The following is a 53,314-nucleotide window of genomic DNA, read 5'->3' as shown; positions in this document are numbered from 1 at the left end:
CTCTTCGCGATCCTGTTCATGGCCGTGGGCATCGTGGTGGCCGGCTACGCCGCCGACCGCCGCAGCTCGCGCTCCGTACTGATGTTCGGCTGCTTCTGCTCCATCGCGATCGGGGTGGTCATGGGGCTGATGTTCGCCGCGGGTTCACTGCTGATGATCGGGGTGTTCCTGTGCGCGGCGCTGTTCACCATGGGCCTGGTCTACGGCCCGATCGCCGAACTGCTGCCCAGGCTGTTCCCGGCACGGGTGCGCTATACCGGCGCGTCGATCGCCTTCAACGTGGGCGGCATCGTCGGCGGCGGCTTCGCGCCCGCCATCGCGCAAGCCCTGGCCGACGGCGGCGGCGTGCTGTTCGTGGGGCTCTACATCTCGGGCGCGGCGCTGCTCAGCCTGTTCGGACTGATGGCGGTGCAGGCGAAACATTGAACGGGGCTGGCCGGCTCCCTCGCCGGGGCCCACCACGAGCTATCGCCTCAAGAGTTCCCCGCGGTCCCGGATCAGCTCCGGGACGACGAGCCGGCTACAACCGGGCGAGCATCTGCAGCGAGGCGGAGAAGTAGTCGGTGTCCAGCACCGCCGGCGGCGTGGTGCCGATCAGCCGGCCGGCAATGGCGGTGCCGCCGCTCGAGAGCGCATAGTTGGCCTCCTCGCCGGTCACCACATCGACGAACGCCGGGATCGGGCGATGCTGCGCGAGGCACGAACGCCACCAGTCCGCCACCGGCTGGACCAGCGCGGTCCGCCCGCCGACCACCGCGTAGAGCGGGATGCGGATCGCGTCGTAGCCGAAGCGCGGCGGCTTGTCGGGCGCGGGCGCGACCTCGTTCTTGCCGGTGACCGCGACCCAGTCTGACGGCAGGCGATGTGGGCCGAACCGCGCCAGCCGGGTGATCGCCTCGCAATCCCGGATCAAGCCACCCCAGGTCGAGGCGCCGTCCAGCTTGGCGAAATGATCGAGCGCGGGCCACACGAAGTACGACGGGTTGACCAGCACCTGCCCCGGATTGTCGAAGCCGACGACCCCCGGCAGCAAGAGCTTGCGCTCGAAGCGCGAGACGACGCAATGGGTGTGTATCGCCGCGCGGATCTGCGCGGCGCGCTCCAGCCAGGCCGGCTGAGACCAGCGCTGACCGGCGAGCGCCAGGGCCCAGGCGATCACGAGGTCGCCATCGGTGGCATTGTTGGGATCGGAGACGGGGATCTCCTGGCGCGCGTCGTAGCGCCAGGAATGGAGCGCCATGTCCTCGCGGCCCAGGGTGTCCTGCGTCCACTTGGCGATACGTTCGAAGGCATCGCGGTCGCCCGCGCGCAGGGCCAGGATCAGGCCATAGCTCTGGCCTTCGGAATGGCTGATGCCGCCGTTGCCGGTGTCCACCACCCTGCCTTCGGGCGCAACGAAGCGGTCGCGCCAGGCGGTCCAGAAGCTGTCGGTCACCTGCTGCGCGCGCCCTTGGTTCCCGCCCGTGTTGCAGGCGGCGGTGAAGGCCATCAGCATTCCCAGCGAAAAGGTACGACGGTCTACGATCGGAAAAAGCACCTTGTTCTCAACGGCCATGACGAAGCTCGAGCGTGTCCCCCTTCCACTCCGCGGTGGTACGCAGTGCCGGTCCGCTGCCGAGTACGCGGAACCAGCTATCGTAGGCGCCTTCCAGCACGCCGAGCAGCATCGCCGCCCAGTTTCCCTGGTGGTCGGGCACGATCTTGTTGGGCAGGTCGCGGTGGCGCACGATGATCGCCTCCTTGCCGACCGCCAGTTCGATCTCGCCCCAGTCGAGCGCCAGCCAGAAGGCATTGATGCGCGCGCAGAGCACCGAAGCGTCGTTGACGCCCTCGAGCGGCTCGAGGTCGGCCATCCGCCGCCCGATCGCGACGAAGAAGCCGTGCGCCTGCTCGGCCGGGACGCCTTCGCTCACTTCGGCGGCCACCGAGATGGCCATCAACGCGAGACCGCCGACGCCGACTTCGCCAGGATTCTGGCGGGGTTGGGGAAAGGCTTGCATCTTCATTTACTTGTTGCTCCCGAAGCTCTGGCGCACGCCGAGCATGCTGCGGAATTCATCGTAGCTGCCGAAGGTATTATAGCTAAGATCGCCACCGATGCGGGTGTTCGGATTGATCTTGTAGTAGAGCGAGCCCTGTGCCGAGAGCGCGAAGCCGGTCTTGCTCAGGCTGTCGTACTCCGAGCGGACATCGTCGTTGAGAGCCTTGAGGTTGTCCAGCTCGGCCTGGGCGACGAGGTCGGTGGGGTAGAGCGGGCTGGCGTCTTCCTTGTAGCTCTGGAAGCCCGGCGTGAACGACGCCTTCGCATCCCAGCGCTCGTCCTCCATGGTGTAGTTCACCGGGAAGCCGACCGAGATGAAGCTCTGCGGGCTGAAGTAGCCGCCGTTGCCGAACGTGAAGTAGTTCTGGCTCTTGTCGTAGCCCTGGTAGTTCACGTTGAGGCCCAGGGTCACGCTGGAATGCGCGCCGCGCCAGGCCCGCAGGTAGCCGCCGACATTGGCCTCGTAGCCGCTGTTCCTCGCGACGTTGGTGCCGCGGAAACGATAATAGCGGCCCTCGCCGTAGACGCCCGAGCCGTCCTGGTCATAGGACATGCCCGCACCGGCACCGTCGCGCATGACCTGGCCCCAACGCTCGCCGGTGACGGGATCGCGAGTGCCGGCATAGGAAACCACCGAATCGGTGACCGGCTTGCGCTCGGCGAAGGCCGTGGCGCGCAGGCCCGGGCTGAGTTCGGGGCTGACCGCGGCGCGGCCGGCGAACTTGGTCTTGCCCATGCCGACCGGGGTGGTGCCGGCCTCCAACTGGATCGCATCGCTTTCGTAGCCAGCCGAGAAGGCAACGCCCGAGGCCTGCTGGCTGTCGGCGTTGACCAGCGCGGAGGGTTCCTCGGCGACGATTCCCTGCGCTTCCGGCGTGCCGTTGCGGCCGAAGCGCGCAAGGCCCGAGCCGGTCGGCCGGCCGGCGTCGATCACCGAAGCCTCGGCCTTGGCGAAGACGCGGCCACGCAAGGCGCCGGCGGAGATCTTGGCCGAGCCCTTGATCTCGTCCATCTGCGACAGGCCGACCTCGCCCGAACGTGCACGGTAGGCCGTCTGCACCTCGACGCGCGGACCCGAATCCTGCGCGAGGCCGTCGATCTCGGACTGGATCTGCATCATCACGGGGTCGCCGGCATAGGCGACCGGGACTTGCGGCGAGCCGTAGCTGCCCGAGCCCGGCAGCGCGGCAGGCGCCGCGGCGGCCCAGGCGGATTGCGGGGCGGTGGAACTGGTCGGCGAGGAATAGCGGTCCGCCGCCGCGAACGAGCTTTGCCCTGCCGCATAACCGCCGAAGCCGCTCTGGCCGCCTGCCACAGGTGCGGGGGCGTAGCCGCCCTGCTGAGGCGCTGCGTAGCCCTGGGCCGGGGACATGGCGTAGCCCTGGCCCATGGGGGGGGCATAGGCTTGCTGTGGATAGGCGGTTGGCAGGCGGGTACCGCTGCCGAGCGCGAAGGGGTTGACCTGCGGCGCTACGGCCTGGGGCTGGTTGCGGAACGGGTTCGCCCCCCCCTGGACACCGGCGTTCGCGAAAGGATTGCCACCCATCGCCATGCCGGCGCCGCTCTGGCGGGCGTAGAGTTCGCGTGCGTCCTTGAGCAGGCTCACCGCGGCGCGCTCGTTGCCGCGTGCGCGTTCGACATTGGCGAGCGCCATGCGCACGCGATAGTCCTGCCCGTAGGCCTGGAGCACCTGGCGCTGCGCCTGCTTCGAAAGGTCGCCGTCGCCCGCGGCCTGCGCCGTGTCGGCGAGGCCGAGCAGTGCGTCCTTGTCGTTCGGCTTGCGCGCGAGGACCAGCTGGTAGCTCTGCGCTGCCTTCGCGGGCATGCCGCCGGTCTGGTAGAGTCGCGCGAGCCCGGAGAGGATCTCGGGATTGTCCGGCGCGGCGGCGTAGGCCTGCTGGAGGATGTCGAAGCCTTCGGCGTAGCGGCCACCGAGGCGCGCGGCATCGGCCTGGCTGACCATCATGCCGGCACTGATGCGCGCATAGACACGCTGGCCGTCCGCTGAACTGCCCGCCAACTGGCCCGCCCGCTGGAGAGCGAGCTGGGCGAGGTCGTCGCGGCCGGAACGGGCCAGCACGCCGACCAGGCCTTCGTAGTCCTCGATGTTGTCGATCCGGCCGTTCATTGCGCTTTCCGCGACTTGCGCGGCGCCCTGGGTGTCGCCCATGTCGAACAGGGCATTGGCGACGGCGGCCTGTTTGCCCGCCGGCACCGAGGCCATCGCGCCGAGCTGGCGCAGGGCGTTGACCGCCTGCCCCTGCTGGCCGGTGGCGGCGAGGCCCTTGGCACGGGCGATCGCGGAGTCGGTCTTCACGCTAATCGCGAGGTTCCGCATCGGCGCAGTGCGCTGCGCCTCCGGGATCATCGAGATCAGGCGGTCCGCCTCACCCGCCCGGCCCAGGTCGTTGTTGAGCAGGGCTGCGGCGTAAATCGAATCGGCCTGGCTGCTGGTGGACAGCGAGCGGATCAGCGATTCCGCCTCGGGCACCCGGCCGCGCTTGATCTGGAACTGCGCGAACTCGTAGCGAATCCACGGGTCGCTGGGATCGAGCACGAGGCCGTTCTGGAACTCGCGGGTGGCGCCAAGGTCGTCGCCTGCTTCGGCGGCGGCAAGCGCCCGGCCGCGCGCGGCGCGCAGTTGCAGGCGCTTGTCGTCCGCGGCGCTGCCACCCTGGCTCGCCTGGCGGTAGAGGTCCGCGGCATCGGCGTAGCGGCCCTGCCGTTCGTAGATGTCGGCAAGCAGTTCGAGCGCCGGGCCGGTCTCCTTGTAGCCCGAGCGCACGAGGCCTTCTGCTCTGGCCTGTGCATCGGTAAGACGGTTCTGGCCGACCAGCGTACGGGTCTCCTCGACGCCTGCGAAGAAGCGCGCGGAGGCGAGGCCTTCGGCCCACTGGCTGGCCTTGCCGGCTTGCGACGCCTGTTGCAGCAGGCTCGTGGCTTCGGCGAAATTGCCTTCGCGCAGGCGCACGAGGCCGAGGCCACCGAGCGCGTCGGCGTCGCGGCGGTTGACCGCAAGGGCGCGCTGGAACTGCGATGCGGCCGAGCCGAGGTTGCCGTCCTCGAGCGCGTCGAAACCGGAGACACGGGCGCGGCCGGCGCGGTCGGCAGAGGATACCGGCGCGGCTGCGGCAGGCTTGGGCGCAGCGGGGCGCGGCGTCGCGGCAGCCACTTTCGGCGTCGCCCGGGCCGGTGCGGCAGGAGCAGGGGCGGGCCTGGCGGCCACCGGCTTGGCGGCGGGCTTGGGCGCCGGCCTGGCGGCCGGGGCCGCAGACGCCCCCTTGAGCGCGGGGTTGTTCGGATCGAGCGCGCGAGCCCGGCGCAGCGCCTGCTGCGCAAGGTCCTCGCGGCCCTTGGAGCGCCAGTACTGGGCCTGCTTGACCAGCGCCTCGACGCCGGCGCTCTGCGCTTGGGCGACGGCCGGCAGTGCCACCGGCGCGAAGACGGTGGTGGCGCTCGACAGCAGCAGGGTCAGGCCCAGCCTGCCGCTGCGACCGGCAGGGCGGTTCGCGGGGCGCTTCATGGTCGTCGGACTGGTCATGCGTGGTCGTCCCGGCGGCCGAGGCGGCGTTGTGCCTGTCGGCGGAAGTAGAAGTAGGCGGGGCCGGCGAGGATCGCCGCCAGCGCGAGCGTGAACAGGCCAAGCATCATCGGGCGCTGGCTGGTCCAGTAGGCGACCTTCATCCAGATCGGCAGCGAGCCGACCCAGTAGCGTTCGGTGATCGCGAAGCTGGTCATGCCGTCGCCGCGGGTGACCGCGAGGTCGCCCTGGATCGCAGCGTTGATCTTGGCATCGGACAGGCCGTCGACAAGCGCGGGCAACGCCCCGCCGTCGTCCGCGAGCAGCGCGACAACGGTGCGGTCCGAGGCATAGGGCGAGCGGAAGCTGACGATGCCGGAGAAGCCGCGCGCGTCGTAGACGAGCGGTGCGGCGGCCATCGGGTCGTTCTGCTGCGTGCCGCCGAACAGCGAGGTCACGTATTGCAGCGGCGAGCGTTCCGCTACGCGCAGGCGGCCGTTCTCCCAGCGCACCGGCGCATCGGCGAACATGTCCGCGCCCGCCAGGCCGGTGCCGCCGACGACGAGGACGTCCTGCGTCGAAAGCTGGTCCGGATCGATGGTCGACGTGACGGTCACGGCCGTGGCCGGCACCCCGGTGGAGTCACCGAAGCGGCCCATCAGCGTCAGGAACGCCTCGACCGAAGCCATCGACGGGTTCTCGGCGACGACCACGGTGGTCTGCGCGAGATCGGGGCTGGCGGTGAAGGGGAAGCCGGCGCCGGCGAACGTCGCAAGGTCCGGCATCATGATCGCGTGGTAGGCGCTGGTGAGGTCGATGGTGCTGGTCGGGTCGATCGAGACGCGCACGTTCTCGGGCAACGTGCCGGTGCACTTCTTCTTGTCGGCGATGATGAGGTTGTAGTCCATCGACAACTCGTTCTGGCCGAACAGGTTGTAGCGAGGGAGGATCACCGAGGCGTCGGAATCGTAGCTCTTGGCACCCGAGGCACTGAACAGGCCGCTCCACCACTTGGCGCCCAGCGGCAGGGTCTTGAGGTACTGGCCGTTGATCGAGACGTCGAGGCGCGAGGCGCGGCGGTCCATCCACTGGGCGATGGGGTAGCGGTAGGTCAGGTTCAGCTTGCCGCCTTCGCGGGGCCAGAAGAACAAGTCGGGCGAGACGCGGAAGCGCGCGGTCAGCGGGCCGGGCGGAAGGCCCATGCCCTGCAGCGCATAGCCTTCCATGATCGAGCCGAGCTGGACCGGCTTGTCGGTCGAAAGCCAGCGCAGCGCGCCGTAGCGCGGCCAGGCGGGGATGCGCACGCCGTCGAAGGCCATGCGCTGGCCGCCGAAGACGCCGCGTCCGAGCGCGATGGCGGCGGCGGCGGTGCGCAGTTCGTCGTCGTTGCGGCCCATGATGACCAGCAGCGTGCCGGTCGGGTCGACGGGGTTGCGCACGGCGGCGGCCGACGGCCCGGAGGGGCCGGGAATGTCGAGGCCCGGGATGGACTGGCCACCCTTGAGGAAGACGATCGCATTGCCGCGCGGGATCGAGCCGACCACCGGCTTGAAAGCGAACCCGCGATAGCTGGCGAGCGAGCCGAGCCAGCCGGCAGTGGCAGCGGCGGCCTGAAGCTCACCCGCACGGGGCTGGCCGGCGAAGACGAAGGGCATGCGCAGCGGCACGTTCTGGCCCTTGTCGAAGAAGGGCAACGGCAGGCGCGACAGGTCCGGGCCGTAGGGCAGCGGCTGGTAGTTGAAGTCGAACCAGGAGCGCACGTTGCTGACGTTGGCCCACAGCGAGGAGTGGAACGGGTCCTCGCAGTCGCGGGCATAGTGGCCGATCAGGCGCAAGTTGAGCTGGTTGTCGCCGGGCAGGAAGAGCGCCGGATTGACCGGCACTTCGAGCACCTGGCCGGCGGAGTTCGCACGGGTCAGCGGGATCGTCTGGACGACCTCGCCGTTGACGATCACCACCATCTGGCTGAGGTCGTCGAGCATCGAGGGCGACCAGGCGACCTGCAAACGCAGCACCGCGCCGGTGACCACGCGGTCCTGACGCATGCCGAAGGGGATGCCGATCTCGCCGCGCGTACCTGCCAGGCGGATCGGACGGGTGATGCGCAGATCCTTGAGCGTCAGCCGCTCGGCGACGCCGCCGGAGGGCGCGGCGGTTGCGGCCTGCGTGGCGGCGGCGGGTGCCGCGGCACGCGCCGGCTGGGCATGGACTTCGGTCGTGCTGAACAGGATGCCGGCAGCGCCCAGCATCACGGCACCGGCGAGCGCGGCGGCCTTGGCAAAGGGCACCCAGGACTTGCCGCCGGCCTTCTCGGCCTTTTCCGCTTCCTTGGCGGCGGCTTCCGCCGCGGCCTTCCTGGCGGTGTCGAAGCGTCGCTGGGCACGGCGTTCGGCGAAGTTCAGTCCGAGCATGCGCTTCAAAGTGACCATGTCCACCCGAATGATATCCGCAAGCGAGCGCAGGCCGGAGATCGACTTGCGGCTGCCTGCCGGCTGCCACGCATCGGCGCGGCCCATGACGGCGCGCACCAGGTGGCGGCCGGCGAGAATGTCGAGCTTTTCGAAGCGCACGTAGGCGTTTTCCGCCGTGATGCGCATCGTCTCCACCGGGATCGACAGGACCTCGTCACCCATTGCGAGGGTGATGTGGCGCACCGTGCGGTCCTTGGTCGGAAGCTCTGCGGGCAATGCCAGCGCCGCACCGCCCATCGAGATGTCGATGGTGCGGGCAGGCACGACATGGCCCGAATTGAGGTAGGCGCTGACCGGCAGGTCGACCGGGATGCGGATGTCCACGCGGGCCTGGCGCGTCTCGCGGGCGACCGAGACGGCGGCCAGCAGGATGATGAGGCTGAAGGTGGCCCAAGCGACGTTCAGCACCAGCGTATCGGTCTGGATATTGAACATGTAGGGGAAGAAGGCCCATTTCACGACCGCCATGGCGATCCCGAAGACGACCAGCGCGATGCAGAACAGGTGCGGCTTGACGACGTCCCAGTCGAAGTAGGTCTTGTCGAGCAGCGAGCCCTTGTCAGTCACGTTGAACTTGCCCTTGCGCGGCTGGAACCAGGTCATGACCGTGGGCTTGACGAGGTGGAAGCACAGGATCGTCTCGTAGACCTCGCCCCAGAACGGCGGGCGGTCGGAGCCTTGGGTGCGCTCGTTCGCCACCGCCGAGCAGTAGAGGTGCGGCATCGCGTAGGCGAAGATCAGCGAGGCCGAAGCCTGGATGATGTTCTGGCCGAAGATCAGGTACGCCAGCGGGCTGGTCAGGAACACGATGCGCGGCAGCGGATACTGGAAATGCAGCATCGCGTTGAGGTAGCAGAGGCGCTGCTGCCAGGTGAGGCCCTTGCCGAACAGCGGGTTGTCGATGCGCATGATCTGCGTCATGCCGCGCGCCCAGCGGATACGCTGGCCGACGTGCAGGACGAGGCGCTCGGTGGCCAGGCCTGCCGAAAGGCGTGCGCTGATGTAGGCGGTGTTCCAGCCGGTGCGCTGCAGCTTGAGCGCGGTGTGGGCGTCCTCGGTCACGGTCTCGCCCGCGAAGCCGTTGGTCTCCTGCAGCGCCTCGCGGCGGATGATCGCGCACGAACCGCAGAAGAAGGTGGCGTTCCACAAGTCGTTGCCGCCCTGGACGGCGCCGTAGAACAAGTCGCCCTCGCCCGCCATGTCGCCCATCGTCGAGGCCAGGTTGCGCTGGACCGGATCGGGCGAATACATGTGGTGCGGGGTCTGGATCAGCGCCAGGCGCTTGTCCTGCTGGAACCAGCCGACGCTCAACTGGAGGAAGGCGCGGGTCGGCACGTGGTCGCAGTCGAAGATCGCGATCAGCTCGCCGTCGGTCTTCTTCATCGCCGCGTTGAGGTTGCCCGCCTTGGCGTGCAGGTTGTTGTCGCGGGTGATGTAGCCGCAGCCGGCTTCCTTGGCGAAGGCGCGGAATTCCGGGCGCTTGCCGTCGTCGAGGATGAACACGCGGTAGCGGTCGACCGGATAGTCGAGATCCTGTGCCGCGAACACCGTGTTGCGCACGATCTCGAGGCTCTCGTTGTAGGTCGGAATATAGATGTCGACGGTAGGCCAGGTCTCGGGCTCGCCCTCGATCTCGATGACCGGGCGTTCGAGCGGCCAGCTCGTCTGCAGGAAGCCCAGCATGAGGATGGCCCAGGCGTAAAGCTCGGCCAGGTACAACCCGCCGCCGAAGAACCACTCGGGCAGGGTGCCGAACGAGAGCGTCTGGGTGGTCCGCCAGAAGATGTAGCGCGTCGACACCAGGATCGCGAGGACGCCGAGCGCGAGCGCGCCCTTGCGGCCTTTCCAGCGCCTGAGCGCCAGCGCGCCGACGATGGTGACACCGGCGCAGACCCACTGCGCGGTGCCGTCGAGCGGCACCCCGATCACCAGCACGGCGATCAGCACGATCGGCACGACCGCAAGGTAGCGCACCGCCCGGTTCGAAGTGAGACTTGCGATCATGCGGCGCGGCTCGGCGATGCGGCTTGCGAACTGCGCGGAACCCAGGGGCGGCCCGGCGTGTCGAGCGCGGGAACCATGGCGGCCCCGATCGCGCGGACGTCGCTCAGCGCGGCGCTGGAGGGCGCGTAGCGCGCGAGCGGCTGGAGCATGGCGATCGCCTCCGGCACCGATTCGTCGAGGCGGATGCGGCCCACCAGGCGCGGACCGACCAGTTCGCGGATGAATGCGGAACTGTGGCGGGAAAGGCGGCGGGTCTCGTCTAGCGCATTGATCGCAAAAGTGGTGCGCGCGATGGACTCCGCACTGGCCTCGCCCAGCACCTGAGGCAGAAGCGCGAGGGTGTCCGGCGCGGCGTTGAGCACGCACAGATTGGCGCTGGCGTGAGGGATGATGCGGCGGGCGAAGGCGAATTCGCTGGCCGGCACGTCGATCACCATGGCTCGGTCTAGGCCGGTCTCGAGATAGCCCAGATCGAGCAGCGTCGGCACGAAATCGAGATCGTCAACCGCCTTGTGGTAGCTGCGCAGGTTGATGCCGCTGGCCAGCACCGCATCTTCCGCCGGAGCGAAAAGCGAGGGCAGCGTCAGCGCCGGCTGCAGGCCGAAATGGAGCGGCAAGGTATCGCGCTGGGCAACGCTCAGGACGGTAACCTCGGCGCCGGCCTCCGACAGGCTCATCGCCAGGTGTGCGGCGACGAACGTGGTTCCGGCTCCACCCTTGAGCCCGTGGCAGACGATGACGGCCATCAGATTTCTCCTCGCGAGCCGAGGTCGGACAAGTGACGCAGCATGGCGCGAACGTCCTGCGCCTGCGTCCCGCGGCGATCGCCGGCCGGATCGGTGGCGACGGCCGGTCCGCGACCGTAGCGGCTGAACAGCCCGCTCAGCGGCTCTGCGGGGAAAGCCTGTGGGGCCTCGACGGCCTCGCTGGCGACGACGGGCTCGGGAACTGCGTTTTCCGCCTGGTCAATGGCCTGCAGGCGCGGGTCGCGCAGCAGGGCCTCGAGGATCGGCCACAGCTCGAGCTCGGTAAAGCGATCCTCGAATTCCTTGTAGGCAAAGTCGTTCTTGCCCAGGCGGTCGAGAAGATTTCTGGCATCGATGCGCATACTAACCCCCGTATCAACACGTATTTTCTGCGCTATGAATGGTTAAGAAAGGGTTGTCGGAAGGAACGGCTCGTCGATTCAGGGGGCATGCATCTAGCGGATTTCCGCCATTTTCGAGGGGAATGGCCGGCCGCGTCACCCCCTCGCGACGGTTGATTCTGCAATCCTTTGCATATTTACCTTGTTCTGTAACCGCAAAAACTACGGGTGCAGGCCGCGAATCAGGTGAACTACGCAGCGGCTTTGGGAGAGGACCGGCAAGGATTTGCCGGGTATGAAGCGTGCTCAACGAAACAGGTTAATTCGCGTCGAAGGATTCGTGGCATGATAGAGCCTTCGCACCCCCGGCCCCCGGGCTCGCCATCGGCCGAACGCGTCCATCCGCGCGAACAGGTCGAGATGATGGCCCGCTTCCGCCGCGGTATCGCCAGCAGCATGGTGCTGCTCAAGGACCTCACCCCCTGGGGGGCAAGGGTCGAGGGCGTGGGGGCGCTCGAGCCCGACGAGGTCATCGCGCTGTCGCTGCCGGGATGCCGTCCCTCTCTCGCCTTCGTCGCCTGGGCGAACGCCCATTGCGCCGGCCTCGAATTCATCGAGCCGCTGGATGACGATCTCTTCGTCGACCTGGTCGCGCGCTATGGCCTCAGCGGCGGCAAGCTGGCCTCGGCCGCCGCCTGATTCACGTCACCGCCGGTTCGAGCAGCCGGATCGTCCCGGCATCCGCGTCGATCTCGGCCAGCGCGCCCACCGGCAGGCTGACCTGGCCCGCGACGTGCCCGATCATCGCCCCCTGGAACGCCGGCACGCCAAGCGCGGCCAGCCGCTGGTCGAGCACTTCGTAGACGGTGAAGTTGGCGTAGCCGCCGTCCGGATTCTCGCAATGCGTGCACTGCCCGAAGACCACGCCCGCCACCCTGCCGAGGACCCCCGCCAGCGCGAGCTGGGTCAGCATCCGGTCGATCCGGTATTCGGACTCGTTGGTTTCCTCCAGGAACAGGATCGCGCCCGCGAAGTCCGGCAGCCAGGGGGTTCCCACCAGTGCCGTGAGCACCGCGAGGTTGCCGCCCAGCAGTCGCCCGCGCGCCTTGCCGCCATGGAAAGTCTTCACCGGCGAAACTCGTCCGCCCAGGTTCGGACCGGCATAGGCGGCGACCGAGTACGTCGGCATCGCTCCTTCGAACGCCACCTGCCGGAACGAGTCCCACGCCGCCGGTGGCCACGAGGCGGCGGCGTTCGGCCCGTGGATCGAAACCACCCCCGCGCGCGCCAGCGCCAGGCAAAGCGCCGTGTTGTCGCTAAATCCGGCGAAGAGCTTGGGCTTGCGCGCGATCGTCGCGAAGTCGAGGTAGGGCAGCAGCCGCGCCGAGCCCCAGCCGCCGCGCACCGCCATCAGGCCGCGCACGCCGTCGTCGGCGAACATCGCCATGAGGTCTTTCGCGCGCACTTCGTCGGAGCCGGCAAGATAGCCCTCGCGCGTCGTGAGATGGGGCGCGAAGCGCGGCTCCAGGCCCATCGCACGCACCGTCGCGGCGATCTCGTCGAGGCCGAAACGGTCGGCGATGAAGCCCGCCGGCGCCACCAGCCCGAGCACATCGCCGTTGCGCAGGCGCCCAGGCCGCACCATATTCGCGGGAACCGGCGCCGGCGCCGCGCGAGCGAGAGCCGCCAGGCTCGACACCGCGCAGAGCCCGCCGCCCATCTGCAACAGCGCGCTCCTGCGCGTCAGGGCCGCGGTCGTGAGTTTCCCGATCATCATCGCCGTGAGCCTATAGCCTGTTCGCATCCGTGCAACCGGATGCGCGTTTATCTCTGCTCGACGCCGCAAGCGCGCCGGGCCATGGAGTTCCAATGACCGAAGAAGAAGACAAAGATCTCACCCAGCGCCGTTTCTACAAGGCCGAACAGGAGGCGGGTTTCGCCGAACAGCAGGCCGACACGATCCAGACCGGGCACCCCGCATACCAGCTCGCCTTCCGCGACACCGACTTCCTCCTGCGGGACGAACTGCGCCCGGTGCGCTTCCAGCTCGAGCTGCTCAAGCCGGAGATGCTGCTGGAGGAAGCCAACATCGGCTCCACTCTGGTCATGTACGGCTCCGCGCGCATCCCCTCGCCAGACAAGGCGGACGCGCTGATCCAGGCCGCCGCCACCGACTACCAGAAGAAAGTCGCCGGCCGCCTTGCCGACAAGGCCAAGTACTACGACGAGGCCCGCAAGCTCGCCCGCCTCGCCAGCCAGGCCGCGGTCGTCGAGAAGGGCATGCGCCAGTTCGTGGTGTGCTCGGGCGGCGGTCCCTCGATCATGGAAGCGGCCAATCGCGGCGCGGCCGAAGTGGGCGCGGAATCGCTGGGACTCAACATCGTCCTGCCGCACGAACAGGCCCCCAACCGCTACGTCACGCCGCGCCTCTCGTTCCAGTTCCACTACTTCGCGTTGCGCAAGATGCACTTCCTGCTGCGCGCCCGCGCGGTGGCGGTGTTCCCCGGCGGCTTCGGCACGTTCGACGAGTTCTTCGAACTGCTGACGCTGATCCAGACCGGCAAGATGAAGCCGATCCCCATCCTGCTCTACGGCCGCGAGTTCTGGGAACGCGTGATCGACTTCGAGGCGCTGGCCGAGGAAGGCACCATCAACCCGGCCGATCTCGACCTGTTCCGCTGGTGCGAGACGGCCGAAGAAGGCTGGGAGCACGTCAGCCGGTCTACGACCTGGACGTGAGCTGAGGTAGCCCACCGGCAGCCCTTCGGGCTGCCACCTTGCCATTACTTCGCTACCGTGAGGAACGGGCGGCAGATTCCAACAATCTGGCGCAAGCGACCGCATGACGCCCGATCGCTCTATGATAGGAGCAATGGCCGTTCCTGCGATGCCCTCCCTGGCGAAGACGCCCGTGCCCGCGGGCGAGGCCGCATCGCCGCGTCCTCGCGCCGCCACCCGTGGCGAAGGCTCCTTCTCCGCCGCGCTCGGCAGGGTCGAGGCGGATGCCTCGCCCGCCCCCAAGTCCGATAGTGTGCCCGACGTGAAGGATGCGACCGTTGCGGACCCGGGCGCGTCCGAAGCGCCGGCGCCGAGCCCAGCCGCCCCGGCAACCGACGCCGCCCAGCCCGACGACGCCGTCCCCCTGCCCCCGTTGGCGCAAGTCCCTTCGCAAGTCCCCCTGCCGCAAGGGAACGCCCCGACCGCGCCCGTGTCCAAGGACGCCGTTTCCGCCGAGGAAAGCGGCAGGCCCGCGCCTGCGAAGCGCAAGGCCGCCTCCGCCGCCCCACCACCGGCACTGCAGACCGCAACCACACCGCCGCCGCCCGCCTCGCCCATCGTGCAGCCGCCCCCCGCCGGCGCCTCGCCCGAAAACCCCGCCCAAGCCGCGAGCGAGCCGGCGACCCACGGGCGCCCCCTTGCGGCAGCGCCTGCGGACTTCGCCGCCGGCAGCGATGCCGCACCGGCGCAATCCGTCCCCGAAGCGCGCCTCTCCGCCCCGCTGTTCACCCAGACCCTGGAGGCGGCGACGAGCCGCCCGGTCGCCACGGGCGCGGCATCGCCCTATGCCGCGCAAGCCGGGGACAACACCGTATCGGTGCGCGAGGGCCGCTTCGGTGCCGACATCGGCGTCACCATCGCCCGCGCCCTCGACAATGGCGCAGACGGCGCGAAAGGCGACCTGCTGATCCGCCTCGACCCGCGCCACATGGGCCGGGTCGACGTGCGCCTGTCGTTCGAGCACGACGGCATGCTGCGCGCGGTTGTCTCCGCCGACAGCCCCGCCGCGCTCGACCTGCTGCGCCGCGAAAGCGCCGATCTCGGCCGCGCGCTCACTGACGCGGGCGTGCGGGCGGACGCGCAGTCCCTCCGCTTCGACGGCGGCGGCAGCGGCGGCGCAGGGAGCCAGGCACGGCAGGGTCAGCGCGGGCAGGCGCCCGGTACGAACCTCGATTTCGCCGGCAACGGCAGCGACGATCCCATCCACAGGCCGCTCAGGAGCAGCGGCCATGTCGACCTCATGGCATAAGGCAGCGCGAACATGACGACGGTTACCGACACCGCCTCGACCAGGAGCACCACGACCACCACCGGCACCGCGGCAGCCTCCACTTCCGGGCTGCTGACGGACTACAACCTGTTCCTCAAGCTGCTGACCACGCAGATGACGAACCAGGACCCGCTCGATCCGATGGACACCTCGGAATATACCGCGCAGCTCGTGCAGTATTCGCAGGTGGAGCAGTCGATCCAGCAGACCGGCGCGCTCGGGGATATTCTCAGCCAGATGCTGTCGCAGCAGATGGCGCAAGCATCGAGCTACATCGGCCGCGAGGCCCGCTTCGATTCGCCCGTGGCGGGCCTCGCCGTCGACACCCCCGCACGCTGGACCTACTATGTCGACGGTACGCCCGGGACCATCACCGCCACCGTCAAGGACGCGCTGGGCGGCACCGTCGCGACCGTCGATCTCGAGCCCGATGCGCAGGGGTCCTACCAGTGGGACGGCACCCAGTCGGACGGGACCAAGGCCCCGGCGGGCGCCTATACCCTCTCGATCGTGGCGAAGGATGCGACCGGGGCGAGCCTGGACACCACCATCAACTCGATCGGGGTGGTGGACGACGTCGTGACCGACGGCAGCAGCATCCTGCTGGGCGTGAACGGCATCCGCCTGTCGGCTTCCGGCCTCGTCGCGCTCGCGGCTCCGGAAGACTGACGAAGCTTGCCGGCATCGCGGGCCCGACTTGCGATGCCGACGGGCCGAGCGAACCGGAAGACCGCTTGCGGACTATCCGAGATCGATCATGTCGCTGGGTTCGCGCGCCGCGCGCGCGGCGGGCGCCCGGGTATCGACCGGATGCAGCGCGGTATCCAGCCTGCTGCAGCCAGGCAGCCGCTCGGGCAAGGCCAGCACCATCAGGCAATCGGCGATCGAAGGATCTTCGAGCGGGCCGATGAGGTCTTCGACCTCGTCCTGGCTCAGCTCCGCCTGGCTGAGGCAGCGCAATGCCGCCGCCTGCCAGAGCTGGGCTGCGGAATCGACCCGCAGCTTGAGCGAAAACCAGTATTCCTGCTGCACCCCCGAAGGCCGGACATTGCCGCTGTCCAGACCCCAACGTGAATCTTTCGCCATCGTGCTCTCAAAGTACTTCAGACCGCATCGTACAGTCCATGCCCCCGGACCCGAGAGGTGATCGCCCCCGTATCGCCTATGGTGAACTGCCCATTCATCAATCGGACGACACTCTTTTCTCTATACGAGGCCTGCGCTTAGAAAAGACGAGGCGCTAAACAATGCGTTGATAACAACCGCACCCGTCGCATCCGCCGCGTCCGGCGACTGGCGAAAAAAAGAAAGGCCGGGACGACGGATCGTCCCGGCCTTTCCGAAATTCCCGTCCGGCAAGCCGGAAGGGCCTCTCGATCTTTCCGCTTACTGGAAGAGCGAGAGAAGCGTCTGCGGTGCCTGGTTGGCGATCGACAGGGCCTGCACGCCCAGCTGCTGCTGGACCTGGAGGGCCTGAAGGTTCGCGGACTCCTTGGCGAGGTCGGCGTCGACGAGATTGCCGATGCCGCTCGTCACCACGTCGGTCAGGTTGCTGTTGAAGGTCAGCTGCCCTTCGATCTGGCGCGAACCCGCGCCAAGATCGCTGAGGCTGGTCTTCACCGCGTCGAAGAACGTGTCGAGGTCGTCGGAAAGGTCCGAAGCGGCCGTCGCGGCAGTCGCGGAATCGGTTCCCGCGAGCGCTTCGATAGCCGTGTCGGTTCCCGAAGCCCCGAACGCCGTGGTCGCCAGCGAGGTAAAGCCCTGGTTGGCGATCGTGAGCGTGTCATCGCCCGAGATCGACTGCAGGGCGCTCACTTCGCCGTCGGTGGTCCCGCCATCCTTCAACAGGTTGGTGCCGTTGAAATCCGAACCATCGATGATCGTGTTGATCTGCTTCTTGAGCGAGACCAGATCCTTCGAGATTGCGGTGCGGCTTTCGACGTCCAGACCGGCGTCCGATGCCTCGAGGGTCTTCGACTTCATCTGGTTGACGAGGTCGGAGATCTGTTCGGCACCGGCAACGGCGACGTCCGTGACGCTCTTGGCGTTGTTGAGCGAGCTGGTGACAGCGTTCAACTTGCCGAGGTCGCCGCGAAGCGTCTGGGCCGAGGTGTACTTCGCCGAGTCGTCCTTCGTGGACGCCACGTTCAGACCCGTGGTGATACGGCTCTGGGTGGTTTCCATCGAACGGTTGGTGGCATTGAGGCTCTGGAGAGCGGCCATGGCACCAGCATTGGTGTTTACCGAAAACGCCATTTCAAGTTTCCCTTCTAGGTCACAGGCCGATTCTGCGGCCTGACGGCAGGAAACGCTGCCGTCCGTGCAGTCCCGAAATAGACGGGTGCAGGATTATTCTAGGAGGGCTTAGGGCGCGGCGGTCGGTTCCCATAAAATTTGCCTTGGAGAAGCGAGTATTCACCCACGTCGCCTTGCCGTCGTCCTCGTTCAGAACGGGAACAGCGCGTCGTAGATCTGCTGGCCCCAGCGCGCCTGCTGGGCGTCGGTGAGCTGACCGCGACCGCCGTAGCTGATGCGCGCTTCGGCAATCTGGCTGTGGCGGATCGAGTTGTCGCGGGCGATGTCTTCGGGGCGGATCACGCCCGAGACTACCAGTTCGCGCAGCTCGAAGTTGACGCGCACTTCCTGCTTGCCGCGGATCGCCAGGTTGCCGTTGGGCAGCACGCCCGTCACCGTGGCGGCGACGGTCATGTTGATCTGTTCCGACCGCGAGGTGTTGCCCGCGCCCACCGCGCTCGATTTGGAACTGGTGCTGGCGAGGTTGGCGGGATCGGGGTTGCCCGGGAGGACCTTGGCGATCTGGCTCTCCAGCCCGAGCAGCGCCGCGATGCCGCCCGCCTCGCTGCCGTTGCGGGTGCGGGTAGTGGTATTGTCGACCCGCGCGTTGTCGGCGATGTTGATGCGGATGGTGACGATGTCGCCCACCCGCGAGGCGCGCTGGTCTCGGAAGAAGGCACCGCCGCCGGTACGGAACAGCGAGGCCCCGCGCGCCGCGTCCTCGGTCTTGGGATCGCCGCCGTCGGGCGCGCGGCCGGCAACGGAATGGTTGCCGAGCGAGGGTTCCAGGCGCGGCGCCACCGGCTCGCCCGCCTCGGACAGCTTCGGCGCCTTGCCCACGTTCTTGAGACGGCCGACCGAGCCGCAGCCCGCCAGCAGCGAGGCCGAGGCAAGGAGGCACAGGAGGGAGGCGGAACGAAGCTTCATGGCGCGGGGGAGTCCTTCACTGCGCTGCGAGGCGCACTTCGCCGGGGGCCGTGGCGACCCCTTCGAGCGTGCGATTGGTGGCAAGGGCGAGCACGCGGACCGGCTCTCCCTTGCCGGCATCGGCGAGCGCACGGCCCGCCGAGGTAATCTTCAGCGCGCCCGAGACGAGCGAGATCGTGACCGTCTCCCCCCGCCGCACGACGCGCGCCGCCGCCAGGTCCCCGGCGCGCACCGGAGCGCCTGCGTTGAGCCGGCGGGTGGCCTCGCGCCCCGCCGCCTCGGCCGGGCTGAGCGCGTTGCGGGCGATGGCGGGCAGGATGCGCGCGGTCTCGAAATCGGCCTTCGAGAGCACCTCGCCCCGCTCCACCGTGCGGGTAAGCACGGGCGCGGCCTCGGTGGCGGGCCCGGTTGCCGGTGCCGCCGCGGGTGCGGCCGCGAGCAGCAGGGGGGCGAGGAAGGCGATCATCGCGTTCAGACGGTCTGGGTCGAGGTCTGGAGCATCTCGTCGGCGGTCTTGAGCACGCGGCTGTTCATCTCGTAGGCGCGCTGTGCGGTTATCAGCGAGGTGATCTCGGATACCGGGTTCACGTTCGAAGCCTCGATGAAGCCCTGGCTCAGGGTGCCGAACGCGGGCTCGCCGGGGGTCGAGACGCTGGGCTGCCCCGAAGCGCCGGTCTCGATGAACAGGCTGGAGCCGATCGCCTCCAGCCCCGCCTCGTTGATGAAGGTCGCGAGTTCGAGCTGGCCGACGGTCTGCATTTCCGCCTGGCCCGCCAGCTTCACCTGCACTTCACCGGTCTTCGACACGGTGACGCTGAGCGCGCCCTGCGGGATCGTGATGTCGGGCTGCACACGGTAGCCGTCGGTCGTCACCAGTTCCCCCTGGTCGGAAAGCTGGAACGAGCCGGCGCGGGTATAGGCGATGTCGCCGGTGGGCAGCGCGACCTGGAAGTAGCCGGGGCCGTCGATGGCCAGGTCGTAGGCATTGCCGGTGCTGGTCAGCGCGCCCTGCTCGGTGATGCGATAGACGCCACCGGTCTTCACGCCCGCGCCGATCTGGATGCCCGAGGGCACCTTGGTGCCGTCCGCGCTGGTCGCCGCGCCGGGGCGCGAGACCTGCTGGTAGAGGAGGTCCTGGAACTCCGCGCGCTGGCGCTTGAAGCCGGTGGTGTTCATGTTGGCGATGTTGTTCGAGATGACGTCGACGTTGGTCTGCTGAGCAAGCATCCCGGTCGAGGCGATGGAGAGCGAACGCATGATGGCTCCTTCATGAAAGTGGGCGTGCTGGCGCGGAGGGGTTTAGAGGGGCAGGCAACCACCAAGTGGCGGCATCGTGCTCATCCCAGCTTGCTCAGGCGGTCGATGGCGCGGCGGCGCATGTCGGCAAGGTCGGACGAAAGGCGCTGGCTGGTCTGGTAGGAGCGCAGGATCTCGACCATGTGGGTGGTCTCGGAGATCGGCTCGACGTTCGACGCCTCGACGCCGCCGCTCCGTAGCCTGGTCTGCGCCGCCGTCATGAGCTGGCCGCCGGTGCCCGTCAGCATGCCATCGCCCCGCGCCTCCAGCATGTTCTCGTCGGCGAAGCTGGTGACGGCAAGACGGCCCACCGTCTCCTCGCCCGCCATGACCGAGCCGTCGGGGGTGATCGTCACGCTCGCCAGCGGGTCGGTGGGGACGGTGATCGGCCGGCCGTTCTCGTCGAGCAGGGGCTGGCCGCCCGAAGTCGCCAGTTCCCCGCTCTCCAGCACCTTGACGAAGCCGGCGCGGGTATAGCCGACCGAGCCGTCTGCCATCTGCACGTTGAGGTAGCCCGGTCCTTCGATCATCACGTCGAGCGGGTTGCCGGTGGCCTGGAAGGCGCCTTGCGCGATGTCGTGCACGGCGCCGTAGTCGAGCACGAAGGAGGTCTTGCGCGCGTCCTGAACCGGGGCGTCCTGTGCGTTCTCGACATATTCGTGGAACAGCGCCTGCTCGCGCTTGTAGCCGGTGGTGGAGACGTTCGCCATGTTGTTCGCCGCTACGTCGAGCTGGCGGCGCAGGGCCTGCTCGTGGCTCAGCAGCACGAAGGAGGAGACGTCCATGGCGGCACCTTCACGAAAAAGTTCGGTATAATCCGGCGCGAAGGGGCTCGGGCCGGATAACAATCCTATATATAGGAATGAAATCGCACGCGCGGATGCACGGGTGCATTTTAAGGGGGGTCCTTGCGTGTCCAGCGACGAAGTGAGCGATGGCGTGCCGGTCGATGAGGCCGGTGCGCAGAAAACGGGCGGGAAAGGCCGCCTGATCGCGATCGCCGTCGTTGTGGTCGGGATGCTCGCGGGCGCCGGCGGGGTGTACTGGTACACGCAGTCCGGGAAACCCGACCACGCCGAGGAGAAGCGGGCCGAGGCGGAAGATCCGGCCGCCGAAGGCGGCGCCGAGGGCGAAGCCGCCGACCCGTCCGCCTCCTATATCGAAGTTCCGCCGATGATGGTGAACTTGCGCGGCGGCGGCGCCCAGGCGAAGTTCGTCAAGCTGCGCTTCGTCATCGTCGCGGCCGACGGCAAGGTCGACGCGGTCAAGGCACGCCTGCCGGTGGTCCTCGACGCGCTGCAGCCTTTCGTGCGCGAACTGCGGCCCGACGATCTCGATGGCGCGGCCGCCGTCTTCCGCATCAAGGAGGAGATGATGCGCCGCTCCACCGAGGCGCTGGGCAAGGGCATGGTGCGCGACGTGCTGATCCAGGACCTGATCCAGCAATGAGCGGTGAGCGCGACGATCCCCTGAATCCGGAGCCCCTGAATCCGGAGCCTCTCAGGCCCGAGACCATCCGCCTCGCCGCGGTGGACGGCGAGCCGGTGCCGCGCCGGGGACTCAAGGCCGTGCTCGAATCCAACGTCATCAACCACGAGCGGCTGCCGATGCTCGAGGTGGTGTGCGAGCGCATGGTGCGCACGTTCGCCACCTCGATGCGCAATCTGACGTCGGACGCGATCGACGTGAACCTCGACGCGATCACCTCGGTGCGTTTCGGCGATTTCATGGACAACATGCCACTGCCCGCGCTTTTCGGCGTGTTCCAGGTCAAGCCCTGGGAGAGCTACGGCGTGGTCTCGGTCGACGCCGGGCTGATCTACGCCACCGTCGATGCGCTGCTCGGCGGGCGCGGCGGCGCGCGCACGCTGCCGCCCGAGGGCCGCACGTTCACCACCATCGAGATGAACCTGGTCAGCCGCGTGGTGCAGATGGCGCTCGACGACCTGGCCATCGCCTTCGAGGAAATCGCCGCCATCACGATGGGGCTCGAGCGCATGGAAACGAGCCCGCGCTTCGCCGCCATCGCCGAGCCGAGCAATGCCGCCGCCGTCGCCACCTACCACGTCAACATGGAAGGGCGCGGCGGGGCTTTCTCGATCCTGCTGCCCTATGCCACGATCGAGCCGGTGCGCGACAAGCTGCTGCAGCGCTTCATGGGTGAGAAGCTGGGCCGCGACCACATTTGGGCCGCGCACATGGCCAGCGAACTCTACAATACCGAAGTGACGGTGGACGTCGTGCTGGGCGAGAAGATGATGTCCCTGCGCGACGTACGCGACCTCAAGGTCGGGCAGACCATCGCGCTCAGCCACACTCCGGAAGACGCGCTGCAGATTCAGTGTGGCGGCGTGCCGCTCGGTCGCGCGCACATCGGCCAGCGCTCCAGCAACATCGCCATCCGCATGGCTACCGACATGTCCAAGGGATATCCGAAATGAACATTGGGTTTTCTGTGGCCTCCGCGATCAACCTCGCCCTCGTGGTGCTGTGCCTGGGCGTGCTGGTGCAGAGCGTGCGACTGGACCGGCGCATCCGGGCCCTTCGCGACAACAACCTGGGCGAGGCGGTGTTCAGGCTCGACCGCGCGACCCAGCAGGCCCGCCTCGTGCTGGACGACCTGCGGTTCGTCCTGGCCAACGACGTGACGGCGCGGTCGGAAGGGGCCGCCGCGGCCGAAGCGATGCGCGACGAGCTGGCGATGATGGTCGATATCGGCAATTCGGTAGCCGAGCGCATCTCCGAAGCGGCGAGCCAGGCACAAGCCGCGGAAGTGGCGGCCAGAACGCGCGCGACAAGGGCCGGGCTCGAAGCCCAGGCGGAGCGGGCAGGCGAGGATCTCGCGCCTGCCCCAGCCCCTACCCTCGCCCCTGCCCCTGCCCTCGCGTCCGCCCGGACGACGGAACTGAGCAGCCGGGTGTTCGATATCCTGTCGGCCCATGTGCCCCGCGATACCTCGCGTGGCAGTGCGGTGGCGTGAGCGTCCCGGCATGAGCGTTCTCAAGGCCCTGACGCGCCCGACGCGGCTGCTGCTGGGCGTGGCGGCGACGGCGGCCATCGCCAACGCCATCGCCCTGGCGGCCGCGCCCCAGATCGCCGGAACCGGAACTGGCGAGACGAGCCGCCTCGGCGCCTCGCTCCAGGATGCGACCGCCCGGCGCGACCGCACTGCCGCCGCCGATCGCCGCAAGCTGGAGATGCGCGAACAGGCCGTACGCGCGGGCGAGGCGCGTCTGGCGGGCCAGATGAAGCAACAGCAGGCCGATGCCGCCGCCACGCCCTCCGGCGCCACCGCGTCCGGCACACCGGGCGCGGCGGGTGCGCAAGTGCCCTACGACAACCTCGCTCGCATCTACCAGACGATGAAACCCAACCGCGCCGGGCCGATCTTCGAGAAGCTCGACATCGAAGTACAGAAGGAGGTCGCCACCCGCATGCGCGAGCGCGCGACGGCGCAGATCATGGCCAACATGTCGCCCGGCGCGGCGGTGGAGCTGTCGATGGCGCTTGCCGGCCGCAAGGTGATCCGAAATCCGGCAGGCGGAGCCGCCCGGGCGCGCCCCTGATCGCTCCGCTTCGGCACATCGCGGGGCCCATTTGATCACATCGCAGGACCTTCGTGTCCCGATTCGGGATCATGAATGTCACGTCGACACGGGCCAACATGGGCCACGCGCTATCGCACGCTGGTGGATAACTACGTTATAGGATTGTTGGTTCCGTAATTATAGGAATAGATTCCGTCCCAGTGGTCGCGGCGCAAGGGGTGCCATGGGCCACGGGGGTCCGCCATGTCCAAGATCACTGCCGCCCTGGAGTCCGCAGTCGCGACGGTCCGGGCCAACACGCCGCCGGAAGGCGAGGTCCAGTCGCGGCGGCAGCGCGCCTGCGTCGACCAGGCATTCGCGCGTATCCTCAAGCTGATCGCGCCGCGCATCCGTCATTTCATCCGGCAATACGGTCTCGCCGGGCACTGGGACGACGCCGAGCAGTGCTGCGCCATCGCCGTCCACCGGGCGATCCAGAGCTACGAGCCCGAAAAGGCGCAGTTCACCACGTTCGTGAACTGGCAGATCCGCGGCGAGCTGCAGAGCCTGCGCTTCCGCGTCATGACCGACCAACGCCCGTCCGCCCGCAAGGTCGAGGCGACCACCGTTTCGCTCGACGCGATCACCGGCGGCGAGGATGGCGAAGGCCTCTCGATCCTGGCGGCGATCGCCGACGAGGACGCCCTCGACCGCACCGAGGCGGGGGCATCCGAATATCTCGCCCGCTCGGCGATGAACGCGCTGACCGAGAGCTACGTCGAGCACTTGCGCCATTCCGGCCTCGAACGCATCCGTCGCCGTGCCCAGCCGCGCAAGCCGACCCGCTCCGAGCGGATGGCCGAAGCGCCGCCCGCGCGGCGTCCCGGTCGAACGCCGCTCGACCCGGCGCAAGTGGCGGAGCTGGAGGAGCGGCTCGAACACAACCGGCAGGTCGTGGAAGGCCGCCTGTTCGAGATCGCCCCCCTGGACTTGGGCGAGGACGACACCGGCCAGGTGCGCGAACGGGTCCGCCAGGTCGCCAAGCGTGCCGCCAAGGCCATGGGCGATCTTGCCGTGATCGACCCCCGCTTCGCGCTCATGGCCGAGTATCGCGAGGCGATGCTGGCCCACTGAACGCTGGGCTGCCGCCCCCTTTTGCGTCGTTGCGGGCGAAGCGAGGCAATCCGGCGCGTTCCGCACGGCCGCCGGGTTGCTTCGCTTCGCTCGCAACGAAGGGGATCGTGGACAGGCCGCAGATTGCGACGAGCGACCAGGCGTCGCTCGCAAGTCCTGCCGCGTTTCCGGCATCGGGGAAGTTCGAGGCCCCCGCAACGATCAGGCCGGGGCCACGCCCGCAGCGGGGCCGTTCTCGTTCGCCAGCCCGTCGATCACCGCGCGGTTAACGGCGATCAGCTCGTCGATCGTATCGCGCCCGGTGATGACCAGCGAGGTATACTTGTCCACCCACAGCCCGAGCGAGACGATGCCCGCGCGCAGTTCGGCAGGCAAGCCGTTTTCTGGGGACTGGCACAAGTTGCGGAAGATCGTCCAGGCCTGCCGGTTGCGGTGCAGGGCCGGGGCGAGCTTGATGCCCGACAGGCCGGCATCGCGCGCGGCGATCATCTCGCCGGTGATCTCGCTCATCAGCTGGTACTCGGTACTTCGGGGCGTGGCGGCGACCTTCTGGGCGCGAACATAGGCATTGACGGACATCGGGGCTCCGGCATCTGGAGGACGCCACCACCATATAGGATGAAAGCGAGGGAAGCGGTCGCGGGCCGGACGGCGCGGCGAAAAATGTCGTCGCCGGCACCGCACGGGCCCGGAACGTCCTATAACGAGGAGGTCTGTCTCGAAGAGACCGAAGCACCGGCTTCCCGCGTGCCCACCATTTTGCGGACCCCCTTTGCATGCTGAACATCGTCGGCCTCGTCGTCATCCTGCTGTGCGTCTTCGGCAGCTTCCTGATGTCGGGCGGCAACATGGCGGTCATCTTCCATGCCCTCCCGCACGAGATGCTGGCGATCGCGGGCGCGGCGCTGGGCGCCTTCGTGCTCGGCAATTCGGTAACGACGCTGAAGAAGGCCTGGTCCGGCGTGCTGCGCGTGTTCAAGGGCAGCCGCTGGAAGGAGGCCGACTTCCGCGACCTCCTGGCGCTGCTCTACACGCTGCTGGCGACGTTCCGCAAAGGCGGCGCCAACGCCATCGAGCCGCACCTCGACGCGCCGGCCGAAAGCCCGATCTTCTCGCGCTATCCGGGCCTGCTCAAGGACCACGAGCTGATCGAGTTCATCTGCGACTATTTGCGCATGATGACCGTCAACTTCGAGGACCCGCACCAGCTTGCCGAGGCGATGGAGGGCGACATGGAGCGCCACCACGAAGAGGAACTGGCCCCCCAGCACGCGATCCAGATGATGGCCGACGGCCTCCCCGCCATCGGCATCGTCGCCGCCGTGCTGGGCGTCATCAAGACGATGGGCTCGATCGACCAGCCGACCGAAGTGCTGGGCGCGATGATCGGCGGCGCGCTGGTCGGCACGTTCCTGGGCGTGCTGCTGGCCTACTGCCTCGTCGGGCCGATCGCGCAGAAGCTGCAGCAGATCATCGACGCCGACTTCAAGCCCTTCCTGATCGTCAAGACCGCCATCGTCGGCCATGCGCAGGAACAGCCCACCGAAGTCGCCATCGAACTGGCGCGTCGCATGACGCCCTCGCCCTACGCGCCCAGCTTCCAGCAGATGGAAGCGGCGCTGGAGGTGGTGAAGGAACAGCTCAATGCCGCTCCGGCCTGATCGGAAAGCGGTCTAGCCATGGCCACCAAGAACAGCGACCAGCGCCCGATCGTCATCCGCAAGGTCCGCAAGAAAGGCCACGCGGCACATCACGGCGGCGCCTGGAAGGTCGCCTATGCAGACTTCGTGACCGCGATGATGGCCTTCTTCATGCTGCTGTGGCTGCTGGCCAACCCGGACGACGTGCAGCTCAAGGGGCTGGCCGAATACTTCACGCCCGAGACCCAGAAGTCGAACCCCTCGACCACCCTGACCGACCAGCCCGGCGCCCAGCCGGGAACGGGCGGGCACGGGCGCAACAACCAGTCGGCCGACAGCGAGGCCCACGGCCAGCCCGCCGCCGAGGCGGGGACCGAGGGCGTGGCGCGCGGCGGCACGGCGAACGTGCCCGAGGCCGCTCTCAGGGTCATGGCCCAGGAAATGCGCGTGGAACTGGAGCCGCCGCTGGATTCGGACGGCGGCAGGAAGAACATCGACGTGCGGCCCAGCCGCGAGGGCATGCGCATCCACCTCGTCGACAGCCCGCAACGCTCGATGTTCAAGGGCAGCACCGCGCAGCTCAACGACTTCGCCAAGGCCATGCTGGCGCGCGCCGCGCACAAGCTGGCCGGGGTCGACGCCCGGATCGCCATCGAGGGCCACACCGACGGCAGCGGCGGCGACAGCGAGGCGAACTGGACCCTATCGGCCCAGCGCGCCCTCGCGGCACGCTCGGCAATGGTCGCGGCGGGGCTGCCGGCGGACCACTTCTCCGAAATCGTGGCCAAGGCGGGCACCGAGCCGGTCTACCCCGACCAGCCCGACCGCCCGGAAAACCGGCGCATCACCATCGTCGTCATGGCGCAGGCCGGCGCCCTGCCCCACGACGCCAGCTTCAAGTTCTGACGACATGATAAAGCGTATCGCGATCGGATTGGCGGCGGTCCTGGCGGGCCTCGGCATCGGCGGGGCGGGCGCCTGGGGCGCCGCGCACTTCCTGCCGCAACTCGTCGGCGCCCATGCCCGGCCGGCCCCGGTCGAGACCGAGTTCGTGCCGGTGGGCGAGGTCCTCGCCCCCCTCGTCTCCGCGGACGGGCGGCTGTCGGGCTACGTCACTTTCGAGTGCCAGCTCGAAGTCCCCAAGGGATCGGGCGAACAGGTTGGCGCCAAGCTGCCCCTGCTTCTCAACGCGGTGAACCTGCGCACGTACCGCACCCCGCTAGCCAGCGGGCCGGACGGGCTCGTGCCGGGCCTCGACGCCTTTCGCAAGGTGGTGATGGAGGCCGCTGCGGAAGTCTACGGCAAGGGCGCGGTGCGCTCGGTCGCGGTGACGCGGGCCTCGCCGTCCTAGCCGTCCTGCTTCGCGGCGTCCCGCATCGCGAGGTATGCCGTCTCGCGGGCCTGCGGCGCCAGCGACTGGAGATATCTGCTCGCCTCCTTGTAGGTCAGGAACGCTATGCCATCGACGACAAGAGGGACGGTGCGGCCGTTGTAGATACGGCGCAGCAGGCGCCGTTGCGGCCTGCCCGGCCAGGGTTCGTCGTCTTCGGTCATGGCTCTGCTCTGTGACCCCAATCGAAGGGCCAGGCAATCCTCCCTGTTCCAAAGGAACGGGGAGGACTTGCTGCGCAGGTCAGCCCGGTCCGCCGAAACTCTTCACCAGCGAACCGGCGACCAGCGCCCAACCGTCCACCAGCACGAAGAAGATGATCTTCATCGGCAGCGAGATCGTCGCCGGCGGCAGCATCATCATGCCCATCGCCATCAGCACCGCGGCGACGGCCAGGTCGATCACCAGGAACGGCAGCAACAGCAAGAACCCGATCTCGAAGGCGCGGCGCAGTTCGGAGATCATGAACGCGGGCATCAGCGTGGTCATCGGCAGCTCCGCACGAGTGCGCGGGACTTTGCCGGAAAGGCGCACGAACAGCTTCACGTCGTCGTCGCGCACCTGCTTGAGCATGAAGGCGTGGAATGGCCGGCTCGCCCGGTCGAGCGCCTGCGCCTCGGTGATCTGGCCGGCGTTGTAGGGCACCATGCCCTGCTTCCACGCCGCGTCGAACGTCGGCGCCATCACGAAGAAGCTGAGGAACAGCGCCAGCGAGATGACGATCGGGTTGGGCGGCACGCCCTGCACGCCCAACCCCGAGCGCAGCAGCGAGAGCGCCACGACGATGCGGGTGAACGAGGTGATCGTCATCAGGATGCCAGGCGCGAGGCTCAGCACCGTCAGGATCATGACGAGCTGGAGGACGCGGCTCGTCATCCCGCCGCCGGCGCCGGCCGCACCTGCCAATGCCGCCGCCTCCTGCGCCATCGCGGCGACCGGCAGGGCGAGCGCCAGTGCCGCGCCGGCCAGGGCGGCAAGCTTGAGCGCGGGTCCGTTCAGGCGGGATATGGCTTGGCGGAAACGGGGTAGCTCGGCCTCGACCGGCAGCATCGCGGGCATCAGTGGAAGCCCCCGGCATCCTGCTGGTTGTCCTGTGCGAACCATACCTCTGGCAGCACCGGGATCTTCGACGCGAAGGATACGCCCTCTGGCGCCACCACCGCCGCCCCCGACGCCCCCGACGCCGCCGACGCCGCAGCCGGCTTCGGCACAGCCACGCTGCTGTCGAGCACGACCACGCCTTCCGGCCCGATCATCACGCTGAACTCGGTATCGTCGCGGCGCAACAGGACGACCGAGCGGCGCTGGTCGATGGCCAGTCGCTCGACCACCTGCAGGCGCCGTTCCGGCCCGGCCGTGCCGAGCCGTTCCAGCCACTTGCGCGGCAGGGTCAGGTCATAGCGCCGCACGCACCATAGCGCGCCGGCAAGGCCACCGAGAACGATGCCGAGCGCACCCAGCATGCGCAGGAGCGACCATGCGTCCACCCCTCAGCGCTCCCGCTCGACCACCCGGGTGATCTCCAGCGACATGGCATCGCCGTTGACCAGGATGCGACCCTCGGCGACGAGGCGATCGTTGACGTAGACGCGCGTGGGATCGTCCTGCCCGCAGTCGAGCGGAATCATCGCGCCGCGGCTCATCTTGAGGACCTGGCGGATCGGAATGCTCGTCGATCCGAGCACGATCGAGAGGTCGATGGGGATGCCTTCGAGGACGGACACGCGCGTCTCCTTTCAAGGCAAGTTATAGGAAATTAATTATAGGAACGATCCGCCACTAGGAAAATATTGCCTATAAGGATGAGCAGGGGCCCCGCCGCACGGTGGTCGGGCATTTTTGCGGGCAGGAGCGTTTCTCTTGGCGGAACTGGGCAATGCAATCGACGTCTCGGCCTCGGGCCTGAGGGCGCAGGCGCTGCGCATGCGGGTGATCGCGGAAAACCTTGCCAATTCGGACTCGGTGGCGACCACGCCCGAGGGCGATCCCTATCGCCGCCGCGTCGCCACGTTCGCCGCCGAAGTCGACCGCGCCAGCGGCGCGACGCAAGTGGCGGTGAAATCGATCGAGGCCGACAAGAGCGCCTTTGGCCGCGTCTACCAGCCCGGCAACCCGGCAGCGGATGCGGCGGGCTACGTCGAGCAGCCCAACGTCAATCCGCTGATCGAGGCGGCGGACATGAAGGCGGCGCAGCGCTCCTACGAGGCCAACCTCAACGCCATCGAATCCGCGCGCGGCATGACCATGCGCACCATCGACCTGCTGAAGTAAGGACCCCGCGATGTCGATCGGAGCACTCGACGCGGCTTCGGCCTATGGCCGGGCGATGCGGGGGACCTCGCCGCTTGCGGGCGGCGCGCAAGGCATCGCCGGGGCCGGAGCACCCGCCGGCGGCAGCGCCGGGCTGACGGGCGGCCCCATCGGGCCGGGCCTTGCGAGCGGCATTTCGGGCGGCCTCGCCGGAGGGCTCGCGCCCGCCGCGACCGATGGCACCAGCTTCGGCGGCATGATCGAATCGATGGTCTCGCAGACCGCCGGCTCGCTGCGCAATGCCGAGACCCAGAGCGTGAAGCAGATCGGCGGCAAGGGCGATCTCATCGACGTCGCCACCGCCATCGGCGCCGCCGAAACCGCCCTCGACACCGTGGTCGCGGTGCGCGACCGGGTGGTCTCGGCCTATTCCGAAATCATGCGGATGCAGATCTAGGCCGGGTGTCGTCCGCATGACCCCAGACCAGGCCATCGAGATCGCGCGCGCAGCGCTGATGCTGATGCTGACCATCGCCGGCCCCATGCTGATCGCCGCGCTGATCGTCGGCGTCGTCATCGGGCTGTTGCAGGCGCTGACGCAAGTGCAGGAAATGACGCTGACTTTCGTGCCCAAGCTGCTGGTGCTGGGCGTGGTGATGCTGCTCAGCCTGCCGATGATCGGCCATGCGCTGGGCGCCTTCATGGACCGCATCGCAGACGTCATCGTCTCGGGCTGAAGCGATGGACGCGGTCGACCTGGCAACGCTGCTGAGGCTGCCGATCGATACGGCGACCTTCCTGATCCTGTTCTGCCGCGTGGGCGCGGTAATCATGCTGCTGCCCGCGTTTTCCGAGGAATCGGTGCCCCCCCAGATCCGCCTGGTCATGGCGCTGGCCTTCACTTTCGGCATGTATGGCATGCTCGAGGGGCGGGTCGCGCCAGCACTGCATTCGGATATCTCGCTGCCGTTGCTGGTGATGGGCGAAGTCATGGTCGGCCTTGCCATCGGCATGGTGGTGCGCATCCTGTTCAGTGCAGCCGCCATCGCCGGGGCCATCGCCGCGCAGCAAGTGGGGCTGTCCTCCGCGCTCGTCGTCGATCCGGCGATGGGCGGGCAGGCGCCGCTGCTCTCGCGGCTGATCGGCCTGGCTGCCGTGGTGACGTGCATGGGTGCGGGGGTCCACCACTTGTGGATCGCGTCGATCTTCGGCTCCTACGCCACGTTCCCGGTGGGCGGGCTGCCTCCGGCGGCCGACTTCGCACATCTGGCCGTCTCGGTGACGGGGCAGGCGCTGGCGCTGGGCGTGAGCCTGGCGGCGCCGCTGATCCTCTACGGCATGCTGTTCAACCTTGGCCTCGGGCTGGCGGCGCGGGTGGCGCCCGCGATCCAGGTGTTCTTCATCGCGCAGCCGCTCAACCTGTTGCTTGGCCTGTCGGTGCTGGCGATGTGCCTGGGCGCGATGCTGACCGCGTTCGCCGCCGCGATGACCACCTTCATGCAGGACGGGTGGAAGCTCTAGCATGGCCGAAGCCGACAACGACCAGCGCACTCACGAGGCGACGCCCAAGAAGCTCGACGACGCGCGCAAACGCGGCGAAGTGCCGATGGCGCCGGAAGTGCGCCACGCGACGATGATGGCCGGCGCGCTGGCGGTCACCGGATGGCTGGGCCTCTCCGCGTTGCACGGCCTGGGCACCATGCTCAAGCGCCTGTGGGGCAGCGCCGAGGACTTCACCCTCGACCCCGAGGGCGCGCAGAACCTCGCCACGGGGGTCGCCGGCCATGCGGCGCTGTCACTGTTGCCGATCTTCGCGGTGCTGCTGGCCACCGCGATCGCCACCGTGTTCCTGCAGGGCCGTGCCACGCTGAACTGGTCGAGGGTCAGCCCCAAGTGGTCGAAGCTTTCGCCCGCCGCGGGCCTCAAGCGCCTGTTCGGAACGCGCGCGCTGGTCGAGTTCGCCAAGACGCTGGCTAAGATCGGCGCCATCGGCATCGTCGTGTGGATGGTGCTGGCGCCGGGGCTCGACGGGGTGGACGGGCTGGTTGGGCGCTCCCCCGGTGCGGTGGGCGCGGCGGCGGCGGGGCTTGCCTTCGAGGCCTTGCGCGCGGTGGTGCTGCTGGTCGCCGCGCTGGCCCTGTTCGACTTCCTCTACCAGCGCCGCGCCTTCCTCAAGCGCATGCGCATGACGCTGCAGGAACTGAGGGACGAGCATCGGCAGAGCGACGGCGATCCCAAGATCAAGGCCAAGATCCGCCAGATCCAGGCCCAGCGCGCACGTGGGCGGATGATGGCGGCGGTGCCCGGCGCCAGCGTGATCGTCACCAACCCGACGCACTACGCGGTGGCGCTCAAGTACGAACACGGCGTCACCGCCGCGCCGACGGTGGTGGCCAAGGGCCTCGACGCGATGGCCTTGCGCATCCGCGAAGTCGCCGCCGAGGCGGGCGTGCCGGTCGTCGAGAGCCCTCCCCTCGCCCGCGCTCTCCACGCGGCGGTCGAGATCGATCACCCGATCCCGCTCGAGCACTACGCCGCCGTGGCGGAGATCATCGGCTACGTGATGCGCCTCGCACGCGAAGGGCGGAAGTAGCGCCCTACTTGTGGACGGCCTTGTGCTGGAGCGAGGGGGCGGCGGCATCGGCGGAGGCCGCGCTCGTCAGGTCTTCGTGGCACCACTTCATGAGGCGCGTGAAGGACGGGCTGCCCGCAAAGGCCACCTCCCCGCCGTCGTAGAAGAACGATGCCGACCCCACGTGGTCTGCGGTCTTCACGCGCCCGTAGTAGATCTTGCCATCGCCGGCACACTGCTCGACGGACTCGAACTCGGCCGACCGGCCATCGACGAGACCGCTACGGACCGCGTCCTCGATTTCGTTCTTGCACGCTGCCAGGCTAGCCATGGCTCCAAGCAGAAGCGCTGCGATAACCATGGATCTCATCGTTGCTCTCCTGCCCGGCGCCATGCCATATGCAATGATTAACTATTTGATTGATCGCAGGAAATAATCAGGATCGACGTCCGGATGGAGAGAGGGGGATTTGCACCACGCCAGCTCGCGAGGCCGGTCGCCGGCGTCTCCCACCATTCCCCTGGTCTTCGCTTCCGAACGCGCGCATCCGAGGCGATCCGCCATCGTGGCGCCGCGAAACGGAAGGGCGCAAGAAATCCGCACGCAGGCGCCGGAGGGCGCGTGGATCATCCTATAATGGCGCTGATGCCACGGCTTTCGCTCCTGCCCCTGCTTGCCGCCCTTGCCGCGTTGACCGTCGCGTTGCTCGCCCCCGCGAGCGCGATCGCCGGGCCGCAGCCACGCATCAAGGACATCGTCGACGTCGAGAACGTGCGCACCAACCAGCTCGTCGGCTATGGCCTGGTGGTCGGCCTGCAAGGCACCGGCGACCGCATCCGCAACGTTCCCTTCACCGAAGAAACGCTGCAGGCGATGCTCGAGCGCATGGGCGTCAACATCCGCGGCACCCAGATGCTGACCCAGAACGTCGCGGCGGTGACGGTGACGGCGACGATGCCGCCCTTCGCCCGCGCCGGGTCGACGGTGGACGTCCAGGTCTCCGCGCTGGGCGATGCCACCAGCCTCCAGGGCGGCATCCTGCTGGTCTCCTCGCTGCGCGCGCTCGACGGTGAGATCTACGCGGTGGCGCAAGGTCCGGTCGCGGTCTCCGGTTTCAAGGCTCAGGGCGCGGCGGCCAAGCTGAGCCGAGGCGTCCTCACCACCGCGCGCATCGCCGGCGGCGCCATCGTCGAGCGCGAGGTCGCCTACGACCTGCGCACGGCGCACAGCCTGAAACTGGCGCTCAAGAACCCCGATTTCACCACCGCCCGCCAGATCGCCGCCACCATCAACCGCGAGGCACCCGGCTCCGCCGAAGTGCTCGACCCCGGTACCGTGGAACTGCGCCCCTACGGCAGCGCATCGATCATCGACCTCGTGACCCGGATCGAGAACCTGGCCGTCCAGGTCGACCAGGCCGCGCGGATCGTCATCAACGAAGCGGCGGGCACCGTGGTCATGGGCGCGGACGTACGCGTCAGCCCGGTCGCCATCGCGCAAGGGGGCCTCACCATCAGCGTCACCGAGACGCCGGTCGTCTCGCAGCCCTCGGCGCTGTCGGGCGGGCAGACCACCGTGGTACCGCGCACCTCGATCCAGGCGGACGACGGCAGCGGCGCCTCGCTGGCGGTGCTCAACAGCGGCACTTCGCTCCAGACGCTGGTCGCCGGGCTCAATTCGCTGGGCGTGAGCCCGCGCGATCTCATCACCATCCTCCAGGCGCTGCGCACGGCAGGCGCGCTGCAGGCCGAAATAGCGGTGCAGTAAGATGTCGGACCCCGTCGTTCCCTCGCTCCCCTCGCGCGCACCGGTCGTCACGCCCGATCGCAGTCCCGCCGCCGTCGCCCGCCAGTTCGAGGGCGTCTTCGCCGGCCAGATCACCAAGATCATGATGGAGACGGTCGAGCAGGGCGACGAATTCTCCGGCGGTCACGGCGAGGAGATGTTCCGCGGGATCCTTGCCGAGCAGATCGGCAACAGCATCGCGCAGGGCAAGGGCCTGGGCATCGCCTCGGCCGTGGAGGCACAGATCATCCGCCTGCAGGGCGGCGCGCCGGCAGGCCAGAAGGCAGGAGCCCCCGATGGCCAGTGACGTGATCGCCATCATGACGTCGCTCTCGGCAGTCATGCGCGAGGAAACCGCGCGGTTGCAGGGCCGCGAGCGCGTGCTCGACCTGGCCGAGCTGGCAGCGGCCAAGGCGCGGCTCGTCGGTGCGCTGGAGGAGAAGCTTGCGCGGCTCGGCCGGCAGGAGCCGGGCTGGGCGGGCCGGATGGACGACGAGACGCGCGAGACTTTCGCGCAGGCCCTGGGCGAACTGCGCGCCGCCTCGATGGTCAACGCCGCGCTGCTGGAACGGCAGATCGAGCTGTCCGCCGACCTGATGTCGGCCATCTCCGCCGAAGCCAAGCGCCTTACCGGCAACCGCGCCTATGCCTATGGCGCCACCGGCAACCTTGCCCGCACCGACCTGACCACGCCGATTTCGCTGAACGGCGAGTTCTGAAGGACCGTTTGAAGCCGCGCCGGCAGAATGGGCAATAGTCCGTTTTCAAACGGACCTCGAAAGCCAATCCGCAAGGTTCGCCACGAAATCTTGACAAAAACGTCACCTGATGTATATATTCGCATCAGGAGATGTGAAATGTCCAACGTGGTATCTCTCCATGATCGCCTTCCACCCGCCGACCGGGGGCTCCAGACGTTTGCGCTGGAAGCGGATCGCAAACGGCTGACCGGCACCGCCCTCAAGGCAATGGTGCGGGTGGCCGAAGCCTGGGACCTGGGCAATGCGGACGCCGCCGCCTTGCTGGCAGTCTCCGTGAGCACCTGGGATCGCATCAAGGCCGCGAAGTGGGATGGCGTTCTCAGCCAGGATCAGCTCACGCGGGCCTCGGCCATCATCGGCATCTACAAGGGCCTGTCCCTCCTGTTTGCGGACGCGATGGCCACGCGATGGCCGCTGTTGCGCAATCGCAATCCGCTCTATGCCGGCCGTAGCGCGGTGGAGACGATGATCGAAGGCGGCATCCCGGTGATGCTGGAAGTGCGTCGGCACGTCGATGCCATGCGCGGCGGTCTTTAAGGGCCAACGGCGAAAACGCATGATCGAGCAGTTCGAGATTTCGCGGGAAGCGTTCGCGCGCACCATCCGCCTCGTGACCACCGCCCGTATGCGGGAGGCGGTTTTGAAAGGCCTCGTCGATACCGACCAGGAGGCCGACGAGCTTGCCGAGATCGAAGGCGCGACCAGCCAGCGCCTCGTCGCGCAGGGCCGGGGCGTGGCGGGGATACCGGCCAATAGCCTGATTCACGGCAAGCCCAACCAGGGCTTCATCAACGCCGCCTTCGCCTATGCGCCGCCCAGGAACGCCAACAGGTTCAACGGCACCGACCGCGGCGCCTGGTATGCGGCGCTCGAAGTCGAGACGGCCATCGCCGAAGTGGGCTATCACCTGACCGGCCACCTCGCCGCGCTGGGCGATGCCGGCGATTTCAACACGACCGTGTCCTACGCCGAACTGTTCGCGGACTTCATCGGGGAATTCGTCGACCTGCGCGGCGTGGAGCAAGCCGATTGCCTGCACCCCGACCCGCCCATCGGCTACCCCGCCGGCAACGTCCTCGCGGACGAGGCGATGGCCCGGGACCTGAACGGCATCGTCTATCCCTCCGTCAGGCGCGCCGGAGGGACCAACCTCGTCGCGCTGTGGCCTCATGCCGTCCAGGCGGTCACGCAAGGGAGTGTCTGGGAACTGACCTGGTCCGGGAGCCCGGGCTACGCGGTCCGCAAGGCGTAAGAGACCGTTCAAAATGCGCTGAAAAGCGCATTTTTGAAGCCACACCGGCAGAATGGGCCAGGCCCATTCTCAAACGGTCTCTCACGCCTTGTCGGGCTATTCGAAGACGGCAGCCAGCACGGCGCCGACGGCGGACGGGTCCAGCGTGTCGATCGCCACTTCGAGATCGGGGTTCTGGCTGTAGCCGAGCATGCGGCCATGGCGGTCGGCGGTCACCGAGAGCACGCGCAAGGCCCCATCCTCGCGGATCACCGCAAGGCCACCGGTCGCGGGATAGCGATCGGGGTCGACGATCAGCGTCGCCCGGCCCGGGAGGCCCGCACCCAGCGTAGGTCGGCCGAGGCGTAACCCATAGGCGCGCGGCCCGGCGTTGCGCGGCGCTTCCACCACCCCGCCGGTGGGCGTCCGGGCGATCAGGCCGTCGGGGAGCGGGGTGCCGAACACCGGAAGCAGGCGCACCAGTGCAGTCTCGGCGTCGATGGTGGCGGGAACCTCGATACGGGCCACGGGTGTATCCGGGACCGACGTGGCAGGTGCTGATGCTGGCGCGGCTAATTCCTCGCGCAAGGCGGCGATGCGGGCGCGCGACTTGGCCAGGCGAATTTCCGGGTTGGCGACCAGCGGCAACACCGGATCGAGCGCGCCGCCGGCATGCAGCGCCTCCACTTGCGCGAGCAGCGCCGCATCGTCGGCCGCGCCGAACAGGCGCCGCAGGGCAGCGCGCACGTCCTCGTTCCAGCGATCGAGCGGCTTGAGCGCGTTCTCGATGCGCGAGAGCACGACCGGGGCGATTCCGTAATCCTGTTCGAGCACCGCGATGGTCAGCGCCGGATCGCCACCGCGCCGCGCACGCAGGGCAGCGGCGAGCAGGACCGCACCACGTTCCGCCTCCACGTCGGCAGGCGCGGCACCGTGGAGCGGCTCGGCCCAGGCGGCGATGTCGAAGGCGGGGTCGTCGACGTCGACCAGCAGGTCCTCGGGTTCGATCCCCAGGCCCCCGGCCAGCGCGCGCAATTCATTTGCGCGGGCGAATATCTCCCCCCGCTCGATTTTCGAGAGCCGTATGTAGGTGATGCCGTCCACACGCTCGGAAAGTTCGAGCAGCGAGCCTATATTGAGTTGCTTGCGAAATTTACGGACATGATTGGGGAATACCAGCGCACGATGGAAATCGATTGCCGTTCCTATTATCGCCGCTACTTTTTCCTGTGGGGGTTTATGATGTAACCCTGGCGATTTATCGCTCATCGCGTTTCTTGTCCGTTCTTGGGCAGACCAGCCTTTTCATGTCCATCCTTCCCGGTCAATCCGGCGATTCAGGGACCCACCGAATCGGGTCCTTTTTCATGACTCTGCAAGGAGCAGGCATGATCTTGGCAAACTTTCGCCTATCATCCTTTAATCTCCTTAAAATTTCGCAATTCTTGCGCAAAACGCGCCTACTGATCCGGAAAACCCGAGGCTGCGCGGGAAATTCGCCGAAAAGTGCCGATTTTGCGACGCCGATGCCGGTGAATTGAAAGGTGCGAGAGAAGTCCGAAGTGGATGCGAATACAGGATCACGGAAGGGCCCCCATGCGCTTTTCCATGACTGAAGATGGATCCTTCAACTCTGCGGTCTCGCGTCGGTGGCCTGGCATGGCCGCGCGTTCGCCCTCTTAAACTTGCCAACCGGGCCACCGTCCTTTCCCGGAATGGACAAGCCGCGATTTCGCCCCACCCCCAACCTGCGCGAACGCCGCCGGCGGCGCTGCATGCGCTTCGCTCTCACCGATTCGCGTGGCGTCGAGATCGCAGTGATCGTGCGCGACATCTCCTCGCGCGGGCTGAGCGCGGCAGCGCTGCGCGAGACGCCTGCGCTTAACGAAGTGGTGCGGGCAAGGCAGGAAGACGGACGCGAGCTGTGGGGTCTCGTGCGCTGGCGCGAGGGAAACCTGTTCGGCGTGGAATTCGATACGGCGCCGTCGTCGCGGACCTGAGATCCCTCGACCAGGACCTCACACGGCCGAACTGAAGCGCCGCAGCGAATCCTTGCGATAGGGATCGAAGCGCGCGGCGATCGAGCGGGCATAGGGAAGGCCGCCGGGGAGGATCACGAGGTCCTCGCCGTCCGCCTCGCACAGGCCCGCGTCGAAGTAGGGCGCCAGCACCGGCCAGGCGTCGCGGCGCAAATCCGGTTCGACCCGGGCGCGGCCCTGGCACAGCAGCGCCCCGATCACCGCGCCGCGCCGGCGGTCCTCGGCACTGCGGACGATGCCGCGGGTGGCGGTCAGGCGATCCTGCGAGAGCATCATGCGATAGCGGCCGGTGTTCTTCTCGTTCTGCGCCAGCAGCTCGGGGAAGGCGCTGATCGCCGAGGCACCGAAGCCGAGGAGCACTGGGGCCTGGTCGTCGGTGAAGCCCTGGAAGTTGCGCCTGAGCTGCCCGGTCAGCGTCGCCTGCGCCAGCGCATCGCCCGGCCGCGCGAAGTGGTCGAAGCCGACCGCGACGTAACCGGCGGCGAGCAGGACGGCGTGCCCGAAGGCCGCCATGGCGAAGCGCGTGGCAGCGTCTGGCAAGGCGCCGGCGTCGATCCTGCGCTGGCGCGCGACGAGGTGGGGGACGTGGGCATAGCCAAACAGCGCGATGCGATCGGCGCCCAGCGCAACGGTCTGGTCGAGCGAATCTTCGAGATCCGCCATCGTCTGCCCGGGCAGTCCGTACATGAGGTCGAAGTTGAGCGAGCGCACCCCGGCGCCGCGCAGCATGGCGGTTGCGTTCTCGATCATGCGCGCAGGCTGGACGCGGCCGATGGCCCTTTGCAGCACCGGCGCGAACGTCTGCACGCCGAGGCTGGCTCGCTCGATGCCGACGGTGCCCAGTACGGCGGCCCATTCGGGGCCCAGCGTGCGCGGGTCCAGCTCGATCGAGACCACCGGGCGGGCGATGTCGAAATGGACCGTCAGCGCATCGACCAGCCGCACGAAATCGATCGGCGATATGCCGTTGGGGCTGCCACCTCCGAAGGCGATCCGCGATACGCGCGCGTCCCGGGGCAGTCGCTCGGCGACGAGGACGATCTCGCGGTGCAACGCGTCGAGGTAGCTGGCAACGCGGTCGCTGCGGTTGGCAACGCTGGTGTTGCAGCCGCAGTACCAGCAGATCTTCTCGCAGAACGGGATGTGGACGTAGAGCGAGACCTCGCCCTCGTGCCGCGCAAGCGCCGCGTCGAGATCGGTGGCTCCCACGCTTTCGCCGAACTCCGCCGCCGTCGGGAAGCTGGTGTAGCGCGGCACGGGAATCGCCAGCAGGTCGGGGTGATAGGTCCACATGGATGCGTCTTTCGCCCGGAGCGACACTCAAGTCATTGCGTTCGATCAAGCCGCTTGCGGCGGCTGTCGGCATGGCAGCCCCTGGCGCAGCACGGGCCTTGCGGCGGGCCGGGGGGAGCGTCGCGGACCGGTAGCTGCACGAACATCGGGGGATGACCCAGTAGACCGCGAGGCACGGGGCCATGATCGCCCATTTGAGGCGACGGCCTTGGCCGCTGGCGAGGGCGGTCGCATTGACGGCGATCAGAAAGGGGAGGTGCCCTCGTGATGGCGAGGCGGATCTGTGCTCCCCCTGCCCCGGTGCAACCGCGCGTAAAATCCGCAAGATTTGCGCCCGATCAATTCGCGCGCGGCGCCTGGGGGGCACAGGCGGGATAGCCGCTCAAGAGGGGGGAACCGCATCGGGCGGCCCCGGCGGCGACGGAAAGACAAGCGATATGCGTAAACTCCCCCGCCTCGCCGCGCCCCTGCTTCTTGGCGCGGTCGCCTTCTCGAGCCCGGCGTTGGCCGGCAGCGCCGAGGGCAAGTTCCAGGTCAAGCTGCTCGCCACCGGCGTCCTGCCCGACGGCGGCGTCGACAAGATCAAGTCGATCGATTCGGGCCTTGCCACGAAGCTCGCCGGCATGGGCGTGAGCGACGTCGACGCCAAGGCGAACGACAACGTCGTGCCCACGCTGGCGGTCGAGTACTTCTTCAGCAAAGCGGTCTCGGTCGAGACGATCTGCTGCTTCACCCAGCACCACGTCGGCGGCGCCGCGGACCTCGCCGGAACGCGCCTGGTCGACCATGTGCTCATCCTGCCTGCCACGCTGACGGGGAAATTCCACCTCGAAACCGGCGGCCCGATCAAGCCCTACGTGGGCGCGGGGCCGGCGCTGTTCCTGGTCTTCGACGAAAAGCCCGGCGCCGGGGCGCAGGCGCTGGGCGTGGATCGGGTGAAGATGTCGAATTCACTGGGCCTCGCGCTGCAGGGCGGCTTCGACCTCGCGCTGGGTAAGAGCGGCTACGGCGTCTCGCTGGATGCCAAGAAATATTTCATCAAGCCGACGGCCAGCTTCTACGCCGATGGTGCCAAGGTGCTGGAAACCCGGCACGACCTCGATCCGTGGGTCGTCAGCGCGGGGCTGAGCTATCGGTTCTAAGGACTACCTCTCCATCACGCCTGCGCGGGCGGTCCCCCAATCCACGGGGGAAAGGCAGGCTAGGGCGCTCCCTGTTTGCGAAGCAAACGAGCAGGTGGCAGCCCGCAGGGCTGAGGGAGGGGCCTGCTATACCTCGTGGAAATTCAGCGTGGCGTTCAGGATGAACACGATCGTGCCCGCACAGAGCGACACGATCACCCGCGCCACGAGGTAATGCAGCTCGATCGGCCCGGTCAGCAGGGCGAAGCCGCCCAGGATGATCGCCAGCCCGACAAGGGCATTGCCCAGGAAATAGACGTAGCCGGCGAACAGCCCGCGATCGCTGTCGCGAAACACCCAGAGGCGCGCGAGGACGTAGTTCAGCGCGTTGGCGCACAGGAATCCCACCGTCACCGCCACGTACTTGTCCAGGCCCACTTGCGAGACGAGGAGCCAGATCAACACCATGTCGATTGCGAAGCACGCGCTCGAGGCGACGGCGTTGCGCAGGAACAGCACCGCGCCATGGCGGCTGAGCAGGCCCGGATGGTCGGGATGGGCCCGGACTGAATGGGAAAGCAGCATGATCTCGCCAACTCCATCGGACCCGACTTGTTTCCCGCAGGGCACAACCGCGTGCCCGTGAACGCGTCGGGCCGTTATCCCGCTTCGGCGACCAGCGTGTCGTAGTCGAGGATCGTGACTTCCCGTCGCGAAGGCAGATCGATCACGCCGTCGTTTTTGAGCCGGGTGAACTGGCGGCTGACGGTCTCGATCGTCAGGCCGAGCACGTCGGCAATCTGCTGGCGCGAGAACGGCAGGGTCAGCAGTCGTTGGCCCGGCTTGTCGACGTCGATGCGGCAGGCCGACCCGGCGAGGCGCTCGGTCATCTCGACCAGGAAGCTGGCCATCTTCTCCGCCGCCGACTTGCGACCCAGCAGCAGCATCCAGCGCCGGGTGCGGTCCAGTTCGCCCAGGGTGCGCTCGAGCAGCTTGTGTTCGAGCGCGGGATGCTGCCGCGCGAAAGCGTCGAAGTCGCGGCGCGAGAAGACGCAGACGTGCGCGTCGGTCAACGCGGTGACGCCGTGGCCGGTGGTGCCGCCGAAGGGCCGGCCGATGAAGTCCGACGGATAGACCACGCCGACGATCTGCTCGCGCCCGTCCTCGGTATTGGTAGAAAGCTTGAGCACGCCGTCGATGACGTTGGCGACGAGGACCGAATCCTCCCCTTCCCAGATGATCGATTCGCCTGCCGTCAGCGCCCGCGTGCGCCCGATGGCGTTGAGGGCTGCGAGTTCCTTCGCGTCGAGCGCGGCGCAAATCGCCCGGTTGCGAACGACGCAGAGGTCACAGTTGGACATGGCCTCGGCGATACCGCAATTGCAGCAAAGTGAAAACCTCCCGTCGGACCTCGTTGTCCCGGATCGAGCCCAGGACGACGGCACGCCTCAGACCTGCCGCTTTTCCAGCTTCCGTGCCAGGGTGCGGCGGTGGAGGCCGAGGCGACGCGCGGTTTCGGAGATGTTGAAGTCGCATTCCACCAGCGTCTGGTGGATGTACTCCCATTCCAGCGTCTTGATCGAACTCTTGCGCCCTTCGAGCGGCACGCTGGCATCGCCGCGCAGGCTGGCGAAGGCGGCTTCGATGTCGTCGGTGTTCGAGGGCTTGGCCAGATAGTGCGCCGCGCCCAGCTTGATCGCCTCGACCGCGGTGCCGATGCTGGCATAGCCGGTCAGCACGACGATGCGCGTCTGCGGGGCGCGGGCATGCAGCGCCTCGACCACGGCGAGCCCCGACGCGCCTCCCAGCTTGAGGTCGACCACTGCGAAGTCGAAGCTGTCGACGGCATAGAGCGCCTCGGCCTCGTCCGGGCTCCCGGCGGAGGCGACGCGGTAGCCGCGCCGCTCGAACGAGCGGCGCAGGGTCCGCGCGAAGGTCGGATCGTCCTCGACAATCAGCAGGCTTGCGCCCTTGGTCTCGCTCATGCGTCCTCGCCCGGATCGGTCACGGAAAGCGCCAGTGTAGCGAGAGGAATGACCAGTTGCACGCTTGCTCCGCCATCGCGCCGGTTCTCGACCGAAACGGAGCCGCCGAGCTTGCGGATCACGTTGACCACGAGGAACAGGCCGAGCCCGCCCCCGTCCCGCCCCTTGGTCGAGGCGTAGGGTTGGCCGATGCGGTCCAGCATCTCCGGCGCGAAGCCGGGACCGCGATCGCTGACAGTGAGGACGAGCCGCGGCCCGTCGCCCGCATCCTCCAGCCAGGCTTCCATCACCACGAGTTCGGGCGACACTTCCGCCGCATTGTCCACCACGTTGCCGATCACCTGCCGCAGGCCCGGATCGGCAATGATCCTCACGTCCTCGCTGACCCGGTCGACCAGGCGCAGTTCGCCAGGAATGCGGGCGCGCCATTCCGCGGCGATGTCCTCGATGAAGGCGCGCACGCCGGTCACCGCCGGATCAATGCCGCGGACCTCCCCGGCCGACATCAGGATGCCCGAGACGATGGTCTTGCACCGGGCCAGCTCGCGCCGCACGTCGGCGAGGTCGGCGGCCATGTCGGGATCGTTCGCGACCAGCGGCTCGCGGCTCCAGTCGCCCAGGATGACCGAGATCGACGCGAGTGGCGTGCCCAGTTCGTGCGCGGCGCCCGAGGCTAGCAGGCCCATGCGGATGATGTGGTCCTCCTCCGCAACCTGCTGGCGAAAGGCCGCGAGCTGCGCGTCGCTGTCCCGGCGATTGCGATCGAGCCGCGCGACGAAGACGATGAGCAGAACCGCCGCCAGCACGAAGCAGAACAGGCTGCCGTAGATGTAGAGGTGGAAGTGCTCCGCCGCGTAGCGATCCGGCAGGCGCAGGGGGACGTGATGGAAGGTCAGCAGCACCATGCACAAACAGGCGTTGAGCGCGACCAGCCAGCTCCAGCGCGCCTCCAGAATGATCGCGCCGATGACGATCTGCAGCAGGAACAGGAACGTGAAGGGGTTGGTCGCCCCGCCCGAATGGTAGAGCTGCCAGCACAGCGCGACCACATCGATCATCAGCGCCGAGAACAGCTCGCGCTGGGAGAACGAGCGGCGCCGCTTGAGCAGGCTGGCGACGGAGAGGTTGATGACCATCAGCAGCAGCGGGGCCAGCAGCAGCGGGGCCAGCGGCAGGCGCACCTTGAGCGCGGCCGCGACGACGACGATCGTCGCGAGCTGGCCGAACACGGCGATCCAGCGCAACTGCGTGAGCAGGACCACGCTGGACCAGCTCGGCGATTTGCCCGCCATGCCGGGCTCCACGTCGGGCGGCACGAACAGCGCCGCGATCCGCTCGATCACGCCCGGCGCCAGATGTAGGCGAGCGCTCCGGCCGAGAGCAGCGCCATGGCGAACCAGGTCAGCGCGTACATGAGGTGATTGTCCGGGAAGTGGACCTGGGTGAGCCCCGCAACCGGCTTCACCGCCGAAGCCGTGGGCAGCGCCGCGGTTTCGGCCTGCACATCGACGAAGGCCGGGACGACCGCGCCCACCTTGCGTGCCGCGGCAAGGGCCGCGACGTCGCGCGAGTACCAGCGGTCGTCCTGCGGGCGGTTGGCCTGGAGCAGGCTGCCGCCGGGCTCGGAGGATCGCAGCAGGCCGGTGACCTCGACCCGGCCCTCGGGGGTGGAGGCCGCGGCGGTGGCCCGGCTCGTTCCCTCGGGCACGAAGCCGCGGTTGATCCACACCTGCCTGGCGTCTCCCGTTCCATCGGCATCGAGGCGCAGCGGCGTCATCGTCCAGTATCCCGTCCCGAGGTCGGTAGCGGCCCGCACCAGCGCGGTCGCCTTACCCTGATAGACGCCGGAGAGGCGGACGCGAAGATATTCCAGATCGTGCCCGCCGGCGCCGGAAAGCCGGGCGTCGCCGGGCAGGTCGACCGGCGCCGCGTGGACCCGCGCCTCGACGCGCGCGATCAGGGCATGCTTCCAGTGCAGGCGCTGCACCTGCCAGACGCCGAGCACCGCGAAAACGGCGATCGCAGCTAGCAGAAGCGCGGCAAGCCCATAGGGCCGCCGCGCTGCTTTGGTCGGAGATGTCGACACGGAGGTCAGGGCATCTGGCTCATGTCGTGGCTCATCGGCATCATGTTGTGGTTGAGGTGGTACATCACCCACAGCGAACCGGAGAGCGCGATCACGACGATGACGATGGTGAAGATCAGCGCCATCACCGTCCATCCGTTCTCGGACTTGGTGTTCATGTGCAGGAAGTAGATCATGTGGACCACGATCTGCACGATCGCGAAGGCCATGATGACCAGCGCGGTGGTCTGCTTGTCGGGGATCGCACCCGTCATCACCAGCCAGAACGGGATCGCGGTGAGCACGACCGAGAGCAGGAAGCCGACGGTGTATTCGCGCAGCGAGCCGTGGGTGCTGCCGTGATCCTCGTGCCCGTGGGCGTCGGGGTTGGGATGGGCGTGCGCGCCCTTGTGGGTATCGGGGTGGGCCATCACAGCATTCCCATCAGGTAGACGAACGTGAAGACGCCGATCCAGATGACGTCGAGGAAGTGCCAGAACAGCGACAGGCACATCAGGCGGCGCTTGTTGGCCGGGATCAGGCCCTTCTTGCCGACCTGGACGACCAGCGTGAACAGCCAGATCAGGCCGAAGGTGACGTGCAGGCCGTGGGTGCCCACCAGCGAGAAGAACGCGGTGAGGAAGCCTGAACGCATCGGCGTCGCGCCCTCGTGGATGAGGTGCGTGAACTCGTAAAGCTCGATGGCGAGGAAGGCCGCGCCGAACACGGCGGTGACCAGCAGCCAGGCTTGCGTCGCGCCCTTGCTGCCCTTTTCCATGGCCAGCATCGCAAAGCCGTAGGTGATCGAGGAGAACAGCAGCATCGCGGTATTGAGCGCGACGAGCGGAAGCTCGAACAGGTCCTTCGGCCCCGGCCCGGCGGCGAAGCTGCCACCGAGCACGCCATAGGCGGCGAAGAGCATCGCGAAGATGAGGCAGTCGCTCATCAGGTACATCCAGAAGCCCAGCATCGTGCTGCCGCCTTCGGGATGGTCATGCTCGTCCAGGTCGTAGAACGCGGACTGGAGCTCGGCCTGGCTGAGCTTGTGGCTCGAGTCGATCGTGGTTGCGGTCATGGCTCAGGCTCCCGCGGCGGCGAGCTGGCGGGTGCGGGCCGCCTCGGTCGCTTCGACCGTCTCGACGGGAATGTGGTAGTCCCGCTTGTAGTTGAACGTATGGAAAATGGCGTAGCCGATGATCCCGGCGAACGAAACCGCCGCGAGCCACCAGATATACCAGATCATCGCGAAGCCCATCGCCGTCGACAGGCCGGCCAGGATCAGGCCGGTGCCGGTGCTCTTGGGCATGTGGATCGGACGGTAGCCACTGGTCGGACGTTCCACGCCGCAGCGCTTCATGTCGTCCCAGGCGTCGATGTCGTGGACGATCGGCGTGAAGGCGAAGTTGTACTCCGGCGGCGGCGAGGACGTCGCCCACTCCAGGGTACGGCCGTTCCACGGATCGCCGGTCTCGTCCTTCAGCTCCTCGCGCTTCCAGATCGACACCGCGAACTGGACGAGCATGGCACCGATGCCGCCCGCGATCATCAGGGCGCCGAAGGCGGCGACGATGAAGAACGGCTGCAGCGAAGCGTCGTCGAAGACGCGCATGCGGCGGGTCACGCCCATCAGGCCGAGGATATACAGCGGCATGAAGGCGAACCAGAAGCCGGGGACCCAGAGCCAGAAGCTGACCTTGCCCCAGAACTGGTTGAGCTTGAAGCCGAAGGCCTTGGGCCACCAGAAGTTGATCGCCGCGAAGATGCCGAACAGCACGCCGCCGATGATGACGTTGTGGAAGTGGGCGATCAGGAACAGCGAGTTATGCAGCACGAAGTCGGCCGGCGGCACGGCGAGCAGCACGCCGGTCATGCCGCCCACGGTGAAGGTCAGCATGAAGGCGACCGTCCACATCATCGGCAGCTCGTAACGGATGCGCGCGCGGTACATCGTGAAGAGCCAGTTGAACAGCTTGGCGCCGGTGGGGATCGAGATCACCATGGTGGTGATGCCGAAGAACGAGTTGACGCTGGCGCCCGAACCCATCGTGAAGAAGTGGTGCAGCCACACGAGGTACGACAGGATGGTGATGACGAGCGTGGCGTAGACCATCGACGAGTAGCCGAAGAGGCGCTTGCCGCAGAACGTCGCGGTCACTTCCGAGAACACGCCGAACAGCGGCAGGATCAGAATGTAGACTTCCGGGTGACCCCAGATCCAGATCAGGTTCACGTACATCATCGGCGAGCCGCCGAAGTCGTTCGAGAAGAAGTTGAAGCCGAGGTAGCGGTCGACCGAGAGCATCGTCATCACCGCCGTCAGCACCGGGAAGGCGGCGACGATCAGGACGTTGGTGCACAGCGCGGTCCAGGTGAAGATCGGCATGCGCATCATGGTCATGCCCGGCGCGCGCATCTTGACGATGGTGGCGATCAGGTTGACGCCCGAAAGCAGGGTGCCGACACCGGCTATCTGCAGGGACCATATGTAATAGTCCACGCCGACCCACGGGCTGTACGCCAGGTTGGACAGCGGCGGATAGGCCAGCCACCCGGTCTGCGCGAACTCGCCGATGAACAGGCTCATCATGACCAGCACCGCGCCTGCGGTGGTCATCCAGAAGCTGAAGTTGTTCAGGAACGGGAAGCTGACGTCACGCGCGCCGATCTGCAGCGGCACGATGTAGTTCATCAGGCCGGTGACGAAGGGCATCGCCACGAAAAAGATCATGATGACACCGTGGGCGGTGAAGATCTGGTCGTAGTGATGGGCGTTGAGGTAGCCCTCGTTGCCGTTGAAGGCGATCGACTGCTGGATGCGCATCATCACCGCGTCGGCGAAGCCGCGCAGGAACATGACGAGGCCCAGCACCATGTACATGATGCCGATCTTCTTGTGGTCTACGCTGGTGAACCACTCCTTCCACAGGTAGCCCCACAGCTTGAACCAGGTCAGGCCCGCGACGAGCGCGGTGCCGCCCAGTGCCACGACCACGAAAGTCGCGAGCACGATGGGCTCCTGCGGGAGGGCATCCAGCCACAGGCGGCCCAGCAAGGGGCTCCAGTGCGAATGGTCTACGGCTTCGATTGCCATGATACTGTCAGTTCCGCGAAATCAGGGAAACGTGAGCGGGCTTGGCAGCAGTGTCGGACGCACGCGCCTCGTCCTGCTTCAGTCCGATCGATTGGGGCGCGGCAAGGCCGGCGCCGTTCAGCGAGCGCGTGTCGGCCGGCGCCTTGATCGTGCCGTCCGGAGCCGCGCCGGGAATCTGGCGGCACAGCGCGCGCACCCAGGCCAGTTCCTTGCGGACGGCTTCGTCGGGGTTGGCGGTGGCCTCGGTTCCGGCCTGGCGGCCCTTCTTGTCGTATTCGAGCATCGAGACGTTGCGGATGCCGGCCTTGCCCAGGCCGCCGCGTGCGTCGATCGCCATCATCTCGCTCGTGCACATCTTGCCCGGCTCGACGCACATGTCGACGATCGCGTCGTAGAGGTCGGCCTCGACGCTCGAGAAGCGGATCACGGGAACCTTCTCGCTGGGCTTTTCCAGCTCGAGATAGGCGGCGCGATCGAGGTTGCCGCCCAGCGGCTTGCCGGTGGGGCCCCCGGGAACCGGGGCATCGGCGGTCTGGCCGGTGTCGCCCTGCTTGCCGCTGGCCTTCACCTCGCCCACCCACTTCGCGAAGTCGGCGTCGGAAACCGAACGCGTGGCGAAGCGCATGTTGGAGAAGCCCGCGCCCGAGTAGTTGGCCGAGAAGCCCTCGAACTTGCCGGTCTCGTTCATCACCGCATGGAGGCGCGTCTCCATGCCGGGCATCGCATAGATCTGGCCCGCCATCGCGGGCACGTAGAACGAGTTCATCACGCTCGACGAGGTGATCTTGAACTGCAGTTGCCGGCCGGTGGGCACGACCAGCTCGTTCACCGTGGCGATCCCCTGCTCGGGGTAGATGAACAGCCACTTCCAGTCGAGCGCGACCACTTCCACCTCGAGCGGCTTCGCGTTCTTCGCCAGCGCCGTTTCGTGGTCGATCCGGCCGATGGTGCGATAGGGATCGAGCAGGTGGGTGCTCACCCAGGTCACTGCGCCAAGGCAGATGATGATGAGCAGCGGCGCCGTCCAGATCAGCAGCTCGAGCTGGGTCGAGTGATCCCAGTCCGGCTCGTACTTGGCGTCCTTGTTGGACGCGCGATAACGCCAGGCGAAGATGCCCACCGCGGCCATGACCGGCACGACGATCAGCAACATCAGCCCGGTCGAGATCAGGACGAGATCGCCCTGCTGCCGCGCGACGTCACCTGCCGGGTCGAGCACGACCGTGTTGCAGGCGGACAATGTCGCCGTCAGCGCAAGTCCGGAAAGGACGCGCGGATTAAGGAAGCGACTCGGGCCGAAAGGACGGCCGGGCGGGTTCAGGCGTGACTCGGGCGGGTGCATGGCGCTGCGCCTAGGCTCGTGCTGCGGATGCGAACATAGGACATTTTGTCCAATCCCCTTCTGCCCCTGCAATGACGATAGGGCGCCGGATGTGAAGCCGAGCGCGTGACGCGCCCGTGCGATTCGCGAGCGCATGGATATTTTCCCGCGCTGGTGTATTACTACCAGACAAAGGCTGCGAGACGCCAGATGAGCATTACCACTCCGTCGACCCGCGAGGAACTCGGCCTGCCGACGTTCAAGCCGCACCACACGATCTCTCCCGGAGAGATCGCGATCGGCGTGATTATCGGGCGCACCTCGGAATTCTTCGACTTCTTCGTTTATGCCATCGCCTCGGTGCTGGTGTTTCCGAAGCTGTTCTTCCCCTTCGTCGACCCGCTCACCGGCACGCTCTATTCCTTCGCGATCTTCGCGTTGGCGTTCGTCGCGCGTCCGGTCGGCTCGCTGGTCTTCATGGCGATCGACCGTGCCTACGGTCGCGGCGTCAAGCTGACCATCGCACTGTTCGGCCTGGGCGGTTCGACCGCGGCCATCGCCTTCCTGCCCTCGTATGAAACCGCAGGCATGACTTCCGTGTGGCTGCTCGCGCTGTTGCGCCTGGGGCAGGGCTTCGCGCTCGGCGGCACATGGGACGGCCTGGCGTCCCTACTCGCGCTCAATGCGCCCGAGAACCGCCGCGGCTGGTACGCGATGATCCCGCAGCTCGGCGCGCCGTTCGGCCTCATCGTCGCCAGCCTGCTCTTCGCCTTCATGATTACCACGCTGCCCGCCGCCGACTTCCTCGACTGGGGTTGGCGCTACCCGTTCTTCGTGGCCTTCGCGATCAACGTGGTGGCCCTGTTCGCACGCCTGCGTATCGTCGTGACCGAGGAATTCCAGAGCCTGTTCGAAAGCCGCGACCTTCAGCCGGTCAGCGTCGTCGGCACCGTCTCGCGCGAATGGCGCACGATCGTGATCGGCGCTTTCGCCCCGCTCGCCAGTTTCGCGCTGTTCCACATGGTCACCGTGTTCCCGCTCTCCTGGGTGTTCCTCTTCACGCGTGAGGCGCCGACCGGCTTCCTCCTGATCGAGGCCCTGGCCGCCGCCTTCGGTGTCGTCGCGATGATCGTCTCGGGCCGCCTCGCCGACCGCTACGGCCGCCGTACCCTGCTGGGCGCCTGCGCCGTCGGCATCGCGGTGTTCAGCGGCTTCGCGCCCCAGCTGCTCGACGGCGGTGCCGTCGGCGAGATCGTCTTCATGATCTCCGGCTTCATCCTGCTCGGCCTCGCCTTCGGACAGTCCTCCGGCGTCGTCTCCTCGGCCTTCGCGACCGAGCACCGCTACACCGGTTCGGCGCTCACGAGCGACCTCGCCTGGCTCTTCGGCGCCGGTTTCGCCCCGCTCGCAGCGCTGTACCTTTCGGTGAATTTCGGCCTGATCGCTTCGGGCGGTTACCTTCTGTCGGGCGCTCTGGCGACGCTGGTCGCCCTGTGGTTCAACAAGGAACTCGCAAGCCGCTGAGGCTGGCTCACGCCACGAAAAAGGGCCGCTCCCGGCACGGGATGCGGCCCTTTTTCGTAGCTCTGGGAAACGGCAGCCGCGGAACGACTACTTTGCGCGGACCAGTCCCGAGATCTTCGCACGCGCCGCTTGCCTCACCGCGGGCCATTCACCCGCAGGCTTGAGCTTCAAAGGCCCGGGCCTGCCGGCCATCGCTTCGCTCATTGCCGTCATCCCGGCCCGGCATACCCACCACGGCGACGTATCCCCGGGCAGTGCCGCCTCCGCCGCCAGGGCGCTCTCGACAGCAGCTCGCGAAAGCCCGCCTGAAGAGATCAGGAACTTGAGATCGGGCAGCACCAGCATATCCCACGCCCGCACCGCCTCCAGCGCAGCCGGATCAACGCAGCGCCCCGCATCGTAGATCATACGCGTCCGTGCGAGGAGATATGTGCGCATCCCCCTCTCCGGATCGCGTGGAGCAAGCCGTCGGGCCAACTCGTAAAGGTAGGGCGTCGGCAGTGTCGCCGCGTCCTTCTCGAGCCGCGCCAAGGTGGCACCATCGTCGAACGGCATGTCGTGCAAGGCTCGGAAGGCCTGATCGAAGCCAAAAGCGGGGGGAATGTCGGGGTTGTCGAAGGTGCCATAGCGCACGGCCGTCACGTTCGCCGGAACCGGCGAAGGAACGAGCTGCCAGTTCGTTATCTTGTCCTGCCCACGCGCCAGAGCGGCAAGCTGGGCTGCTCCGGGAACATCGACCGCCGCAGCGGCATCCAGCCATGCCTGGCCGCGTTCCTGGTCCTTCGGAAGCAATCGGCCTGCCAGATAGAGCTTGCCCAAAGTCACGGCAGCCTGTGGAAAGCCATTCGCAGCGGCGGTCTCGTACAACCGGACGGCACGGGGAATGTCGCGCGACGCGCCCTTGCCCGCCACGATCAGGCGCGCCAGCAGATCCGCGGCTGCCGGATTGCCGCGTTGTGCAGCAATGGTGAGATGCGCAACGGCGGTCGGGTAATCCGGCCGCATGCTCTCGGCCGTTCCGAGCATCGAACCGATGAGGTAGTGCACGGCAGGGGCATCGCTGGCATGCGCCGAACGTTTCAGCACTGCGATCGCCTCTGCGCCCTTGTCGGGGGAGGAAGCGAGCGTCGTCGCGGCAATCGCCAGCGAAGGTCCGGCCTCGCCCTTCGCCACGCGAGCGGCGCAAGAGGGATTGGAGAGGACGGTATCAACGGTGTAATCCCGGCAGGCTGGATCGAGCTTGAGGGCGGCTCCATCGCCCATGAAGAAAGCCGTCGGATCGGCGGGCGCGACGCGGACAGAAATCTGCGATGTCGCGGCGGCAAGGAGCAGGGGGATCAGCATATCCCGGAAGTATGGAGTCGAGTTCGCCCGCCTTGCAAGTATGGGCGAACCCACGCGGAATCGATTTATGGTCGCACCGGGTTTTTGCGTCGCTTTGGGATCGGCCGAGGCGTACTTTTCTGCCTGTTCAGCACCGATCACACCGCAATGCGCAGAGGCCGCGCACGGTATCTATCCACCTTGCGGGATATCTTGGTGGTAAGCGGTAAAAATCCCCCACATTTTCAGATGCTCCGAGGTTGGTAGTTTCGCCGCAATAAATGGCGAGGTTACCAGTGAGTGATGAAACTGATTTCGAAACATGTTTCGAAACGAACGCCCCGGGTCAGGTGCAGCGGCTTGACGTGATCGAAAGCCCGCGGGGCAAGCGGCACTGGACGCCCGAGGCGCGGGCGCAGATCATCGCGGAAAGTCTGGAGCCGGGCGCCAATGTGTCAGCGGTGGCGCGCCGCCACGGGATGTTTCCGCAGCAGTTGTACACATGGCGACGCGGATTGCGGGAGCGCGCAGAGGCGATGACCTTTGTGCCTGCGATGGTCGAGCGCGGAAAGGTTGACGAGTTGTCCAGCGCGGCAGTGCCACCAGTGAGCGGCCAGATCATCGTCGAGGCAAGCGGGCTGTTGATCCGCATTCCGCCCGACGTGAGCGCGGATCACATCGAGCGGGTGTTGTTGGCCGCGCGGGTGAGCGCGTGATCATCCCGCCTGGCCCCCTGAAGGTGCTGGTCGCAACGCAGCCCGTGGACTTCAGGAAAGGGATGGTGGGCCTTGCCTCGCTGGTCGAGCGTGAGCTCAGACTCGATCCCTTCTCAGGCATGCTGTTTATCTTCCGGGCGCGCAGGGCGGACCGGATCAAACTTCTGGTTTGGGACGGCACCGGGCTGGTGCTGGTGACCAAACGCCTGCACGATGGGAAGTTCCGTTGGCCACGCCCGGGCGACGGGGTGATGAAGCTGTCGGCGGCGCAAGCCTCGGCGCTGATCGAGGGGTTGGACTGGTCGCGCGTGCACGTGCCGCGCGTGCCCAAACCGCTTCATGCGCAGTAGGCCGCAAGCCTGATTCTGCTTGGCGCAAGGCTGTTCCTCGCGAGGCAAAATCCGCTAGAATGCAGGCGTGGCGGCGCATCCAGAACTCACTGCAGCGACCGGGCCTGAAGCCGGATACGACGAGCTTCCCGACGACGTCGAGCAGCTCAAGGCGATGCTGCTGGCCGAGCGCGCCCGCGCAGCGCGGCTCGAGCATATCCTCAAGCTGATCAACCGCACGACCTTCGGCAAGCGTTCGGAGAAGCTTCCTGCCGATCAGCTCGCACTGGCGCTGGAAGACCAGGCCGTGGCCCTTGGCGAAGCCCAGGGCCTGCAGGCTAAGACAAACGAAGAAACCGAGCGTCATGGCCTCGTGCCTCGCAAACGCCGGCCCGCCGATACACAGCGCGCATCGCTGCCGGCGCATCTGCCGCGCTTCGAGGTGGTGATCGAACCCGACAGCCTGGAATGCGCCTGTGGCGGCGCGCTGCACAAGATCGGCGAGGACCGTGCGGAACGGCTCGACA

Annotated in this window: 60 protein-coding genes (2 of these 60 running past the window's edge); 29 read left to right on the top strand and 31 right to left on the bottom strand. The window is 67.6% G+C overall.

Going from position 1 to position 53,314, the window contains the following annotated elements; all coding sequences use genetic code 11:
• A protein-coding gene (locus tag ACFFDA_RS23235; RefSeq protein ID WP_404482848.1) for an MFS transporter crosses the window boundary here: on the top strand, nt 1-426 show its end. The gene continues 825 nt to the left of window position 1, outside the view; 426 of the gene's 1,251 nt are visible here — the last part of the coding sequence; its start codon lies off the left edge, out of view; it ends in the stop codon at nt 424-426.
• Nucleotides 427-520: 94 nt separating this feature from the next.
• Here ACFFDA_RS23235 and ACFFDA_RS23230 read toward each other — a convergent pair whose 3' ends face one another.
• Genes ACFFDA_RS23230 through ACFFDA_RS23205 form a run of 6 tightly spaced genes read right to left on the bottom strand, consistent with a single transcriptional unit; the run spans nt 521 to nt 11,144 of the window.
• A complete protein-coding gene (locus ACFFDA_RS23230) occupies nt 521-1,555 on the bottom strand; it encodes a glycosyl hydrolase family 8 (RefSeq protein WP_404479637.1) in 1,035 nt (344 codons plus the stop codon).
• On the bottom strand, nt 1,545-2,006 hold the full coding sequence (bcsD, locus tag ACFFDA_RS23225) for a cellulose biosynthesis protein BcsD (protein ID WP_404479636.1): 462 nt from the start codon (nt 2,004-2,006) through the stop codon (nt 1,545-1,547). The genes ACFFDA_RS23230 and bcsD overlap by 11 nt, the downstream gene beginning before the upstream one ends.
• The gene (locus tag ACFFDA_RS23220) at nt 2,007-5,582 is read right to left on the bottom strand and encodes a cellulose synthase subunit BcsC-related outer membrane protein (RefSeq protein WP_404479635.1); all 3,576 of its coding nucleotides are present in this window, start codon (nt 5,580-5,582) and stop codon (nt 2,007-2,009) included.
• Nucleotides 5,579-10,036, bottom strand: a complete 4,458-nt coding sequence (gene bcsA / locus ACFFDA_RS23215) for a UDP-forming cellulose synthase catalytic subunit (protein WP_404479634.1) — start codon at nt 10,034-10,036, stop codon at nt 5,579-5,581. The genes ACFFDA_RS23220 and bcsA overlap by 4 nt, the downstream gene beginning before the upstream one ends.
• Nucleotides 10,033-10,782 (bottom strand): cellulose synthase operon protein YhjQ/BcsQ, encoded by a 750-nt coding sequence (locus ACFFDA_RS23210; RefSeq protein ID WP_404479633.1) that lies wholly within the window; start codon nt 10,780-10,782, stop codon nt 10,033-10,035. Before ACFFDA_RS23210 ends, bcsA begins: the two co-directional genes overlap by 4 nt.
• Nucleotides 10,782-11,144: a hypothetical protein gene (locus tag ACFFDA_RS23205; RefSeq protein WP_404479632.1), complete on the bottom strand. Its 363-nt coding sequence runs from the start codon at nt 11,142-11,144 to the stop codon at nt 10,782-10,784. The genes ACFFDA_RS23210 and ACFFDA_RS23205 overlap by 1 nt, the downstream gene beginning before the upstream one ends.
• A 324-nt stretch (nt 11,145-11,468) precedes the next feature.
• On the opposite strand from ACFFDA_RS23205, the gene ACFFDA_RS23200 reads away from it, so the two are divergent.
• Entirely contained in the window at nt 11,469-11,822 is a 354-nt protein-coding gene (locus ACFFDA_RS23200) for a hypothetical protein (protein ID WP_404479631.1), read from the top strand.
• Nucleotide 11,823: 1 nt separating this feature from the next.
• Here ACFFDA_RS23200 and ACFFDA_RS23195 read toward each other — a convergent pair whose 3' ends face one another.
• Nucleotides 11,824-12,900, bottom strand: coding sequence for an LD-carboxypeptidase (locus ACFFDA_RS23195; RefSeq protein WP_404479630.1), 1,077 nt, complete (start codon nt 12,898-12,900; stop codon nt 11,824-11,826).
• 92 nt (nt 12,901-12,992) lie between these two features.
• Here ACFFDA_RS23195 and ACFFDA_RS23190 point away from each other — a divergent pair, with 92 nt between their 5' ends.
• From ACFFDA_RS23190 to ACFFDA_RS23180, 3 genes are all read left to right on the top strand, one after another.
• Nucleotides 12,993-13,862 (top strand): LOG family protein, encoded by an 870-nt coding sequence (locus ACFFDA_RS23190; protein WP_404479629.1) that lies wholly within the window; start codon nt 12,993-12,995, stop codon nt 13,860-13,862.
• 133 nt (nt 13,863-13,995) lie between these two features.
• Nucleotides 13,996-15,150 carry a flagellar hook-length control protein FliK gene (locus ACFFDA_RS23185; RefSeq protein WP_404479628.1) on the top strand — a complete coding sequence of 385 codons (1,155 nt, stop codon included), beginning with the start codon at nt 13,996-13,998 and terminating at the stop codon, nt 15,148-15,150.
• A 12-nt stretch (nt 15,151-15,162) separates the two neighbouring features.
• Nucleotides 15,163-15,840 (top strand): flagellar hook assembly protein FlgD, encoded by a 678-nt coding sequence (locus ACFFDA_RS23180; RefSeq protein WP_404479627.1) that lies wholly within the window; start codon nt 15,163-15,165, stop codon nt 15,838-15,840.
• Nucleotides 15,841-15,912: 72 nt separating this feature from the next.
• Here ACFFDA_RS23180 and ACFFDA_RS23175 read toward each other — a convergent pair whose 3' ends face one another.
• The 6 genes from ACFFDA_RS23175 to ACFFDA_RS23150 all read right to left on the bottom strand — a co-directional run bounded on the left by ACFFDA_RS23175 (nt 15,913) and on the right by ACFFDA_RS23150 (nt 20,474).
• Nucleotides 15,913-16,257 (bottom strand): hypothetical protein, encoded by a 345-nt coding sequence (locus ACFFDA_RS23175; protein ID WP_404479626.1) that lies wholly within the window; start codon nt 16,255-16,257, stop codon nt 15,913-15,915.
• Nucleotides 16,258-16,557: 300 nt separating this feature from the next.
• Entirely contained in the window at nt 16,558-17,427 is an 870-nt protein-coding gene (locus ACFFDA_RS23170; protein WP_404479625.1) for a flagellin, read from the bottom strand.
• 189 nt (nt 17,428-17,616) lie between these two features.
• On the bottom strand, nt 17,617-18,393 hold the full coding sequence (gene flgH / locus ACFFDA_RS23165; RefSeq protein ID WP_404479624.1) for a flagellar basal body L-ring protein FlgH: 777 nt from the start codon (nt 18,391-18,393) through the stop codon (nt 17,617-17,619).
• A 16-nt stretch (nt 18,394-18,409) separates the two neighbouring features.
• On the bottom strand, nt 18,410-18,859 hold the full coding sequence (gene flgA, locus ACFFDA_RS23160; protein WP_404479623.1) for a flagellar basal body P-ring formation chaperone FlgA: 450 nt from the start codon (nt 18,857-18,859) through the stop codon (nt 18,410-18,412).
• A gap of 5 nt (nt 18,860-18,864) precedes the next feature.
• Nucleotides 18,865-19,650, bottom strand: a complete 786-nt coding sequence (gene flgG / locus ACFFDA_RS23155) for a flagellar basal-body rod protein FlgG (protein ID WP_404479622.1) — start codon at nt 19,648-19,650, stop codon at nt 18,865-18,867.
• 80 nt (nt 19,651-19,730) lie between these two features.
• Nucleotides 19,731-20,474 carry a flagellar hook-basal body complex protein gene (locus ACFFDA_RS23150; protein WP_404479621.1) on the bottom strand — a complete coding sequence of 248 codons (744 nt, stop codon included), beginning with the start codon at nt 20,472-20,474 and terminating at the stop codon, nt 19,731-19,733.
• Between the two features lie 127 nt (nt 20,475-20,601).
• Between ACFFDA_RS23150 and ACFFDA_RS23145 the strand changes: the two genes are divergently transcribed.
• The 5 genes from ACFFDA_RS23145 to ACFFDA_RS23125 all read left to right on the top strand — a co-directional run bounded on the left by ACFFDA_RS23145 (nt 20,602) and on the right by ACFFDA_RS23125 (nt 24,350).
• Nucleotides 20,602-21,138 (top strand): flagellar basal body-associated FliL family protein, encoded by a 537-nt coding sequence (locus tag ACFFDA_RS23145; RefSeq protein WP_404479620.1) that lies wholly within the window; start codon nt 20,602-20,604, stop codon nt 21,136-21,138.
• Entirely contained in the window at nt 21,135-22,130 is a 996-nt protein-coding gene (gene fliM / locus ACFFDA_RS23140; RefSeq protein ID WP_404479619.1) for a flagellar motor switch protein FliM, read from the top strand. Before ACFFDA_RS23145 ends, fliM begins: the two co-directional genes overlap by 4 nt.
• Entirely contained in the window at nt 22,127-22,669 is a 543-nt protein-coding gene (locus ACFFDA_RS23135; protein WP_404479618.1) for a hypothetical protein, read from the top strand. The genes fliM and ACFFDA_RS23135 overlap by 4 nt, the downstream gene beginning before the upstream one ends.
• Before the next feature lie 10 nt (nt 22,670-22,679).
• On the top strand, nt 22,680-23,255 hold the full coding sequence (locus ACFFDA_RS23130; protein ID WP_404479617.1) for a MotE family protein: 576 nt from the start codon (nt 22,680-22,682) through the stop codon (nt 23,253-23,255).
• Nucleotides 23,256-23,480: 225 nt separating this feature from the next.
• A complete protein-coding gene (locus tag ACFFDA_RS23125) occupies nt 23,481-24,350 on the top strand; it encodes a sigma-70 family RNA polymerase sigma factor (protein ID WP_404479616.1) in 870 nt (289 codons plus the stop codon).
• A 201-nt stretch (nt 24,351-24,551) separates the two neighbouring features.
• Here the strand turns inward: ACFFDA_RS23125 and flaF are convergent, their stop codons facing one another.
• Complete coding sequence (flaF, locus tag ACFFDA_RS23120) at nt 24,552-24,929, bottom strand: flagellar biosynthesis regulator FlaF (RefSeq protein WP_404479615.1); 378 nt, start codon at nt 24,927-24,929, stop codon at nt 24,552-24,554.
• Nucleotides 24,930-25,126: 197 nt separating this feature from the next.
• Here flaF and motA point away from each other — a divergent pair, with 197 nt between their 5' ends.
• From motA to ACFFDA_RS23105, 3 genes are read left to right on the top strand one after another with little or no spacing between them, the layout of a single operon-like run.
• Nucleotides 25,127-26,011 (top strand): flagellar motor stator protein MotA, encoded by an 885-nt coding sequence (motA, locus tag ACFFDA_RS23115; RefSeq protein WP_404479614.1) that lies wholly within the window; start codon nt 25,127-25,129, stop codon nt 26,009-26,011.
• 18 nt (nt 26,012-26,029) lie between these two features.
• Nucleotides 26,030-26,896 carry a flagellar motor protein MotB gene (locus ACFFDA_RS23110; RefSeq protein WP_404479613.1) on the top strand — a complete coding sequence of 289 codons (867 nt, stop codon included), beginning with the start codon at nt 26,030-26,032 and terminating at the stop codon, nt 26,894-26,896.
• 4 nt (nt 26,897-26,900) lie between these two features.
• On the top strand, nt 26,901-27,341 hold the full coding sequence (locus ACFFDA_RS23105; RefSeq protein WP_404479612.1) for a hypothetical protein: 441 nt from the start codon (nt 26,901-26,903) through the stop codon (nt 27,339-27,341).
• Here ACFFDA_RS23105 and ACFFDA_RS23100 read toward each other — a convergent pair.
• The 4 genes from ACFFDA_RS23100 to ACFFDA_RS23085 form a co-directional block, all read right to left on the bottom strand.
• Nucleotides 27,338-27,544 carry a hypothetical protein gene (locus tag ACFFDA_RS23100; protein WP_404479611.1) on the bottom strand — a complete coding sequence of 69 codons (207 nt, stop codon included), beginning with the start codon at nt 27,542-27,544 and terminating at the stop codon, nt 27,338-27,340. The two genes, ACFFDA_RS23105 and ACFFDA_RS23100, sit on opposite strands and share 4 nt — an antisense overlap.
• Nucleotides 27,545-27,623: 79 nt before the next feature.
• Nucleotides 27,624-28,307 carry a flagellar type III secretion system pore protein FliP gene (gene fliP / locus ACFFDA_RS23095; RefSeq protein ID WP_404482846.1) on the bottom strand — a complete coding sequence of 228 codons (684 nt, stop codon included), beginning with the start codon at nt 28,305-28,307 and terminating at the stop codon, nt 27,624-27,626.
• Nucleotides 28,308-28,438: 131 nt separating this feature from the next.
• The gene (locus ACFFDA_RS23090) at nt 28,439-28,867 is read right to left on the bottom strand and encodes a FliO/MopB family protein (RefSeq protein ID WP_404479610.1); all 429 of its coding nucleotides are present in this window, start codon (nt 28,865-28,867) and stop codon (nt 28,439-28,441) included.
• A gap of 3 nt (nt 28,868-28,870) precedes the next feature.
• On the bottom strand, nt 28,871-29,104 hold the full coding sequence (locus tag ACFFDA_RS23085; protein WP_404479609.1) for a FliM/FliN family flagellar motor switch protein: 234 nt from the start codon (nt 29,102-29,104) through the stop codon (nt 28,871-28,873).
• Between the two features lie 136 nt (nt 29,105-29,240).
• Between ACFFDA_RS23085 and flgC the strand changes: the two genes are divergently transcribed.
• From flgC to flhB, 5 genes are read left to right on the top strand one after another with little or no spacing between them, the layout of a single operon-like run.
• Entirely contained in the window at nt 29,241-29,651 is a 411-nt protein-coding gene (gene flgC / locus ACFFDA_RS23080; protein WP_404479608.1) for a flagellar basal body rod protein FlgC, read from the top strand.
• Nucleotides 29,652-29,661: 10 nt separating this feature from the next.
• Nucleotides 29,662-30,087: a flagellar hook-basal body complex protein FliE gene (locus ACFFDA_RS23075; protein WP_404479607.1), complete on the top strand. Its 426-nt coding sequence runs from the start codon at nt 29,662-29,664 to the stop codon at nt 30,085-30,087.
• A 16-nt stretch (nt 30,088-30,103) separates the two neighbouring features.
• Nucleotides 30,104-30,367, top strand: a complete 264-nt coding sequence (locus ACFFDA_RS23070) for a flagellar biosynthetic protein FliQ (RefSeq protein ID WP_404479606.1) — start codon at nt 30,104-30,106, stop codon at nt 30,365-30,367.
• A gap of 4 nt (nt 30,368-30,371) precedes the next feature.
• A complete protein-coding gene (gene fliR, locus ACFFDA_RS23065; protein ID WP_404479605.1) occupies nt 30,372-31,151 on the top strand; it encodes a flagellar biosynthetic protein FliR in 780 nt (259 codons plus the stop codon).
• A gap of 1 nt (nt 31,152) precedes the next feature.
• Nucleotides 31,153-32,223: a flagellar biosynthesis protein FlhB gene (gene flhB, locus ACFFDA_RS23060; protein ID WP_404479604.1), complete on the top strand. Its 1,071-nt coding sequence runs from the start codon at nt 31,153-31,155 to the stop codon at nt 32,221-32,223.
• A gap of 4 nt (nt 32,224-32,227) precedes the next feature.
• On the opposite strand, the gene ACFFDA_RS23055 is transcribed toward flhB, so the two are convergent.
• Nucleotides 32,228-32,572 (bottom strand): hypothetical protein, encoded by a 345-nt coding sequence (locus tag ACFFDA_RS23055; protein ID WP_404479603.1) that lies wholly within the window; start codon nt 32,570-32,572, stop codon nt 32,228-32,230.
• Between the two features lie 267 nt (nt 32,573-32,839).
• Here ACFFDA_RS23055 and ACFFDA_RS23050 point away from each other — a divergent pair, with 267 nt between their 5' ends.
• From ACFFDA_RS23050 to ACFFDA_RS23030, 5 genes are all read left to right on the top strand, one after another.
• On the top strand, nt 32,840-33,970 hold the full coding sequence (locus ACFFDA_RS23050; RefSeq protein WP_404479602.1) for a flagellar basal body P-ring protein FlgI: 1,131 nt from the start codon (nt 32,840-32,842) through the stop codon (nt 33,968-33,970).
• Between the two features lies 1 nt (nt 33,971).
• Nucleotides 33,972-34,295 (top strand): rod-binding protein, encoded by a 324-nt coding sequence (locus tag ACFFDA_RS23045; protein ID WP_404479601.1) that lies wholly within the window; start codon nt 33,972-33,974, stop codon nt 34,293-34,295.
• Complete coding sequence (locus tag ACFFDA_RS23040) at nt 34,285-34,707, top strand: flagellar biosynthesis protein FlgN (RefSeq protein WP_404479600.1); 423 nt, start codon at nt 34,285-34,287, stop codon at nt 34,705-34,707. The genes ACFFDA_RS23045 and ACFFDA_RS23040 overlap by 11 nt, the downstream gene beginning before the upstream one ends.
• Nucleotides 34,708-34,845: 138 nt before the next feature.
• Nucleotides 34,846-35,286: an antitoxin Xre-like helix-turn-helix domain-containing protein gene (locus ACFFDA_RS23035; RefSeq protein ID WP_404479599.1), complete on the top strand. Its 441-nt coding sequence runs from the start codon at nt 34,846-34,848 to the stop codon at nt 35,284-35,286.
• Nucleotides 35,287-35,305: 19 nt separating this feature from the next.
• Entirely contained in the window at nt 35,306-36,001 is a 696-nt protein-coding gene (locus ACFFDA_RS23030) for an RES family NAD+ phosphorylase (RefSeq protein WP_404479598.1), read from the top strand.
• A gap of 96 nt (nt 36,002-36,097) precedes the next feature.
• On the opposite strand, the gene ACFFDA_RS23025 is transcribed toward ACFFDA_RS23030, so the two are convergent.
• The gene (locus ACFFDA_RS23025) at nt 36,098-37,084 is read right to left on the bottom strand and encodes a helix-turn-helix domain-containing protein (protein WP_404479597.1); all 987 of its coding nucleotides are present in this window, start codon (nt 37,082-37,084) and stop codon (nt 36,098-36,100) included.
• Between the two features lie 671 nt (nt 37,085-37,755).
• Here ACFFDA_RS23025 and ACFFDA_RS23020 point away from each other — a divergent pair.
• Complete coding sequence (locus tag ACFFDA_RS23020) at nt 37,756-37,980, top strand: histidine kinase (protein ID WP_404479596.1); 225 nt, start codon at nt 37,756-37,758, stop codon at nt 37,978-37,980.
• Nucleotides 37,981-37,998: 18 nt separating this feature from the next.
• Here the strand turns inward: ACFFDA_RS23020 and hemN are convergent, their stop codons facing one another.
• Complete coding sequence (hemN, locus tag ACFFDA_RS23015; protein ID WP_404479595.1) at nt 37,999-39,312, bottom strand: oxygen-independent coproporphyrinogen III oxidase; 1,314 nt, start codon at nt 39,310-39,312, stop codon at nt 37,999-38,001.
• Nucleotides 39,313-39,749: 437 nt separating this feature from the next.
• Between hemN and ACFFDA_RS23010 the strand changes: the two genes are divergently transcribed.
• Nucleotides 39,750-40,454, top strand: coding sequence for an OmpW family protein (locus ACFFDA_RS23010; RefSeq protein ID WP_404479594.1), 705 nt, complete (start codon nt 39,750-39,752; stop codon nt 40,452-40,454).
• Between the two features lie 126 nt (nt 40,455-40,580).
• Here ACFFDA_RS23010 and ACFFDA_RS23005 read toward each other — a convergent pair whose 3' ends face one another.
• The 9 genes from ACFFDA_RS23005 to cyoA all read right to left on the bottom strand — a co-directional run bounded on the left by ACFFDA_RS23005 (nt 40,581) and on the right by cyoA (nt 48,916).
• Nucleotides 40,581-41,018 (bottom strand): GtrA family protein, encoded by a 438-nt coding sequence (locus ACFFDA_RS23005; RefSeq protein WP_404479593.1) that lies wholly within the window; start codon nt 41,016-41,018, stop codon nt 40,581-40,583.
• 74 nt (nt 41,019-41,092) lie between these two features.
• Nucleotides 41,093-41,794, bottom strand: coding sequence for a Crp/Fnr family transcriptional regulator (locus ACFFDA_RS23000; protein ID WP_404479592.1), 702 nt, complete (start codon nt 41,792-41,794; stop codon nt 41,093-41,095).
• A gap of 87 nt (nt 41,795-41,881) precedes the next feature.
• Nucleotides 41,882-42,418: a response regulator transcription factor gene (locus ACFFDA_RS22995; RefSeq protein ID WP_404479591.1), complete on the bottom strand. Its 537-nt coding sequence runs from the start codon at nt 42,416-42,418 to the stop codon at nt 41,882-41,884.
• A complete protein-coding gene (locus ACFFDA_RS22990) occupies nt 42,415-43,761 on the bottom strand; it encodes an ATP-binding protein (protein WP_404479590.1) in 1,347 nt (448 codons plus the stop codon). Before ACFFDA_RS22990 ends, ACFFDA_RS22995 begins: the two co-directional genes overlap by 4 nt.
• Nucleotides 43,758-44,438: an SURF1 family protein gene (locus ACFFDA_RS22985; protein WP_404482845.1), complete on the bottom strand. Its 681-nt coding sequence runs from the start codon at nt 44,436-44,438 to the stop codon at nt 43,758-43,760. The genes ACFFDA_RS22990 and ACFFDA_RS22985 overlap by 4 nt, the downstream gene beginning before the upstream one ends.
• Nucleotides 44,439-44,509: 71 nt before the next feature.
• Complete coding sequence (gene cyoD / locus ACFFDA_RS22980) at nt 44,510-44,914, bottom strand: cytochrome o ubiquinol oxidase subunit IV (protein ID WP_404479589.1); 405 nt, start codon at nt 44,912-44,914, stop codon at nt 44,510-44,512.
• Entirely contained in the window at nt 44,914-45,558 is a 645-nt protein-coding gene (gene cyoC, locus ACFFDA_RS22975) for a cytochrome o ubiquinol oxidase subunit III (protein ID WP_404479588.1), read from the bottom strand. The genes cyoD and cyoC overlap by 1 nt, the downstream gene beginning before the upstream one ends.
• Nucleotides 45,559-45,561: 3 nt before the next feature.
• On the bottom strand, nt 45,562-47,574 hold the full coding sequence (gene cyoB, locus ACFFDA_RS22970; RefSeq protein WP_404479587.1) for a cytochrome o ubiquinol oxidase subunit I: 2,013 nt from the start codon (nt 47,572-47,574) through the stop codon (nt 45,562-45,564).
• Nucleotides 47,575-47,581: 7 nt separating this feature from the next.
• Nucleotides 47,582-48,916 (bottom strand): ubiquinol oxidase subunit II, encoded by a 1,335-nt coding sequence (cyoA, locus tag ACFFDA_RS22965; protein ID WP_404479586.1) that lies wholly within the window; start codon nt 48,914-48,916, stop codon nt 47,582-47,584.
• 189 nt (nt 48,917-49,105) lie between these two features.
• Between cyoA and ACFFDA_RS22960 the strand changes: the two genes are divergently transcribed.
• Complete coding sequence (locus ACFFDA_RS22960; protein ID WP_404479585.1) at nt 49,106-50,419, top strand: MFS transporter; 1,314 nt, start codon at nt 49,106-49,108, stop codon at nt 50,417-50,419.
• 87 nt (nt 50,420-50,506) lie between these two features.
• Here the strand turns inward: ACFFDA_RS22960 and ACFFDA_RS22955 are convergent, their stop codons facing one another.
• On the bottom strand, nt 50,507-51,904 hold the full coding sequence (locus tag ACFFDA_RS22955) for a tetratricopeptide repeat protein (RefSeq protein ID WP_404479584.1): 1,398 nt from the start codon (nt 51,902-51,904) through the stop codon (nt 50,507-50,509).
• A gap of 203 nt (nt 51,905-52,107) precedes the next feature.
• Between ACFFDA_RS22955 and tnpA the strand changes: the two genes are divergently transcribed.
• From tnpA to tnpC, 3 genes are all read left to right on the top strand, one after another.
• Nucleotides 52,108-52,458, top strand: a complete 351-nt coding sequence (gene tnpA, locus ACFFDA_RS22950) for an IS66-like element accessory protein TnpA (RefSeq protein WP_404477676.1) — start codon at nt 52,108-52,110, stop codon at nt 52,456-52,458.
• Complete coding sequence (gene tnpB / locus ACFFDA_RS22945; protein ID WP_011608149.1) at nt 52,455-52,808, top strand: IS66 family insertion sequence element accessory protein TnpB; 354 nt, start codon at nt 52,455-52,457, stop codon at nt 52,806-52,808. Before tnpA ends, tnpB begins: the two co-directional genes overlap by 4 nt.
• Nucleotides 52,809-52,962: 154 nt before the next feature.
• Nucleotides 52,963-53,314 carry the beginning of an IS66 family transposase gene (gene tnpC / locus ACFFDA_RS22940; RefSeq protein ID WP_404478319.1) on the top strand. 1,175 nt of this gene lie beyond the right edge of the window, so only the first 352 of its 1,527 coding nucleotides appear in the window; it begins with the start codon at nt 52,963-52,965; its stop codon lies beyond the right edge, outside the window.

Source organism: Novosphingobium sp. BL-52-GroH (genome assembly GCF_044813085.1).
GTDB lineage: Bacteria > Pseudomonadota > Alphaproteobacteria > Sphingomonadales > Sphingomonadaceae > Novosphingobium.
This window is presented reverse-complemented; position numbering and strand designations above follow the sequence as displayed.

Bases quoted from the DNA above. Each gene is read 5' to 3' on its own strand.
- ACFFDA_RS23195 (WP_404479630.1), bottom strand. From the start codon at position 12,900: ATGATGATCGGGAAACTCACGACCGCGGCCCTGACGCGCAGGAGCGCG.
- ACFFDA_RS23030 (WP_404479598.1), top strand. From the start codon at position 35,306: ATGATCGAGCAGTTCGAGATTTCGCGGGAAGCGTTCGCGCGCACCATC.
- ACFFDA_RS23005 (WP_404479593.1), bottom strand. From the start codon at position 41,018: ATGCTGCTTTCCCATTCAGTCCGGGCCCATCCCGACCATCCGGGCCTG.
- ACFFDA_RS23210 (WP_404479633.1), bottom strand. From the start codon at position 10,782: ATGGCCGTCATCGTCTGCCACGGGCTCAAGGGTGGAGCCGGAACCACG.
- bcsA (WP_404479634.1), bottom strand. From the start codon at position 10,036: ATGATCGCAAGTCTCACTTCGAACCGGGCGGTGCGCTACCTTGCGGTC.
- ACFFDA_RS23205 (WP_404479632.1), bottom strand. From the start codon at position 11,144: ATGCGCATCGATGCCAGAAATCTTCTCGACCGCCTGGGCAAGAACGAC.
- ACFFDA_RS23190 (WP_404479629.1), top strand. From the start codon at position 12,993: ATGACCGAAGAAGAAGACAAAGATCTCACCCAGCGCCGTTTCTACAAG.
- cyoC (WP_404479588.1), bottom strand. From the start codon at position 45,558: ATGACCGCAACCACGATCGACTCGAGCCACAAGCTCAGCCAGGCCGAG.
- hemN (WP_404479595.1), bottom strand. From the start codon at position 39,312: ATGTGGACCTATCACCCCGACCTGCTGGCGATTCCCGTGCCGCGCTAC.
- ACFFDA_RS23070 (WP_404479606.1), top strand. From the start codon at position 30,104: ATGACCCCAGACCAGGCCATCGAGATCGCGCGCGCAGCGCTGATGCTG.
- ACFFDA_RS23020 (WP_404479596.1), top strand. From the start codon at position 37,756: ATGCGCTTCGCTCTCACCGATTCGCGTGGCGTCGAGATCGCAGTGATC.
- ACFFDA_RS23055 (WP_404479603.1), bottom strand. From the start codon at position 32,572: ATGAGATCCATGGTTATCGCAGCGCTTCTGCTTGGAGCCATGGCTAGC.
- flgH (WP_404479624.1), bottom strand. From the start codon at position 18,393: ATGAAGCTTCGTTCCGCCTCCCTCCTGTGCCTCCTTGCCTCGGCCTCG.
- cyoB (WP_404479587.1), bottom strand. From the start codon at position 47,574: ATGGCAATCGAAGCCGTAGACCATTCGCACTGGAGCCCCTTGCTGGGC.
- ACFFDA_RS23110 (WP_404479613.1), top strand. From the start codon at position 26,030: ATGGCCACCAAGAACAGCGACCAGCGCCCGATCGTCATCCGCAAGGTC.
- ACFFDA_RS23125 (WP_404479616.1), top strand. From the start codon at position 23,481: ATGTCCAAGATCACTGCCGCCCTGGAGTCCGCAGTCGCGACGGTCCGG.
- flaF (WP_404479615.1), bottom strand. From the start codon at position 24,929: ATGTCCGTCAATGCCTATGTTCGCGCCCAGAAGGTCGCCGCCACGCCC.
- ACFFDA_RS23045 (WP_404479601.1), top strand. From the start codon at position 33,972: ATGTCGGACCCCGTCGTTCCCTCGCTCCCCTCGCGCGCACCGGTCGTC.
- flhB (WP_404479604.1), top strand. From the start codon at position 31,153: ATGGCCGAAGCCGACAACGACCAGCGCACTCACGAGGCGACGCCCAAG.
- ACFFDA_RS23200 (WP_404479631.1), top strand. From the start codon at position 11,469: ATGATAGAGCCTTCGCACCCCCGGCCCCCGGGCTCGCCATCGGCCGAA.
- ACFFDA_RS23100 (WP_404479611.1), bottom strand. From the start codon at position 27,544: ATGACCGAAGACGACGAACCCTGGCCGGGCAGGCCGCAACGGCGCCTG.
- ACFFDA_RS23050 (WP_404479602.1), top strand. From the start codon at position 32,840: ATGGCGCTGATGCCACGGCTTTCGCTCCTGCCCCTGCTTGCCGCCCTT.
- cyoA (WP_404479586.1), bottom strand. From the start codon at position 48,916: ATGCACCCGCCCGAGTCACGCCTGAACCCGCCCGGCCGTCCTTTCGGC.
- ACFFDA_RS22960 (WP_404479585.1), top strand. From the start codon at position 49,106: ATGAGCATTACCACTCCGTCGACCCGCGAGGAACTCGGCCTGCCGACG.
- ACFFDA_RS23230 (WP_404479637.1), bottom strand. From the start codon at position 1,555: ATGGCCGTTGAGAACAAGGTGCTTTTTCCGATCGTAGACCGTCGTACC.
- ACFFDA_RS23010 (WP_404479594.1), top strand. From the start codon at position 39,750: ATGCGTAAACTCCCCCGCCTCGCCGCGCCCCTGCTTCTTGGCGCGGTC.
- ACFFDA_RS23150 (WP_404479621.1), bottom strand. From the start codon at position 20,474: ATGGACGTCTCCTCCTTCGTGCTGCTGAGCCACGAGCAGGCCCTGCGC.
- fliR (WP_404479605.1), top strand. From the start codon at position 30,372: ATGGACGCGGTCGACCTGGCAACGCTGCTGAGGCTGCCGATCGATACG.
- ACFFDA_RS23035 (WP_404479599.1), top strand. From the start codon at position 34,846: ATGTCCAACGTGGTATCTCTCCATGATCGCCTTCCACCCGCCGACCGG.
- fliP (WP_404482846.1), bottom strand. From the start codon at position 28,307: ATGGCGCAGGAGGCGGCGGCATTGGCAGGTGCGGCCGGCGCCGGCGGC.
- ACFFDA_RS23075 (WP_404479607.1), top strand. From the start codon at position 29,662: ATGTCGATCGGAGCACTCGACGCGGCTTCGGCCTATGGCCGGGCGATG.
- bcsD (WP_404479636.1), bottom strand. From the start codon at position 2,006: ATGAAGATGCAAGCCTTTCCCCAACCCCGCCAGAATCCTGGCGAAGTC.
- ACFFDA_RS23220 (WP_404479635.1), bottom strand. From the start codon at position 5,582: ATGACCAGTCCGACGACCATGAAGCGCCCCGCGAACCGCCCTGCCGGT.
- ACFFDA_RS22995 (WP_404479591.1), bottom strand. From the start codon at position 42,418: ATGAGCGAGACCAAGGGCGCAAGCCTGCTGATTGTCGAGGACGATCCG.
- flgA (WP_404479623.1), bottom strand. From the start codon at position 18,859: ATGATCGCCTTCCTCGCCCCCCTGCTGCTCGCGGCCGCACCCGCGGCG.
- ACFFDA_RS23000 (WP_404479592.1), bottom strand. From the start codon at position 41,794: ATGTCCAACTGTGACCTCTGCGTCGTTCGCAACCGGGCGATTTGCGCC.
- ACFFDA_RS23135 (WP_404479618.1), top strand. From the start codon at position 22,127: ATGAACATTGGGTTTTCTGTGGCCTCCGCGATCAACCTCGCCCTCGTG.
- cyoD (WP_404479589.1), bottom strand. From the start codon at position 44,914: ATGGCCCACCCCGATACCCACAAGGGCGCGCACGCCCATCCCAACCCC.
- ACFFDA_RS23105 (WP_404479612.1), top strand. From the start codon at position 26,901: ATGATAAAGCGTATCGCGATCGGATTGGCGGCGGTCCTGGCGGGCCTC.
- ACFFDA_RS23170 (WP_404479625.1), bottom strand. From the start codon at position 17,427: ATGGCGTTTTCGGTAAACACCAATGCTGGTGCCATGGCCGCTCTCCAG.
- ACFFDA_RS23180 (WP_404479627.1), top strand. From the start codon at position 15,163: ATGACGACGGTTACCGACACCGCCTCGACCAGGAGCACCACGACCACC.
- fliM (WP_404479619.1), top strand. From the start codon at position 21,135: ATGAGCGGTGAGCGCGACGATCCCCTGAATCCGGAGCCCCTGAATCCG.
- ACFFDA_RS23130 (WP_404479617.1), top strand. From the start codon at position 22,680: ATGAGCGTTCTCAAGGCCCTGACGCGCCCGACGCGGCTGCTGCTGGGC.
- motA (WP_404479614.1), top strand. From the start codon at position 25,127: ATGCTGAACATCGTCGGCCTCGTCGTCATCCTGCTGTGCGTCTTCGGC.
- ACFFDA_RS23040 (WP_404479600.1), top strand. From the start codon at position 34,285: ATGGCCAGTGACGTGATCGCCATCATGACGTCGCTCTCGGCAGTCATG.
- flgG (WP_404479622.1), bottom strand. From the start codon at position 19,650: ATGCGTTCGCTCTCCATCGCCTCGACCGGGATGCTTGCTCAGCAGACC.
- ACFFDA_RS23175 (WP_404479626.1), bottom strand. From the start codon at position 16,257: ATGGCGAAAGATTCACGTTGGGGTCTGGACAGCGGCAATGTCCGGCCT.
- ACFFDA_RS23185 (WP_404479628.1), top strand. From the start codon at position 13,996: ATGGCCGTTCCTGCGATGCCCTCCCTGGCGAAGACGCCCGTGCCCGCG.